Annotated in this window: 51 protein-coding genes (2 of these 51 only partly in view); 16 read left to right on the forward strand and 35 right to left on the reverse strand. The window is 39.4% G+C overall.

Annotated elements, in window-relative coordinates; translation table 11 throughout:
* The 3 genes from IAG46_RS01555 to IAG46_RS01565 all read left to right on the forward strand — a co-directional run.
* Positions 1 to 1,655, forward strand: the 3' portion of a protein-coding gene (locus tag IAG46_RS01555; protein ID WP_190808560.1) for a S9 family peptidase. Its footprint begins 484 nt before the window's first position; the window shows 1,655 of its 2,139 coding nt (coding positions 485-2,139); its start codon lies beyond the left edge, outside the window; the stop codon is at positions 1,653 to 1,655.
* 72 nt (positions 1,656 to 1,727) lie between these two features.
* Positions 1,728 to 2,768: a PLP-dependent cysteine synthase family protein gene (locus IAG46_RS01560; RefSeq protein ID WP_190808561.1), complete on the forward strand. Its 1,041-nt coding sequence runs from the start codon at positions 1,728 to 1,730 to the stop codon at positions 2,766 to 2,768.
* Between the two features lie 125 nt (positions 2,769 to 2,893).
* Positions 2,894 to 4,153: an aminotransferase class I/II-fold pyridoxal phosphate-dependent enzyme gene (locus IAG46_RS01565; RefSeq protein WP_190808562.1), complete on the forward strand. Its 1,260-nt coding sequence runs from the start codon at positions 2,894 to 2,896 to the stop codon at positions 4,151 to 4,153.
* 27 nt (positions 4,154 to 4,180) lie between these two features.
* Here the strand turns inward: IAG46_RS01565 and IAG46_RS01570 are convergent, their stop codons facing one another.
* Both IAG46_RS01570 and IAG46_RS01575 read right to left on the reverse strand, forming a co-directional pair.
* Positions 4,181 to 5,302 (reverse strand): GTP cyclohydrolase, encoded by a 1,122-nt coding sequence (locus IAG46_RS01570; RefSeq protein WP_190808563.1) that lies wholly within the window; start codon positions 5,300 to 5,302, stop codon positions 4,181 to 4,183.
* A 66-nt stretch (positions 5,303 to 5,368) separates the two neighbouring features.
* Positions 5,369 to 6,352 carry a transporter gene (locus IAG46_RS01575; protein WP_190808564.1) on the reverse strand — a complete coding sequence of 328 codons (984 nt, stop codon included), beginning with the start codon at positions 6,350 to 6,352 and terminating at the stop codon, positions 5,369 to 5,371.
* An 85-nt stretch (positions 6,353 to 6,437) separates the two neighbouring features.
* Here IAG46_RS01575 and IAG46_RS01580 point away from each other — a divergent pair, with 85 nt between their 5' ends.
* Genes IAG46_RS01580 through IAG46_RS01595 form a run of 4 tightly spaced genes read left to right on the forward strand, consistent with a single transcriptional unit; the run spans position 6,438 to position 11,886 of the window.
* Positions 6,438 to 6,698 (forward strand): DUF4834 family protein, encoded by a 261-nt coding sequence (locus IAG46_RS01580; RefSeq protein WP_190808565.1) that lies wholly within the window; start codon positions 6,438 to 6,440, stop codon positions 6,696 to 6,698.
* 24 nt (positions 6,699 to 6,722) lie between these two features.
* A complete protein-coding gene (locus tag IAG46_RS01585; protein WP_190808566.1) occupies positions 6,723 to 9,158 on the forward strand; it encodes a YfhO family protein in 2,436 nt (811 codons plus the stop codon).
* Positions 9,158 to 10,441, forward strand: coding sequence for a glycosyl transferase family 1 (locus IAG46_RS01590; RefSeq protein WP_190808567.1), 1,284 nt, complete (start codon positions 9,158 to 9,160; stop codon positions 10,439 to 10,441). The genes IAG46_RS01585 and IAG46_RS01590 overlap by 1 nt, the downstream gene beginning before the upstream one ends.
* Complete coding sequence (locus IAG46_RS01595) at positions 10,426 to 11,886, forward strand: lipopolysaccharide biosynthesis protein (RefSeq protein ID WP_190808568.1); 1,461 nt, start codon at positions 10,426 to 10,428, stop codon at positions 11,884 to 11,886. Before IAG46_RS01590 ends, IAG46_RS01595 begins: the two co-directional genes overlap by 16 nt.
* Positions 11,887 to 11,996: 110 nt before the next feature.
* Here the strand turns inward: IAG46_RS01595 and IAG46_RS01600 are convergent, their stop codons facing one another.
* From IAG46_RS01600 to uvrA, 5 genes are all read right to left on the reverse strand, one after another.
* On the reverse strand, positions 11,997 to 13,274 hold the full coding sequence (locus tag IAG46_RS01600; RefSeq protein WP_190808569.1) for a hypothetical protein: 1,278 nt from the start codon (positions 13,272 to 13,274) through the stop codon (positions 11,997 to 11,999).
* A 116-nt stretch (positions 13,275 to 13,390) separates the two neighbouring features.
* Positions 13,391 to 15,343 (reverse strand): OmpA family protein, encoded by a 1,953-nt coding sequence (locus IAG46_RS01605; protein ID WP_190808570.1) that lies wholly within the window; start codon positions 15,341 to 15,343, stop codon positions 13,391 to 13,393.
* Between the two features lie 9 nt (positions 15,344 to 15,352).
* Positions 15,353 to 16,294 (reverse strand): type IX secretion system membrane protein PorP/SprF, encoded by a 942-nt coding sequence (locus IAG46_RS01610; protein WP_190808571.1) that lies wholly within the window; start codon positions 16,292 to 16,294, stop codon positions 15,353 to 15,355.
* Between the two features lie 54 nt (positions 16,295 to 16,348).
* A complete protein-coding gene (locus IAG46_RS01615; RefSeq protein ID WP_190808572.1) occupies positions 16,349 to 23,419 on the reverse strand; it encodes a gliding motility-associated C-terminal domain-containing protein in 7,071 nt (2,356 codons plus the stop codon).
* Positions 23,420 to 23,784: 365 nt separating this feature from the next.
* Complete coding sequence (uvrA, locus tag IAG46_RS01620; RefSeq protein WP_190808573.1) at positions 23,785 to 26,562, reverse strand: excinuclease ABC subunit UvrA; 2,778 nt, start codon at positions 26,560 to 26,562, stop codon at positions 23,785 to 23,787.
* Positions 26,563 to 26,809: 247 nt separating this feature from the next.
* Between uvrA and IAG46_RS01625 the strand changes: the two genes are divergently transcribed.
* Positions 26,810 to 27,391 (forward strand): RNA polymerase sigma factor, encoded by a 582-nt coding sequence (locus tag IAG46_RS01625; protein ID WP_190808574.1) that lies wholly within the window; start codon positions 26,810 to 26,812, stop codon positions 27,389 to 27,391.
* A 247-nt stretch (positions 27,392 to 27,638) separates the two neighbouring features.
* Here the strand turns inward: IAG46_RS01625 and nth are convergent, their stop codons facing one another.
* A complete protein-coding gene (gene nth, locus IAG46_RS01630; protein WP_190808575.1) occupies positions 27,639 to 28,301 on the reverse strand; it encodes an endonuclease III in 663 nt (220 codons plus the stop codon).
* 36 nt (positions 28,302 to 28,337) lie between these two features.
* Here nth and bcp point away from each other — a divergent pair, with 36 nt between their 5' ends.
* Both bcp and IAG46_RS01640 read left to right on the forward strand, forming a co-directional pair.
* A complete protein-coding gene (bcp, locus tag IAG46_RS01635) occupies positions 28,338 to 28,790 on the forward strand; it encodes a thioredoxin-dependent thiol peroxidase (RefSeq protein WP_190808576.1) in 453 nt (150 codons plus the stop codon).
* Between the two features lie 40 nt (positions 28,791 to 28,830).
* Entirely contained in the window at positions 28,831 to 29,553 is a 723-nt protein-coding gene (locus IAG46_RS01640) for a carbohydrate-binding family 9-like protein (protein ID WP_190808577.1), read from the forward strand.
* A gap of 33 nt (positions 29,554 to 29,586) precedes the next feature.
* Here the strand turns inward: IAG46_RS01640 and IAG46_RS01645 are convergent, their stop codons facing one another.
* Complete coding sequence (locus IAG46_RS01645) at positions 29,587 to 31,050, reverse strand: TonB-dependent receptor (protein WP_190808578.1); 1,464 nt, start codon at positions 31,048 to 31,050, stop codon at positions 29,587 to 29,589.
* Positions 31,051 to 31,126: 76 nt separating this feature from the next.
* Here IAG46_RS01645 and IAG46_RS01650 point away from each other — a divergent pair, with 76 nt between their 5' ends.
* A complete protein-coding gene (locus tag IAG46_RS01650) occupies positions 31,127 to 31,903 on the forward strand; it encodes an MBL fold metallo-hydrolase (RefSeq protein WP_223826544.1) in 777 nt (258 codons plus the stop codon).
* Positions 31,904 to 31,908: 5 nt separating this feature from the next.
* Positions 31,909 to 32,403 carry a hydrolase gene (locus IAG46_RS01655; protein ID WP_190808580.1) on the forward strand — a complete coding sequence of 165 codons (495 nt, stop codon included), beginning with the start codon at positions 31,909 to 31,911 and terminating at the stop codon, positions 32,401 to 32,403.
* A 93-nt stretch (positions 32,404 to 32,496) separates the two neighbouring features.
* Here IAG46_RS01655 and IAG46_RS01660 read toward each other — a convergent pair whose 3' ends face one another.
* From IAG46_RS01660 to mgrA, 14 genes are all read right to left on the reverse strand, one after another.
* Positions 32,497 to 33,156 carry an alpha/beta hydrolase gene (locus IAG46_RS01660; RefSeq protein WP_190808581.1) on the reverse strand — a complete coding sequence of 220 codons (660 nt, stop codon included), beginning with the start codon at positions 33,154 to 33,156 and terminating at the stop codon, positions 32,497 to 32,499.
* Positions 33,157 to 33,165: 9 nt separating this feature from the next.
* Positions 33,166 to 33,489 carry a DUF4870 domain-containing protein gene (locus tag IAG46_RS01665; RefSeq protein WP_190808582.1) on the reverse strand — a complete coding sequence of 108 codons (324 nt, stop codon included), beginning with the start codon at positions 33,487 to 33,489 and terminating at the stop codon, positions 33,166 to 33,168.
* A gap of 4 nt (positions 33,490 to 33,493) precedes the next feature.
* A complete protein-coding gene (locus IAG46_RS01670) occupies positions 33,494 to 34,747 on the reverse strand; it encodes a dihydroorotase family protein (RefSeq protein WP_190808583.1) in 1,254 nt (417 codons plus the stop codon).
* Entirely contained in the window at positions 34,744 to 36,669 is a 1,926-nt protein-coding gene (locus tag IAG46_RS01675) for a BatA domain-containing protein (RefSeq protein WP_223826545.1), read from the reverse strand. The genes IAG46_RS01670 and IAG46_RS01675 overlap by 4 nt, the downstream gene beginning before the upstream one ends.
* Before the next feature lie 136 nt (positions 36,670 to 36,805).
* Positions 36,806 to 37,813, reverse strand: a complete 1,008-nt coding sequence (locus IAG46_RS01680; RefSeq protein WP_190808584.1) for a glycosyltransferase family 2 protein — start codon at positions 37,811 to 37,813, stop codon at positions 36,806 to 36,808.
* Positions 37,814 to 37,851: 38 nt separating this feature from the next.
* A complete protein-coding gene (locus IAG46_RS01685) occupies positions 37,852 to 38,304 on the reverse strand; it encodes a hypothetical protein (protein ID WP_223826546.1) in 453 nt (150 codons plus the stop codon).
* Positions 38,305 to 38,403: 99 nt separating this feature from the next.
* Positions 38,404 to 39,345: a PD40 domain-containing protein gene (locus IAG46_RS01690; protein WP_190808585.1), complete on the reverse strand. Its 942-nt coding sequence runs from the start codon at positions 39,343 to 39,345 to the stop codon at positions 38,404 to 38,406.
* Positions 39,342 to 40,025: an SGNH/GDSL hydrolase family protein gene (locus IAG46_RS01695; protein ID WP_190808586.1), complete on the reverse strand. Its 684-nt coding sequence runs from the start codon at positions 40,023 to 40,025 to the stop codon at positions 39,342 to 39,344. The genes IAG46_RS01690 and IAG46_RS01695 overlap by 4 nt, the downstream gene beginning before the upstream one ends.
* Positions 40,026 to 40,074: 49 nt before the next feature.
* On the reverse strand, positions 40,075 to 41,187 hold the full coding sequence (locus IAG46_RS01700; RefSeq protein ID WP_190808587.1) for a family 20 glycosylhydrolase: 1,113 nt from the start codon (positions 41,185 to 41,187) through the stop codon (positions 40,075 to 40,077).
* Positions 41,188 to 41,223: 36 nt separating this feature from the next.
* Entirely contained in the window at positions 41,224 to 41,802 is a 579-nt protein-coding gene (locus tag IAG46_RS01705) for a hypothetical protein (RefSeq protein WP_190808588.1), read from the reverse strand.
* Complete coding sequence (locus IAG46_RS01710; protein WP_190808589.1) at positions 41,799 to 42,968, reverse strand: DUF5009 domain-containing protein; 1,170 nt, start codon at positions 42,966 to 42,968, stop codon at positions 41,799 to 41,801. The genes IAG46_RS01705 and IAG46_RS01710 overlap by 4 nt, the downstream gene beginning before the upstream one ends.
* 5 nt (positions 42,969 to 42,973) lie before the next feature.
* Positions 42,974 to 43,579 (reverse strand): carboxymuconolactone decarboxylase family protein, encoded by a 606-nt coding sequence (locus IAG46_RS01715; protein ID WP_190808590.1) that lies wholly within the window; start codon positions 43,577 to 43,579, stop codon positions 42,974 to 42,976.
* 25 nt (positions 43,580 to 43,604) lie between these two features.
* Positions 43,605 to 45,092, reverse strand: a complete 1,488-nt coding sequence (locus IAG46_RS01720) for a S10 family peptidase (RefSeq protein WP_190808591.1) — start codon at positions 45,090 to 45,092, stop codon at positions 43,605 to 43,607.
* 43 nt (positions 45,093 to 45,135) lie between these two features.
* Positions 45,136 to 46,152, reverse strand: a complete 1,017-nt coding sequence (gene mgrA, locus IAG46_RS01725) for an L-glyceraldehyde 3-phosphate reductase (protein WP_190808592.1) — start codon at positions 46,150 to 46,152, stop codon at positions 45,136 to 45,138.
* A 179-nt stretch (positions 46,153 to 46,331) separates the two neighbouring features.
* On the opposite strand from mgrA, the gene IAG46_RS01730 reads away from it, so the two are divergent.
* Positions 46,332 to 47,468 (forward strand): Gfo/Idh/MocA family protein, encoded by a 1,137-nt coding sequence (locus IAG46_RS01730; protein ID WP_190808593.1) that lies wholly within the window; start codon positions 46,332 to 46,334, stop codon positions 47,466 to 47,468.
* 70 nt (positions 47,469 to 47,538) lie between these two features.
* Here the strand turns inward: IAG46_RS01730 and IAG46_RS01735 are convergent, their stop codons facing one another.
* The 6 genes from IAG46_RS01735 to IAG46_RS01760 all read right to left on the reverse strand — a co-directional run bounded on the left by IAG46_RS01735 (position 47,539) and on the right by IAG46_RS01760 (position 51,314).
* Complete coding sequence (locus tag IAG46_RS01735; protein WP_190808594.1) at positions 47,539 to 47,934, reverse strand: EthD family reductase; 396 nt, start codon at positions 47,932 to 47,934, stop codon at positions 47,539 to 47,541.
* 76 nt (positions 47,935 to 48,010) lie between these two features.
* Entirely contained in the window at positions 48,011 to 48,463 is a 453-nt protein-coding gene (locus IAG46_RS01740) for a GNAT family N-acetyltransferase (RefSeq protein ID WP_190808595.1), read from the reverse strand.
* A 12-nt stretch (positions 48,464 to 48,475) separates the two neighbouring features.
* Positions 48,476 to 48,883 (reverse strand): gamma-glutamylcyclotransferase family protein, encoded by a 408-nt coding sequence (locus tag IAG46_RS01745; RefSeq protein ID WP_190808596.1) that lies wholly within the window; start codon positions 48,881 to 48,883, stop codon positions 48,476 to 48,478.
* Between the two features lie 59 nt (positions 48,884 to 48,942).
* Complete coding sequence (locus IAG46_RS01750; protein WP_190808597.1) at positions 48,943 to 49,788, reverse strand: alpha/beta fold hydrolase; 846 nt, start codon at positions 49,786 to 49,788, stop codon at positions 48,943 to 48,945.
* Between the two features lie 89 nt (positions 49,789 to 49,877).
* On the reverse strand, positions 49,878 to 50,642 hold the full coding sequence (locus IAG46_RS01755; RefSeq protein ID WP_190808598.1) for a TIGR02757 family protein: 765 nt from the start codon (positions 50,640 to 50,642) through the stop codon (positions 49,878 to 49,880).
* 9 nt (positions 50,643 to 50,651) lie between these two features.
* On the reverse strand, positions 50,652 to 51,314 hold the full coding sequence (locus IAG46_RS01760) for an ABC transporter ATP-binding protein (RefSeq protein ID WP_190808599.1): 663 nt from the start codon (positions 51,312 to 51,314) through the stop codon (positions 50,652 to 50,654).
* A gap of 157 nt (positions 51,315 to 51,471) precedes the next feature.
* Between IAG46_RS01760 and msrA the strand changes: the two genes are divergently transcribed.
* From msrA to IAG46_RS01775, 3 genes are read left to right on the forward strand one after another with little or no spacing between them, the layout of a single operon-like run.
* Positions 51,472 to 52,032, forward strand: a complete 561-nt coding sequence (gene msrA / locus IAG46_RS01765) for a peptide-methionine (S)-S-oxide reductase MsrA (RefSeq protein WP_190808600.1) — start codon at positions 51,472 to 51,474, stop codon at positions 52,030 to 52,032.
* A gap of 2 nt (positions 52,033 to 52,034) precedes the next feature.
* Positions 52,035 to 52,634: a GTP cyclohydrolase I FolE gene (folE, locus tag IAG46_RS01770; protein ID WP_190808601.1), complete on the forward strand. Its 600-nt coding sequence runs from the start codon at positions 52,035 to 52,037 to the stop codon at positions 52,632 to 52,634.
* Positions 52,635 to 52,674: 40 nt separating this feature from the next.
* Positions 52,675 to 52,971 carry a hypothetical protein gene (locus IAG46_RS01775; protein WP_190808602.1) on the forward strand — a complete coding sequence of 99 codons (297 nt, stop codon included), beginning with the start codon at positions 52,675 to 52,677 and terminating at the stop codon, positions 52,969 to 52,971.
* Positions 52,972 to 53,001: 30 nt separating this feature from the next.
* Here IAG46_RS01775 and IAG46_RS01780 read toward each other — a convergent pair whose 3' ends face one another.
* The 6 genes from IAG46_RS01780 to IAG46_RS01805 form a co-directional block, all read right to left on the reverse strand.
* Positions 53,002 to 55,254 (reverse strand): TonB-dependent receptor, encoded by a 2,253-nt coding sequence (locus tag IAG46_RS01780; protein WP_190808603.1) that lies wholly within the window; start codon positions 55,252 to 55,254, stop codon positions 53,002 to 53,004.
* A 37-nt stretch (positions 55,255 to 55,291) separates the two neighbouring features.
* On the reverse strand, positions 55,292 to 55,627 hold the full coding sequence (locus IAG46_RS01785; protein ID WP_190808604.1) for a hypothetical protein: 336 nt from the start codon (positions 55,625 to 55,627) through the stop codon (positions 55,292 to 55,294).
* A 54-nt stretch (positions 55,628 to 55,681) separates the two neighbouring features.
* Positions 55,682 to 56,197, reverse strand: coding sequence for a DUF6787 family protein (locus IAG46_RS01790; protein WP_190808605.1), 516 nt, complete (start codon positions 56,195 to 56,197; stop codon positions 55,682 to 55,684).
* A gap of 30 nt (positions 56,198 to 56,227) precedes the next feature.
* Positions 56,228 to 56,686, reverse strand: coding sequence for a DUF6146 family protein (locus IAG46_RS01795; protein WP_190808606.1), 459 nt, complete (start codon positions 56,684 to 56,686; stop codon positions 56,228 to 56,230).
* Between the two features lie 68 nt (positions 56,687 to 56,754).
* Positions 56,755 to 57,396: a DUF937 domain-containing protein gene (locus IAG46_RS01800; RefSeq protein ID WP_190808607.1), complete on the reverse strand. Its 642-nt coding sequence runs from the start codon at positions 57,394 to 57,396 to the stop codon at positions 56,755 to 56,757.
* 53 nt (positions 57,397 to 57,449) lie between these two features.
* Positions 57,450 to 57,671, reverse strand: partial view of a D-2-hydroxyacid dehydrogenase gene (locus tag IAG46_RS01805; protein WP_190808608.1) — the final stretch only. 729 nt of this gene lie beyond the right edge of the window; the window shows 222 of its 951 coding nt (coding positions 730-951); its start codon lies beyond the right edge, outside the window; its stop codon occupies positions 57,450 to 57,452.

Raw genomic sequence — 57,671 nt, forward strand, 5'->3', positions numbered from 1 at the left:
GTCCGGACAACACATTGGCCTCATTCGCCACAGATACTGTTTCCAGAAGGCAGTACACAATTCAGGTGAAGAATTTGGAAACAGGCAAAATATTTGATGACAAAGTAGAGAACACCACGGGCAGTTCTGTTTGGGGAAACGATGGAAAGACACTGTTCTATGCCAAAAAAGACCCGGTTACCCTACGCTCCGATAAAATTTACAGACATACGTTAGGCTCATCTGCCGCTGAAGACGTTCTTATTTTTCATGAAAAAGATTCAACATTCAACACCTTTGTGTATAAGACCAAATCCAGAAAATATTTGGTTATTGGTTCCGTAAGCACTCTCACATCAGAATATCAGATTTTGGATGCAAATGACCCTGAAGGTGAGTTTAAAATATTTTCTCCACGGGAAAGAGGGGTGGAATACTCGATTGCGCACTACAATGGCAACTTTTTTGTACTCACAAACAAAGATTCTGCTACCAACTTCAAATTGATGCAGACTACAGATGAAAAAACTGACGCAGCTTTTTGGAAGGAATTTATTCCACACCGAAACGATGTGCTTTTAGAGGATGTTGAAATTTTTAAGGACTATTATGTGCTCTCCGAACGTGAAAATGGGTTGAATAAGCTCAAAATTGTCCGTTGGGATGGTTCAGACAGTCATTATTTACCCTTTGAAAGTAAGACTTATGTGGCAGGAACCTCGGTGAATCTTGATTTTAACACCAAAGAACTGCGCTATTACTACAATGAAATGGGTGCTCCCTATGCGATTATCGATTTTAATATGGAGAAAAAGACCAAAAAAATACTGAAGGAGCAGGAAGTATTAGGAGGTAAATTCGATAAATCCAACTATCGTACCGAACGATTATGGGCCACAGCTAGGGATGGTGCTAAAGTTCCAATTTCTTTGGTCTATCACAAAGATGTGAAGTTTGATGGGACCAGCCCACTGCTTCAATATGCCTACGGCTCATACGGCAGTACCATCGACCCTTACTTTTCATCCATTAGATTGAGTTTATTGGATAGAGGATTTATATATGCCATCGCCCACATACGGGGAGGTGAATATTTGGGAAGGCCCTGGTACGAAGATGGCAAACTCCTCAATAAGAAAAATACCTTTACAGATTTCGTTGATTGTTCCAAGTATCTGATAGCGAAAAAATACACCTCTCCGGCCCATTTATACGCCAGCGGAGGCTCGGCAGGAGGGCTTTTAATGGGAGCAGTGGCCAATTTGGCCCCTGAACTCTATAACGGAGTAATAGCATCCGTTCCTTTTGTTGATGTGGTCACTACAATGTTGGATTCATCTATTCCGCTTACAACAGGGGAATATGACGAATGGGGAAATCCCAATGAAAAAGAATTCTACCAGTACATGAAATCCTATTCACCATACGATAATGTAGAGTCTAAGGAGTACCCAAATATGTATGTTTCCACAGGTTTGCACGATTCACAAGTACAATATTGGGAGCCTGCCAAATGGGTGGCAAAACTGCGGGATCACAAAACAGATGATAAGCTACTTTTTTTAGATACTAATATGGATGCGGGGCATGGTGGAGCTTCTGGTAGATTCGAATCCTTAAAGGAAACAGCCAAAGAATATGCTTTTATATTGGATTTGGAAGGAAAAGCGCTTTAAAATAAAAATACTATTTTTGTCCCGGATAAATCGAGAAGGAATTCAAGATTTACCCCTTACCTAAACCCAGTTATGAGAAAACAGATAAATGCGCATAGCAATATTCTTGATTTAATTGGAAATACCCCCCTAGTAGAGCTTAACAAAATTGCCGAGCCCCTTACAGGAAACTTTTATGCCAAGGTTGAGTCTTTTAACCCAGGCCATTCCTCAAAGGATAGAATTGCGGCTTACATTATAGATGAGGCCGAGCGCAAAGGCCTTCTTAAACCTGGAAGCACTATTATCGAGACCACTTCGGGTAATACTGGTTTCAGTTTGGCCATGGTGAGTATTGTAAAAGGATATAAATGTATTTTGGCGGTTAGTTCAAAATCATCTCCAGATAAGATAGACATGCTTCGTTCCATGGGTGCTAAAGTATATGTGTGCCCTGCCCATGTTAGCGCAGATGATCCTAGGTCTTATTATGAGGTTGCCAAGCGTTTACATAAAGAAACAAAGGATTCCATTTACATCAACCAATATTTCAACGAACTCAATATAGAGGCTCATTACCATACAACCGGTCCAGAGATTTGGAAACAAACCAATGGTGCCATAACCCATTTGGTAGCTTGTAGTGGTACTGGTGGGACTATTTCAGGTATTGCACGGTATTTAAAAGAACAAAACCCTGATGTAAAGGTATTGGGAGTCGATGCTTACGGGTCTGTACTCAAAAAATACCATGAAACAGGGGAATTTGACCATAATGAGGTATATCCATACCGTATCGAAGGATTGGGCAAAAATTTGATTCCGGACGCTACTGATTTCAATTGCATAGATCGCTATGTCAAGGTAACGGATGGTGAAAGCGCCCATATGGCACGAAAAATAGCCCATGCCGAAGGCATTTTTGTTGGTTATACCAGTGGAGCCGCAATGCAGGCCCTGTATCAGTTGAATACTGAAGGTGAATTTTCGGAAGATAGTAACGTGGTGGTTATTTTTCCTGACCACGGATCCAGGTACATGAGCAAAGTTTACAGCAATGAATGGATGGAAAACCAAGGGTTCTTCGATATCCAAAACGCTGAAGTACCAGAAAAAATAGAGTACATAAAGTAAACAACTAGCTTAACTTAAATAACGGAACGACAATGTTTTACATTGTCGTTTTTTTATATAGGAATATTAGTTATGTGAGCTTGGTAAAAATATATATTTTTGCAGTTGAATCAATTTTAAGGTAGATGAGAGATTTATTTGATAGAATCATTGAGAATAAGGGGCCGTTGGGAAAATGGGCGTCTCAGGCAGAAGGATATTTTGTGTTCCCAAAATTAGAAGGTCCTATCTCCAACAGAATGAAATTCCAAGGAAAGGATGTCATTACATGGAGTATCAATGATTACTTGGGTCTGGCTAATCTACCTGAAATCAAAAAAGTTGATGGAGATGCCGCCTATGAGTATGGAGCTGCCTTTCCCATGGGTGCTCGTATGATGAGCGGTCATACTGATTTTCACGAGCAGTTGGAGCAGGAGCTGGCTGCATTTGTAAATAAAGAAGCCTCCTATTTGCTGAATTTTGGCTATCAAGGATTTATGTCGGTAATAGATGCGTTGGTGTCTAAAGATGACATTATAGTATATGATGTAGACTGTCACGCATGTATTATTGATGGTGTTCGTTTGCATATGGGAAAACGCTTTACGTTTAAGCATAATAATGTAGAAAGCTTAGAGAAAAATCTCGAGCGAGCCACTAAAATGGCCACTGAAACCGGTGGTGGAATCTTAGTGATTTCTGAAGGAGTTTTCGGGATGCGGGGCGAGCAAGGCATTTTAAAGGAAATCGTTGAGTTAAAAGAAAAATTTAAGTTCAGATTGCTTGTGGATGACGCCCATGGATTTGGAACCCTTGGAAAAACAGGTGCCGGAGCAGGTGAGGAGCAAGGAATTCAAGATGATATTGATGTGTATTTGGCCACTTTTGCCAAGTCTATGGCCGGAATCGGTGCTTTTGTTGCAGCAGACCAAGAGATTATCGAATATTTAAAATATAATCTACGATCTCAGATGTTTGCCAAATCCTTACCAATGGTGTACGTAAAAGGTGCATTGAAACGTTTGGATATGTTACGCACCATGCCTCAACTCAAAGCTAAACTTTGGGAGAATGTAAATGCGCTTCAAAATGGGCTTAAAGAACGTGGATTCGATATTGGTACCACTACAAGTTGTGTTACTCCAGTTTATTTAAACGGAAGTATCCCTGAAGCAATGGCTTTGGTCAAAGACCTTCGTGAAAATTATGGAATATTCTGCTCTATAGTTGTTTATCCGGTTATACCTAAAGGATTGATTTTACTTAGGATGATACCAACAGCAACACATACGTTGCAAGATATTGAAGAAACGTTGGTTGCTTTCTCTGCAATTAGAGAACGATTGCAAAACGGAACATATAAAAGATTATCTGCGGCTGTTGCAGCAGCTATGGGTGAATAATCCCTAGTATTTTATTGTAACGGACCATTACCTCAAATCTTTCCGATATGTGCGCCTTCTTTTGTGTGTAACAGGGTCAAAATGTTTCCATAACTGTCGTATGGCCACATTCTCTTCCAATTCAGGGGTTCTAATACAATTAACGATACCTTTTTCTTGAAAAGTCTTGTGGTATTCATTAAAAATAATGGCCGTAACACCTTTATTCTGATATTCTGGATGTATGCCAATTAAATAAAAGATAACATCCTTGCTATGTTTCCTGGCTTTGAGCAAATGGAAAATTCCCCTTGGAAATAGTTTGCCTTTAGCCCTTTGGAGTGCTTCGGAAAATGAGGGCATAACAATGGCAAAAGCCACCAATTGGTCCTCTTTATCAATAACAAACTTGATGTATTCCGGATTTATAAAACTGATGTACTTCTTTTTGAAGTACTCTTTTTGCACATCGGTAATCTTTACAAAAGAAGAAAGTGCCGCATAAGAATCATTGAATAAATCGAACATTTTATCCACCCAGGGCATAATGTCTTTGCTACTTGAAAAGTTTAACTCCCTAAGTCCATATCTTCTTTTAATCAGAATATTGGCTTTATAGAAAGTTTTGGGGTCGGCATTGGCAAATAAAAACTTATTCTCTAAATATTCCTTCTCTTTTCTTAAACCATGTTCTTCGTAATGCGATTGATAATATGAATGATTGTACCAGGTAATCATATTGCCGATATGGTCAAAACCTTCGGTTAGCACCCCAACTTTATCAAGATTGGAAAAACCTACTGGTCCTTCCATGTATTGCAACTGATTGGACTTTCCGATTTCTGCAACTTTGTTCAGAAGCACTTTGGAAACCTCGAAATCATCTTCAAAATCGAACCATCCAAAACGCATTTTTTTTATTTTCTGCTCGTTGATTTCCACCCAATTGATAATTGCCGCTATTCTACCAACAATCTCCCCATTTTTGTAGGCTAAAAAGAAAGAGGCTTCTGCATTTTTAAACACCGGATTCTTTGTTGGGTCAAAAGATTCCATCTCATCTTTGATGATAGGAGGGACCCAATAGGGTGAACCTTTGTACAGTTTGAAGGGGAATTTTACAAATTTCTTTAAATCAGCTTTGGATGCTGCCTGCTTTAGGGTGACCATACATTAAATTTTGCAAGGTCAATATTAGGAATATTATCATTAGAAGAAAAATGATATTGATAAAGCTTAAAAATCTAGTTTATCCTTTTCTTTTTTTGTCTTTTTTCTACGTTTCTTTTTAACGTCCTTTTTACGGATTTTTCCATTTTGACCCGCTTTTTGCTCATCAATGGGAACTAAGGAATCTTTGTGAAAGTCCAACCGGTAGGAAAAGCCAAGTACAGCGAAAATTCGTGAAGGGGAATTTTGAAAACCAGAACCCATGTGCAAATCTGCCTGAAAGTTTTCGTTGATTAAATAAGCCACCCCAGTTCGCAACAAAATATCCTTATATCGGTCACTGGTAATACCTTGATTTTCAACAAAAACACTCCACTTTGGATTTCTGAAAGCGTGAGTTAGGGAAACGGCATAACTCAACTCTGGAAAATCTGTTCCAATTCTATCGTAGGCAAAATTGGAAATGAGAACAAATCTTGGCGACAGACGACTTTGGGTTGCAATGGCACCTCGATATGAAATATTGGGATCCCCAACATAAAATGGATTATCACCCAAAGTAAATGTGGCACCACCATATAAGGAGACGGCTGGAATCAGGTTTTTCCATTGAAAAACATTATTGGCTCTCCAGCTATATAGATTCGGTTTGTTGTTCTCTGGATTTTTAAAAGGGTCAAAAACCAAAAACTTCAGACCCAATCTGTTTCTTGAAAAATCTGTTCTTCTTTCCTCAGTGCCAGTATTTGTAAAAGTTACGTTTTGGGATATAAACGATCCTTCCCAATTAATTTCCAACGACTCAAAAAACAAACCATATCTAAGTGAAACATCTGTACCCAGTATGTTGGAATCTGTACCAAGTGTTGCATTGTCCCTTTGTTCATAGACTAGACCTATTTCCGCTTGAATCACATTTTTTCCAACTGCATAGGCACTTACCGCTCGTCCAGGTCTGTTGGAATTGATTACATCGGTATATTGTGCACATAAAAAAAATGGAATTGCACAAAGAAATAATGGGGTCTTTTTTAAAAAGGAGAAATCCATATAACTGATTTTAATACTATTTTATGATACTTTCACTTGATTTGAAGGACTAACAATGTAATTTTGATCCAATAGCGATTGTTATATGGTTTTATTACAAACGATTTTAGTACTCATATTAGTATACTACGCAGTTAAATTGCTTGCAAAATGGTTGGCACCGAAACTGTTCAATTATGCTATTAAGAAGACCCAGCAGCGGTTTGGGCAGGAATTTGGCAATTATCAAGATTTTGGGAAAAAATCAGACAATGAAGGGGAGGAGGTTAATTCCAAAAAACCGTTCAAAAAATCCAATCCCTCAAAAAAAGTTGGAGAATATATAGATTTTGAAGAAATTGACTAATATTTGTCTATTCAAAACCTATCCATGAATCTTTCCCCAAAAGCCATTATCACCAATGTTTGTGTAATAGCTTTCTTTATATTGGCATCCCTGGTCTATTTTTATCCTGTTCTTCAAGGTAAGGCCATTTTTCAATCCGATATTGCCCAATATAAGGGCATGGCCAAGGAGCGTAATGACTACAAAGAACTTACAGGAGAAGAATCGTACTGGACCAACAGTGCATTTGGCGGAATGCCCACCTACCAGCTAGGCGCCAATTATCCGCATGATTATATTAAAAAGTTGGACCGATTGATTCGGTTTTTGCCAAGACCGGCAGACTATCTTTTTCTCTATTTTATTGGATTTTACATTTTAATGTTATGCCTTAAGGTAGAATACCGTTTGGCAATTTTAGGAGCATTGGCCTTTGGTTTTTCAACCTATCTGATCATCATTTTGGGAGTAGGACACAATGCCAAGGCGCATGCCTTAGGTTATATACCTATGGTTTTGGGTGGAATTGTTCTGGTGTTCCGAAAAAAGTATGTTCTCGGTTTTATGCTAACCGCTTTGGCAATGGCGTTGGAAATTAGTGCCAACCACTACCAAATGACCTACTATTTTATGTTGTTGGTGTTGATTTTGGGATTGGTCCGTCTGATTTACGCGATAAGGGATCGGGAGCTAAAGCACTTTTTTGCTTCCGTAGGCATTTTGATCTTGGCCGTAGTACTTTCTATCGCTACCAATGCAACCGGACTTTTGGCGACCAAACAATATGCTGATTGGAGTACTCGAGGAAAATCTGAATTAACTATAAATCCCGATGGAACACCAAAAATTGTCCAAAATGGGTTAGATAGGGATTACATCACCCAATACAGTTATGGAATTGCCGAGTCCCTTGATTTATTCTCACCAAGATTGTTCGGGGGTTCTGGTAATGAAGATTTAGGCAAGAAATCAAAAGTATATGAGTATTTAACAGGGCAAGGATTATCGCGGACAAGGGCGTTGGAACTTTCAAGTGGTTTGCCATTATATTGGGGAAATCAGCCTATTGTTGCAGCACCGGCCTATATTGGTGCCATTGTCATTTTCTTGTTTGTTTTGGGTCTGTTTTTGGTTGATGGAAAGAAAAAATGGTGGCTGTTGGCAGGAGCTGTGCTGTCATTATTGCTGTCATGGGGAAAAAATTTCCCAGCCCTCACGAATTTCATGATCGACTATTTCCCAATGTATAATAAGTTCCGGGCTGTTTCCTCCATTCAGGTGGTTTTAGAACTATGCCTTCCCGCTCTTGGAATACTTGGAGTTCGAGAACTTTTTAGATCCAAGCTAAAGCAGCCTCAAAAACTCCAAGCACTAAAGCTTAGTTTCTTTATTACTTTAGGTCTGGGAATTTTCATCTTTTTGATTAAAGGCTTTTTTGATTTTGTAGGACTAAGGGACGAAACCTATCGTGGATATTTTGGGGATGAACTAATGACCATGATTCAGCGCGATCGTGAAGCGGTATATGTTAGCGATACGATCAGATCTTTGATCTTCGTTGCATTGACGGCCAGTGCTCTTTGGCTTTTTATCAAAAATAAAATTGGAAAAAATCTCATAGCATTGGTTTTGGGTGCATTGATTTTGTTTGATTTGGTTGGAGTCAATCTTCGCTATGTTAACAAGGACGATTTTGTGCGTCAAAAAAACGTCAATACGCCATTCCAAGCAGGTCAACTGGATGAGTTGATTCAGCAAGATGCTTCAAATTTTAGGGTGTTTGACCCTCAAGAAGGGCTCAATGGGGCTAGGACTTCCTATTTTCATAAATCCATTGGAGGATATCATGCAGCTAAACCTCGGCAGTTGCAAGATTTATTCGAGCATCATCTGTACCAAAATAATCTGGAGGTATTGAACATGCTAAATGTCAAGTACATTATTCAGCAAGATGAAGATGGGAATAGCTTTCCGGCAGTGAATGCTGACGCGAATGGAAATGCATGGTTTATAAAAGAAGTGATTCCAGTCAAGTCTGCCAATGAAGAAATTCAGGCATTAAAAGATGGATTTGATTCAAAATCTAAAGCGGTGGTGAATACACGGTTGAATCCAACCGTAACTAAACTTGGATACGAAGTGGATTCTCTGGCTTCCATAAGTTTGGTGGATTATCGACCCAATTATCTAAAATATCAATCTGCGAACAGTAATGCCGGATTTGCCGTATTCTCCGAAATGCATTATCCGTTTGCATGGCAAGCCTATGTTGATGGAAAGCCCACATCGCATTTCAAAGTCAACTATGCACTACGTGGAATGAAACTTCCCGCTGGGAGCCATGAGGTTGAATTCAAATTTGAACCGGAAGTTGTACAAACAGGAAGTCAAATAAGCCTGGGTAGCAATGTTTTACTTGGGTTGATCATTCTATGTGGTTTAGTTTATGCCATGATGCCCAAAAAATCCAAAAAAGAATAATGCGCAAAATTTTGGTCATAACATACTATTGGCCTCCCGCGGGAGGGCCAGGTGTGCAGCGATGGCTAAAATTTGTGAAGTATCTTCCCGATTTCGGGTTTCAACCAATAGTCTATATTCCCGAAAACCCTACCTATCCCATTGTTGATAAAAATCTTATCGATGAAGTTCCTGAGGGAATACAAATCTTAAAACAGTCCATTAAAGAACCTTATGCTTGGGCTGGAATACTTTCGAAAAAGAAGACCAAAACCATAAGTTCGGGAATCATCGAAGAAAAAGCCCCTTCGGTTTTAGAGAAATTGATGCTTTGGATCAGGGGAAATCTATTTATTCCGGACGCCCGCAAATTTTGGGTGAAGCCCTCGGTCAAATTCCTGTCTAAATTTATAGCGGAAGAAGGCATAGATACCATAATTACAACTGGACCTCCACATAGTATCCATTTAATTGGTCTTGGGTTGAAAGAGAATCTTTCTATACAATGGATAGCTGATTTTCGTGATCCATGGACTTCTATTGGCTATCATAAAAAGCTTCGCTTAACTACAGCTTCCAAAAAGAAACATAAAATATTGGAAAAGGAGGTATTGAACATGGCCGATAAGGTGGTGGTGACAAGCAATACCACCAAGAAGGAATTTGAGGGAATAACCGCAAAACCCATTAAAACCATCACTAACGGATTTGAAGGTGTTACGAATTCTACTCAGTTAGATTCTGATTTTACGATTGCACATATTGGATCACTCCTTACCGGGAGAAATCCTAAGCATTTATGGAAAGTTCTGGGTGAATTGGTATTGGAAAATGTTGATTTTGCAGCAAAATTGAAAATCCGATTTGCTGGGGTAACAGGTAGAGAAACTTTATTGGCGCTGAAAGAAAATGGATTGGAAAAATACGTTCAGCATTTGGGGTATATTTCACACAACCAGGTATTGGACCTTCAGCGGAAATCCCAAGTACTGTTGTTATTGGAGATAGATTCACAGGAAACAAAAGGTATAATCCCTGGCAAATTGTTTGAATACCTCAACGCAAAAAGACCAATATTGGCTATTGGTCCGGAAGGATGGGAGGCAGGACAAATGGTTGAAGCCATCAATGCAGGAGTTTTTTATAGTAAAAAAGAGAAGGAGGAGTTAAAAACTGTACTTTTAAACTGGTTTGAAGCATTTCAAAAAGGTGAGTTAAGTTGTGAATCCAAAGGGATTGAGCAATATCACCGTAAGGAACTTACCAAGCAACTGGCTAATTTTATCACATGGGAATCGTCTTAAAGCAGTCCTTTAAAAACACAGTTGTCACTTTTATTGGTTTTGGTTTTGGCGCCATTAACACCCTATTTTTATACACCAATATTCTAGAACCCAAATACTACGGTTTAGTAACGTTTATTTTGGCTACAGGTGCCATTTTAATGCCGATTATGGCCTCCGGTGCCCATAATGGACTGGTTAAATATTACAGCGCGCAAACAGGGAAATCAAAAAATGGATTTTTTACGTTAATAATGATTTTGCCCTTGCTGGTGATATTGCCATTAACATTGGTTGTTTGGTTGGCACATGATGGTATTGGCGATTTTCTTTCCGTTAAAAATACCTTGGTCAAAGATTATTTGTGGTATCTATTTTTGGTAGGAATTGCCATGGCGTACTTTGAGGTTTATTATGCTTGGAGCAAGGTTCAATTAAAATCGGTTTTTGGTAATTTCCTGAAAGAAGTTTTTGCACGGATATCAACATCGATTTTGCTTGTATTGTTGTATTTGGAAGTCATTACCTTGGATTTCTTTTTGATGGCAATTGTTGGGGTTTATTTGCTTAGGACCCTCTGGATGAAATTATATGCCTTTAGTTTACAAAAGCCGGTTTTGGACTTTCATTTTCCGAAAGAAACAAGAACCATAATCGGTTATGGTTTATTAATGGTTGTGGGTGGCTCCGTTTCGCTCATACTTTTGGAGATTGACAAGTTTATGATCAACCAATTCCAGGCGTTGGAAAATGTAGCCTATTATGGCGTAGCAGTTTACATTGCAACGAGTATCATTGTTCCTGCCAGGGCAATGAACCAGATTACATATCCTTTGACTGCAAATTATTTGAATGAAAACAACTTTTTTGAGTTGGAAAAACTATATCGAAAAACATCGCTTACAGCTTTTATTGCATCGGGGATACTTTTTATTTTGATTGTTTTAAATATTAACGACCTTTTCATGATGCTTCCAGAGGAATACCGTGGAGGGTTTGCAATTATTGCCTTGATTGGAATGGCCAAAGTCTTTGATTCGCTTTTGGGAAACGTCAATGCGATTTTGTATTACTCCGAATATTATAAATGGGTGCTGCTGATGGGAGCGTGTTTTGCCGCTACAACCATTTTACTCAACCTTTGGTTAATTCCATTATACGGAATAGAAGGAGCAGCGTTGGCCAGTTTTATCTCTATTTTCCTTTTTAACCTGTCTAAACTGATTTTTGTAAAATTGAAATTTGGTTTTTTGCCATTCTCAAGAGCCACTTTTAAAGTGCTTGCAACTTTGTTATTGCTGTTAGTGCTTTTTTATGTACTTCAGTTTCCGTTTCACCCCATTGTAAACATTATTTTAAAATCCGTTTTGATTGTTGCCATGTATTTGGGGATATTATTTCGATTTGAAATTTCGGAAGATGTTACCGGAGTATTGTCCAAATGGTTGAAGAGGAGGGAAGAGTAAACTTGTCGTGCCGGGCTTGTTGAGGCGTGATAAATTTCTGAACATAAAAGAACCCCGCAGTGGATAAATCCATCTACGGGGTAAACAACTAACCAACCTAAAAACTATCTTTATTGCACTCTTCGGGTACTTCTTGATCGTGTACCTTTGGTGCCGCTTCTTTTATAATTTGTATTTCCAGAACTTCTTTTCACCGTTGTTTTGGTACTTCTAGAAACCGTCTTTCTTGGAACACTACTTTTTTGTGTTACTGCTCTACCACTACTATTTCTGCTCTGTGGCTTTCTGTACGTATTGGTAGTACTTCTGGTAACCGTTCTGCTCCTAGGAGTAGTGGTAACTTCTCTCTTGGTAACTGTTCTACTATTTGGTTTTCTAGTTACCTGTCGTTGAGTTACAGTTCTACCCTTATTATTTTTTGATACAGTATTTCCTCTTCTATAGGTACTTTGCTTAACAGTTCGCTCAGCACCTTGTCTTTGAGTGACCGTTCTGCCATTAGTATTACTTCTAGAAACTGTATTTCCTCTTCTATATTCACTCTGTTTTACAGCTCTATTTGAACCAGAACTTCTTTTTACTCGATTGTTGGAACGGCTTACTGCATTTCCTTTTCTGTAATCATAATCATTGCTACCAACTCGTCTGTTACTTCTTCCATAATCTGCACCATCTCTTCTTACACTATGGTTGCGTCGCGTAACTCTTTTATCGTTTCTATAGATATTATCTCTTCTATAGTGTCTGTCATTTCTATAGGTCTTACCAATTGAAGCATATGATCTCCTATGGTTATATCTATACGGTCTGTAATAGGTATATCGAACAGGTGAGTAATACCTTCTGTAAGGCCTATTGTACACATTACAATAAGATATCGCCGGTCTAGCAAAATATCTATGGAATGGTCTGTAGACATAATGCCTATTGTAAATGTTGATAAAACCTGTATAGTGACTAAAAACGCCTCCGTTATAGTAAACATTCAACCCTCCAACTCTACGTACACGACCATTTCTGTACCAAACATCAACGCCACCAACTTGTGATACACGTCCGTAATAGTCATAGTAAATAGGTGTATTCTCTACTTGGATTACAGCACCATAATCATCATACTGTACATAGGGGTTATAGTTATATCCTGAATTGAAGGTAATACCGACATTACCTATTCGGGCACCAACTCCCACATTTACTTGATTATCGATATAAAAATCGAACTCTCCGTCAGGGTAAACCGAAAAAGTTACCCCACCTTCAACAAAAATGAAGGAATTTCCGTATCGATAAGCACTTGAAACAAATGCCTTATCTTCCATGGTGGCCGCTGTAGCGCTTGGAACTCCCAGCAAGACCGCTGCTATTATGAGTATTAACTTTTTCATACTATCCGATTTAAATTCTGAATGCAACTATTTACATTCCGAAAAGTAAATACCAAACAGCGTGCCAAAAAAAGATACAACCTTTTAACTAGCTGTAAATCAGTGAGTAATTTTTTTTAGTTTTGAATTATAAATACAGATCTACGGTTACGTTGATGCTTTTCTTCAGAACATTTTATTCCATTACCACAGTTGTTCAATAATTTTGATTCGCCATAACCTCTTGCCGAAAGTCTAGTGCGGTTTATACCTTGACTAACAAACCATTCCAAGGTGGATTGTGCCCTTCTAGATGATAGGCGCCAATTGAATCTACTACTTGACCGTGAATCGGTATGGGATTCTATATGAATTTTTAATTGTGGATACTCTTTCAAGGCCTGAAGGATTTTGGCCAGTTCAACTTCTGCATCTTTTCTTATATTATATTTTCCATAGTTAAAATAGATGGGCTGTAAGTTTAGTCTACATCCCAAATCATCAACGGCACAGTCTGGAGGGGTAAGCTCTATATTTAGCTCAAGCGTATGTGAACCACGTGGTGTTACTATATTTTTTTCAGTTGGGGTATATTCCTTGCTATCGTTTTCACCACGAACTGCATACTGCTTACCACAATCGACCAAATCCTCAAATAGGTAGGAACCATCTTTATCTGTAGAAGTTTGTGATAGTACAGCATTATTTTCATCCAGTAGGGTCACCAATGATCCTTGCAAGGGATTGCCGGTTTTCGTATCTGAAATCATACCTTTAATATTTATAACACCACATTTTTCCCATACTCGGTATATGTCGTCAGAACTGCTGCCAGCATTTCCATCCCGGTTGGAGGAAAGATATCCTATTTGTTTTTCCTCATCAATAATAAACCCAAAATCATCTTTATTGGTGTTTATGGGTTGCTTGAGGTTTATGATACTTGTGAATTGACCCTCGCTCGTCAATGAAAAGGCAAAAATGTCCAAACCTCCCAAACCTAAATGACCGTCACTAGAGAAATAAAGGTTGTTGTTTTCGCTGATATACGGAAAGGTTTCCCTTGCTTCCGTGTTGATTTCTGGCCCTAGATTAACTGGGGTTCCGTAGTTTTTGGAATTATCAATATCAACATACCATAAATCGGACTCACCGAAAGTTCCTTTCATATTTGAGGAAAAATACAAACGTGTTTCATCTGGACTCAACGTGGGATGTGCCACAGAGTAGGAATCGTCATTAAAAGGAAGTTCTACAACATTACCCCAAGACCCATCTTCTTCTTTTTCAGCTCTATATATTTTAAGGGTAACCAGTTTTTCCTTATTTCGTTTTCTTTTTCCATTGATGTAATTGTTTCGCGTGAAATAAATGGTTTTGCCATCTTTTGTGAATGTAGCTGAAGATTCGTGTAACGGCGAGTTCACATCACCTTTTAGAGGTTCTGGTTTTGACAAATTCCACTCTTCATCTATTTCTGCTTCATACAAATCCAAATAGGGGAGACCGTTCCAGTCATGTATTTTGCCTCCTTTTGGATTGGATGATGAAGAGGCGAATATGATTTTATTTTCATGAAAAGAAGGACCAAAATCGGAACTTGATAGGTTGTTGGTAATATTTTTTACCTCAAACTGCTTGGATTGAAAATCTACAAGACTGTCCAACGTAGGATAATCTCTCATAAAGTTTTTTGCCAGTCCAGTGGTTGAGGATAAAGAGGCGAATTCACCCATCATTTTTTTGGACATGTGGTATTCTCCAATACTTTTATACGTTTGTGCCGCCCTGTAGTAATAATTGGGCCCTATCTCACTTGGATATCTTTCTACCAATTTTTGATACCATTTTATGGCTTCATTATATTCACTATTGAAATAATAGGTATCACCAAGCTTTTTGTATAATTGAGAAGATTCATAACCTGATTCTGCAACTTTCAGATATATTTTTCGAGCATCAATAAAAGCATATTGATCAAATTCTTCATTTGCTTTTTTTAATATGGCTTTTTGTCCATGTAGCGAGAGTCCCATTACAATAGTGAACACTAAAAAGAGTATAGTATGTCTTCTAAAGCCAATTTTCATACAAATCATTTAAAAAAATCTTGGGATTAGGATTTTATCCGATTTATGGAAGATATCAAACCTTAAAAACACCTCATAAGACCCATCGCTGTAAGCTTCGATATTAGTGGATTGATAATCATAGGCGATTCCCGCAAAAACTGACCGGGAAATTTGAAATCCTGTCATGGCACTTATGGAAGCATCCCATCTGTAGGAAGCTCCCAAAACAAATTTTTCATTTAGTATGAAATTGGCCGACAAATCCAATTGTAAGGGAGAACCGCTGACAGTTTTAATCAAAGTGGCAGGTTTAAATTTCCAACTTCTGTTTAAATCAAAAACGTGACCGAGGATTAAAAAATAGTGTAATCGTTCAACCGCAACGCTGGTGACATTGGAATCTTGAAGCACATTTTCATCAAAATGTTTTGTATTTAAAAAATTGGGTACCGACATTCCGACATAAAACCTTTCCGAATTGAAATACAGGCCGGCACCCACCTGAGGCTGCAGCTTTTGATCTACGTTATTCTGGAAATTAGGATCATTTGGATCCGAAAAACTCAATTTATTAAAATCTACATCCAATAGATCCACACCTCCTTTTAAACCGAAGGATAATCTACCTGATTTGGAGACATCTATTGTGTATGAATAATCTAAAGTCACATTTGATTCTACGGCAGGGCCTATTTCATCATGGACAATGGATAGTCCCAAACCCATGCTGTTATACAGATCTAGGGGAGCGTTGGCCGTGAAGGTGAATGTTTGTGGGGACCCTTCAAAACCTACCCATTGCGTGCGACCAAGCACACCAAGACTTAAGGTTTCTCTTGACCCAACATATGCAGGATTGATTACTTGGGTATTGTACATATACTGGGTGTATTGCGAATCTTGTTGAGCAATGGCGTAAAAGCTTATTAAAACCAACAGCATCGGGGTTAAAATTTTCTTCTTCTGCATATATGACTTTCTTATCCAAGAATTAAAGGTTATTCATAACTCGTCCGTTAATTGCTAATCTCTATTAATGTATAAATAGCCGGTATAGTCGTTTTGACCTGGATTCTCAGCAGTGAATGATAGAATATAGAAATACGTTCCGCTAGGTAGTTCCTTATCTTTTGCAACTGTAGTTCTTCCGAAGGAAGTGCCGCCAAAAAGATTGTTCCCGGTACCATATTGTTCCGCCTCATATACCAGTACTCCCCAGCGGTTATATATTTTTAAGCTATTGTTAGGGTAGTTTTCTATGCCTTTTATTCGGAAGAAGTCGTTTATTCCGTCTCCATCAGGTGTAATTCCGGTAAATATTTTAAAATCTGCATCCACCGCTGGTTTCCCGTTACACGCATCTGACACTGATATTGTTGTTGGACTATCTTCCGTATAACTATCATTATCGGAGATATCGTTTACAACAGTGTTTGGTTGCCCTACTACATTGGCTGTTACCGTGGCCAAGTTTTCTACGTGTTCTATGCTTAAATCATTTGATGTAACCGTGTAGAGTGCTGAGTATTCCCATTCCTCGTTCGAATCTAGGATTCCATTGGTGTTTTCATCACCTGAAATGGGCCCTTCTATGGTATTTTCCAAAAGATCATCTCTCAGAACGATACCTTCAAGAGATTGATTTCCAAGATTGGCCACAGTAAATGTATATTGAATGCTTTCCGCGCAACTGTCATTATTGGTATCTATCAAAATGCCTCGTTTTATCAGACCAATACCGGCCGAGGTGTTCATGCATGCTTCACTTATCGAGATATTGGTTGGGGCATCAGCATCGTACTGTGTTTCGTGCGAAAGATCTGTGACAAAGGCATCTGGCTGGTTTACTTGATAAGCCGTAACCATGGCCTGATTTTCTACAAATGTTCGGTCGATATCTGCTTGTGTAATGGGGTAGGTCAAATTGTAATTCCATTGTTCCCCAATATCAAGGATATTGTCATTGTTGATGGAACGATTGGTTGGCTCTGAGAGGGTAATGCCCAAAAAGAGGTCTTCCAATAGAATGTCTTCCAAAGGAACATTCCCCAGATTTTCAACCGTAAAGAAATATAAGATGGAATCATCGCACAGGTCATTGTCCGAATCAAATGTGCTGGCCGTTTTTTTCAAACCAATGCTAGCCGAATCTTCAGGGCACAAATTTGTGAGAGAACTTCTTGTAATGTCATTTTCCATATAGGAATTGTCGTCCGAAATATCGGAAACCGCTATATTGGAAGGAATCGATAGCCCGGAAACGGAGGCTTGCGTAGCAACCTCTCCTTGGTTTATGTCATCAGGGGTCAAAGTGTATCTAAACGGTTCAAAGAGCCAGGTTTCCCCTACCTCCAATACATTTGGATTTCCTTCATCCCCGGAGGCAAGGACAAGTTGGGTCGCAACCAGCATGGCATCAACGATATCAATACTTGCTATATCCTCTTCACCCAAGTTTTGTAGACTGTAATTGTATTCTATAGAATCGAAACAACCATCGCCAGTAGTATCCAGCAAAGTTGAAAACTGTTTTGTCAACCCAATGGCAGGAGTGGCTGTGGTTGGGCATGCTTGCGATAGATCTGTGGAAGTTGGACCATCGGCATTTGGATTATCTGGATGGGATAAATCTGAGACGGCAACAGCGGTTTCCTGTTCCACCGCAGTAACGGTCGAGAAATTATCCAAAGGAGAATTATCAATATCATTTTGCAAAATTGCGTAGGGCAAAGAGATATACACCCATGTTTCCCCGGCTTCTAAAATTCCATTGTTGTTCAAATCTCCTGAAGCAGGCCCGTCGATAATTCCAAAACGATCATCAGTAAGCAGCACATTTTCATAATCAACATTCCCCACTGGATTGTTGATGGTATAGGTGTAGGTGAGGGTATCGTTACAGAGATCGTTATCAGTATCAGAAAGGGATGCTGTTTGTAATAAGGTGACACTGCCTTGAAAACTGGCACAGGCATTGGAAACATCAATATTGTTCGATGCGCTATCGGAAACTTCGAAGGTGCTTCCGATATGCCGCGCCGATACAACAGCCTGTCCTGCAAGTGGGGAATTGTCTATATCATTTTGTGTGATGTTATAGGAATAGGCGTATACCCATTGCTCACCTGAATCCAATATGGCGTCGCCATTTCCATTGTCTGTGGGAGTCAGTCCATTACCGAGTTGGGTGTCATCCAAGTTCACGGTGTCCAAATCTGCATTACCTTGATTTATTACAGTAATGGTAAAATCGATTCTGTTGATACAATTGTCATTGTCGGTATCCACTTCAAGGGCATCTCTGGTTATTGAAATATCGACCATTTCTGCACATGCCCCGGAGGTATCGATATTGTTCTGGTCACTATCGGAGACCTGGAAGCTGCTTCCCAGCACATCCGCGGTCACATTTGCTATCGGATTTAATGGCGAGTTGTTGATATCGCTCTGTACAATGTCGTGGGTGCCGACATAGGTCCAAGATTCCCAAACATTAAGAATATTGTCCCCGTTGCCGTTGGTGGTCGGTGCAAGGCCGTTGCCGAGTTGTTCATCGTTGGCCACGATGTTTTCCAAATCCACCAGTCCGGTATTGGTGATGGTCACAGTGATGTCAATGGCATCATCGCAGCCGTCTGCATTGGTATCGGCTAAAGGGGCTACCCTTGTTAAAGTGATGGCCGGTGTATCGGCACATGCCCCAGAGGTGTCAATATTGTTCTGATCACTGTCGGAGACCTGGAAGCTGCTTCCCAGCACATCCGCGGTCACATTTGCTATCGGATTCAATGGCGAGTTGTTGATATCGCTCTGTACAATGTCGTGGGTGCCGACATAGGTCCAAGATTCCCCAACATTAAGAATATTGTCCCCGTTGCCGTTGGTGGTCGGTGCAAGGCCGTTGCCGAGTTGTTCATCGTTGGCCACGATGTTTTCCAAATCCACCAGTCCGGTATTGGTGATGGTCACAGTGATGTCAATGGCATCATCGCAGCCGTCTGCATTGGTATCGGCTAAAGGGGCTACCCTTGTTAAAGTGATGGCCGGTGTATCGGCACATGCCCCTGAGACATCATTATCATTGTCTCCATCTAAAGCAATGGAGGTAGGGTGTGAATCGTCGGATACCTGAAAGGTACCACCCAAATGTTGTGCGGTGACATCAGCACCGCTAATGAGGTTGATTCCGTCAATATCGGCTTGTGTTAGGTCGTAGGTTGCCGTATATGTCCATGTTTCACCGCTGTCCAAAATGTTATTCCCATTTCCGTTTGAAAAAAGTGTAGGTGGATTGACCAATAAATCGTCATTGACAATTACATTTTCCAAGCGAGCGTTTCCCTCATTGGTCACATCAATGGTGATTGCAATACGGTCACTACAATTATCAGCGTCGCTATCTTCCAGAACAGCATTCCTTATAATGGAAATACCTACAGTATCGTCACAAGTACCTGAAAATAAAATTTCATTATCCTGATCCAAAGTGGGGTCCGTGGGATGGGAAAAATCCTGTACCGGAATGTTGCCCACAACTGTTAGTGCGGTAACCGTTGCCCGGCTAAAAATATCCCCTCCGTTTATGTCTGCTTGGGTAATGTCATAGGAAGCGGTAAAAGTCCATTCTTCACCAGTACCTTGGGTAAGGATCCCATCATCGTCGGTATCATTTGCTGGTGCACCTACATTGCCCAATAATTGGTCATCAGTAAGAACAACAGTGTCCAGATCTAGCCCTCCAGGATTGGAAACTACCAAAGTAAAATCAACCCGGTCCATACAGCCGTCCATATCGGTATCCACCAGTTGGGCATCCCTGGTCACCGCAATGGTGGGACTATCGGCGCATGCTACTCCGGAAATGTCAACATCAATCCCATCACTGGCCATAATATCCACATTGGTTCCTACGGGTTGGGCAGTGACATTGACCTGTCCGGAAACAGTGCCGTTGGTTATGTCGGGGCCGGTAATGTTATAGATTCCAATGTGTGTCCATGTTTCTCCGACCTCCAAAACGCCATCAGCATTCATACTTTCAGTAAAAGGCCCTGCAATAATATTGCCCAATTGGGCATCATTAAGTGCAGTGATGTTGAGATTCATTTGACCTAGGTTTTCCACCGTTATGGTATATTCTATTTGATCGTCACAAAGGTTCATGTCGCTATCTATAAAATCGGAGTCGATTTTGGTGATACCAATAGCAACGGTATCAAAACAAGTTCCGGCGACATTGGTGGATGTAATACCATCTTCATTGGCGTCATTAGGGTGAGAAAGGTCGGCAATGGGGATATTGGGTCCCACAATAAATGCCAAAACATCGGCCTGGCCATCCACAGTACCGTTGGTTACGTCCGTTTGGTCAATATCGTAGACACCAATATAGATCCACTCTTCACCTACATCGAGGATATCGTCACCGTTGATACTCTTTGAATCAGGGCCAGCGACATCGTTGCCCAATTGGGGATCGTTGACCGTTAGATTGTTCAAGGGCATACCCCCTGTGTTAAATACCCGAAGGGTATATTGAATAGCATCGTTGCAGCCGTCTCCGTCGTTATCAAGAAAAGTGGTAAATTCTTTGACCAAACCTATAGCGGCGCTCCCGGCACATGCCCCAGAGGTGTCAATGTTGTTCTGGTCGCTGTCGATTACTTGGAAACTACTTCCGACAGCTTCTGCGGTCACGCTTGCTGTTGGGGTTATCGGGGAATTGTCGATGTCGTTCTGTGAAAGATCATAAGTTGCTGAGAAAGTCCAAACCTCATTGAGTTGCATCACATTGTCGGTATTAATACTTTCAACAAAAGGTCCTGGTACCGGATTACCCAATTGCTCGTCGATTACATCAACCTGATCCAATTCCACCTGCCCGGTATTGGTAATCGCTATGGTGATGTCAATGGCATCGGGGCAGTTGTCCATATCGGTATCGACAAGTAGTGCGGTTCTTGTTATTGCAATATCGGCCTGACATGCCATTAAATCTACTCGGGTGGGGTCATCTTCAAGCTCGCTGTTATCGTCTGAATCATCATTTAAGGTAGTTCCACCTCCGTTAACAATATCAGCACTTACAGTTGCGCTGTTTTCCACAAATTCGGCATCGATATCCGCCTGTACAATATCATAGGTAGCAGTATATTCCCAGATTTCTCCTTCTTCCAATTCCCCCATAATACTTCCATCACCGGAGGAGGGTGGCCCGGCAATTGGGCCCAACACGTCATCAATGATTTGAATATTTTGTAATGTTTCCGTGCCTCCGCTTTCGTTGGTTACATAATAGGTATAGGTAATTTGGCTACAGGTATTATCTACCACACCTTGCTTGATCAAGGCTATTTTGGGTTCGCAAGTGGTTAGGTCCACGGAGGTGATATCATCTTGATTCGGGTCGGTGGGGTGGGAGAGATCTGTAACCTCCGCATCTCCAGTTCCTGCTACTTTCGCAGTTACCGTTGACCAGGTTTCAAATACCCCTGCGATTTTATCGGCCAGGGCAATGTCATAGGATTCGGTATATATCCAGGTCTCACTGGGATCTAGAGTGCCGGAACTGTTGGCATCGCCAGAATCAAGACCAGTTATTGGCCCCAATTTATTGTCAACCACTTCTACTTCTGTAAAAGCATCATAACTTGTGTTGGTCACCGTGTATGTATAATCTATAAAGGTGCAAGAAGGGTCTCCTCCTCTTAAAGTCCCTACTTGAAGGATATTTATGCTGGGTTGGCAGGTGGGATCTAGATTGGTTATTGTAGGGCCGTCTTGGGTATCAAATTGATCATGGGAATCATCACTTACCTCCGCAAATAATCCCTGTACAATTCCAGTTACAGAAGACTGGGCATTGACAACACCGCTAATCCTTTCGGCAGGAGTGATGTTGTAAGTTCTAGTGAATACCCATGATTCATTATGTTCTAGGACATTCGCCAATGAGCCAGTATCTCCATCATCTGGTGCTCCACTGATAATCCCTAAGTTGGAGGTGGTTATCTCAATATTTTGCAGAGGTTCTTCATTGGCGTTTAAATTGGTAACGGTAAAAGTATATTCAATGGTTTCGCAAGCGTCAACTTCGGTATCCGTTTGAACGAGCCCAATAGCGAGCAAACAATCTGTTAAGAGAGTTACGGTCAGATCATCTTCAAAAGGGCTATTGTCATCAGAAAAGTCATTAGTTCTTGGGCCTCCACCTTCGGGACTGGCACTGACCTTTGCCTGACTTGTGGTTACGGAACCGGTAATCCTGTATGCGGTGGTTATATCTTCGGTTACCTTGTAAATCCAGGTTTCTCCTGATTCCAAAAAACCGTTTGACGCTCCTCCTTGAATATCTCCCGAATTTGGAATATTTAGATCGAAATCCAACAAACTAAAAGGAAAATCTGTCAATCGAATATCTTCCAAACGTTGTCCACTTTGGGTTTGATTGGTGATTTGATAAGTGTACTCAATGCTTGTGCAATCTGAGCTTACCACTCCTGTTTTAATTAAACCTACACGAGGTTGGCAAAAGGAAAGGTCCACATAAGTGGGTTCGTCATTGGCTGTACCGGGAATACTATGATCCGAAATATCCTGTATGGCCCCTTGGCCTTGGGGCACAGCTGTTACCGTTGCCCTTGAGGAAACAGAACCATTGGCCTTATCAGTTGGTGTGATATTATATGTTGCTCTATATATCCATGTTTCGTCGGACTCCATAAGATCATTATTATTACTATCACCTCCCGCAAAATTGATGACTAGACTCATTTCGTCATCACTAACAGATACAAATTCCATGATTTCCTCATTAGAACTTAAATTGTGTACATAATAGGTATAGGTAATAGTATTACACGGATTAAGAACTGCTTCTTTGACCAAACCAATCGCAGGTGTATAGGCAGTTTCTTCTAATGTGTTGTTTTTGGAATCATCGGTATCAAGTAAAGTTTTTTCATGAAAGATGACCGTTAGGGATTCAAAAGCGGAAAGGGGACTAAAACCTGTTGAGACCAAAAAAAGAATCACGAACAGAAGCCCTATAAAGTTCTTTCTTCGTTGTGCAGTGGTAAGAAATGGGAGGAACATAGTTTTATATCATTAACTAGTTGTTTTTAGATAAACACCATATGCTTTTGCTAAGCATTAACTGATCTAATCAAGGAAAATAAGGAGATGTTGACGTTCAGAGTCAAAGGAATTTACCAGTACCGTAATGTATTTGATGGAAAGCGGGTTTGGGTTGATGGGATTTTTTAATAAAGAGGTCAATTGATGACCTTAAGCATCATATTTTGACACTTTGTTTCAGATTGAGGTGAAATTTCCTGTGATTCTCCCTCACGATAAGCTCAGGATGACATTGTTCGACCAAGCACGGCCTACCCTTTGCCATTCTTCAATCTTAAATAACAATACAGATTGAAATTTTCTAGACTCTTGTTTATAGCCTATTATAATTTTGCCCTTAAATAAGTAGCGGTATACGACTCTTTGTTTTGAATCAATTCCTCAGGGGTGCCTTCAGCGACCAGATACCCGCCATTTTCACCACCTTCTGGACCTAAATCGATTATGTAGTCCGCACATTTTATCAATTCAATATTGTGCTCGATTACGATAACGGAATGTCCTTTGGAAATTAATTCGTCAAAGGATTTAAGCAATTTTTTGATATCATGAAAATGTAACCCTGTCGTGGGTTCATCAAAGATGAAAAGGGCTTTTTCCTTGGTATTTCCCTTCACTAAGAAAGAAGCTAATTTGATTCGCTGTGCCTCGCCACCGGAAAGGGTAGAGGAGGACTGTCCCAAAGTAACATAGCCCAAACCTACATCTTGCAGGGGTTGTAACTTGTTTACGATTTTGGTTTGTTCGTAGGTTTTGAAATGGGCAATGGCCTCGTCGATGGTCAAATTCAGGATGTCATCTATACTTTTTCCTTCAAACTTGACCTCGAGGATTTCTTTTTTAAAGCGTTTGCCCAAGCAGACATCACATTCGAGATGCACATCGGCCATAAATTGCATTTCCACAGTAATTTCTCCTTCACCCTTGCATTTTTCACAGCGCCCTCCATCAACATTAAAGGAAAAGTGTTTGGCTTGATAACCACGTAACTTGCTTAATTTTTGTGAAGCAAACAATGCTCGAATATCATCATAAGCCTTTATATAGGTCACAGGGTTGGAACGCGAAGAACGCCCAATGGGATTTTGATCTACAAATTCCACATGTTTAATGTGGGAATAGTTGCCCTCCACCTTGGTAAATTGACCGGCCTTTTCTCCATAACCTCCTACTTCCTTTAATATAGTAGGATACAAAATCTTTCGGACAAGGGTGCTTTTTCCACTTCCTGAAACTCCGGTTACCACCGTAAGCATATTCAATGGAAAGGTGACGTTGATGTTTTTCAGGTTGTTCTCGCGCGCACCAATTATTTGAATATGATATTTGGAATTCCGACGTTCGGAAGGAACTTCAATTTCCTTGGTGCCGTTTAAATAATCTGCCGTTAAGGAATTGGCCTTTAAAATGGCATCCAAACTTCCTGTGGCCACCACCTCACCTCCGAGAGTGCCGGCTTCGGGGCCAATATCGATGACTTCATCGGCAGCTTTCATAATGTCTTCATCATGTTCTACCACAATAACGGTATTGCCCAAATCCCGAAGGGATAACAATACCCCAATCAGGTTTTCGGTGTCTTTCGGATGCAAACCGATACTGGGTTCATCCAATATGTACATGGAGCCCACTAAACTACTCCCCAGCGAAGTTGCCAAATTGATACGTTGACTTTCTCCACCAGATAAGGTATTGGATTTTCGATTTAAGGTCAAGTAACTGAGTCCAACTTTACTTAAAAAATCCAATCTCGTGGTGATTTCTTTGAGCAATCGTTTTGCGATGGTGCTATCGTGTTCGGACAATTGCAGTGCTTCAAAAAAGGGAATCAGCCTTTTTATGGGCTGTTCGATTAAATCTGAAATCGAATGTCCATCTACTTTTACATAGTTGGCCTCTTCCCGCAATCTTTTTCCTTTACAAACGGAACATTTGGTCTTTCCACGGTAGCGGGATAGCATTACCCGATTCTGGATTTTATAGCTTTTCTCTTCTAATTGTTGAAAAAAGTCGTTGATACCCATAAAGTACTCATTGCCATCCCAAACCAATTGTTTTTGTTCTTCGGTCAGTTCAAACCAAGGTTTATGGATGGGAAAATCGAATTTGTAAGCCGAATTAACCAACTGATCGCGATACCAACCCATACTTTCTCCCCGCCATGGAAAAACAGCATTCTCAAAAACTGATAAAGCGGTATTGGGAACCACTAAATCCTCATCAATTCCGATTACATCTCCGTAGCCTTCACATTTGGGGCATGCGCCATAGGGATTATTAAAACTGAATAGATGCACATTGGGTTCCAAAAACTTTAGTCCATCCAATTCAAACTGGTTACTGAAGGTTTTGATTTCTTCATTTCCCAAGTTTTCGATGGCGCATTGTCCTTTCCCTTCAAAAAAAGCATTGTCAACAGCATTACCCAAACGATTGTAAAAATCTTCATCTTCTTTTATGATGACTCTATCCACGACCAAATCAAATTTTTTGCCAATATCCTTAGGGACATTATCAATCCGAACAACTTCTCCTTTATATTTTATGCGTGCATAGCCCTGCTTGGAAAAAAGCTCCAGTGATTTAAGGGTATCCCTGTCTTCTTTTATAGTAACTGGAGCCAGCAATAATAGTTTGGATTCTTCTGGTAGTGTTTTTATATAGTTAATGACGTCGGTAACGGTATTTTTTTTGACCTCTTTCCCAGAAACAGGAGAAATGGTCTTGCCGATACGGGCATATAGCAGCTTTAAGTAATCATATATTTCGGTAGTGGTGCCAACCGTAGATCTTGGATTTGTAGAGTTTACTTTTTGTTCTATGGCAATAGCTGGAGCTATACCTTTAATATAGTCCACTTTGGGTTTGTCCAATTTTCCCAAAAATTGTCGGGCGTACGAAGAAAGACTTTCAACATAGCGTCTTTGCCCTTCTGCATATAAGGTATCAAATGCCAGACTGGATTTACCAGAACCGGAAAGTCCGGTGATAACCACAAGCTTGTTCCTAGGAATTACGACATCAATATTTTTAAGGTTATGTAGTTTGGCACCTTTTATGATGATATTTTTCTTAGGATCAATGTTCTGAATTGCGGGCATATGTTAAAATTAGGGTAGCAAAGATACAATACCCGGCACTTAATACGTATATTGTATCAGTTGACATCTAAAAATGCCCAAATCACAACATAGTTTTTTTACAGGCATGCTGTTTTTCTATATTTGATGTGTAATTAAAAAGCTGATAGGCCTATACAGAAATAATTACTTTTTTAAAATTAAGCTGATAACTCTAAGTCTTTCTTTGTAAAGGGAGACCCCTAATTTTAACCAAAAAGTAATTTGTATGGAACTGCAGATTGATGACTCGATATTAGTAAAGAATTACATTGCCGGAGATGAAAAAGCCCTTGAAGGCTTGATCAACAGGCATAACCAAAGAATTTCCAGTTTTATTTATTCTAAAGTATTGGATAGGGATGTCGCAGAAGACATCTTCCAAGATACCTTTATTAAAGTGATAAAAACACTTAAAAGGGGTACTTACAGTGAAGAGGGTAAATTTTTACCTTGGGTGATGCGAATTGCCCATAACCTGATCATCGATCATTTCCGTAAGAACAAAAGAATGCCCAAGTTTGAAGGAAATGACGATTTCAACATCTTCTCCGTAATCAAGGATGATAAACTAAATGCTGAAAAACAAATCATAAAAGACCAAATCGATAGTGATTTGAGCCTTTTGATTGATGAATTGCCCGAAGATCAGAAAGAAGTACTGATTATGCGTATCTATAAGGACATGAGTTTTAAGGAAATATCCGAAAACACTGGTGTCAGCATCAATACTGCCTTGGGAAGAATGCGATACGCGCTGATCAACCTAAGAAAAATCGTAAATAGAAATAATATCGTTTTAACGAATTAATCTGCATTCCATCGAACACAGCAATATTTCCATATTAGCGGCGTTATCTAATTGTAACATTAATGCTAGAATATGGAAAATATTTACTCTGAAGAACAAAAAACCGTTAAATCGGTAAAAGCTAGACGAGAAACAATAGACTTCTTACTTAGCTACTCAAAATCGATTAAAGTAGTCGATTACAAAAAACACAAATTTGAAGTTACTTTAAACTAGAAACTTCAAAAACTAACAAAAAGAGCCGCAATTAGCGGCTCTTTTTATTTTTATGGTATTCGTTCAATACTGTTTTTCTGCCGATTGTCTTGGTTATGATGTCCTTTTCCAAATCCCAACCTCTGGCAGGAGAGTATTCACGGCCATACCAAATAATCTGTAAGTGTAGCTTGTTCCATATTTCTTTTGGAAACAATCTTTTGGCATCCCTTTCTGTCTGTACAACATTTTTTCCGTTACTAAATCCCCAACGGTACATAAGTCTGTGAATATGCGTATCCACAGGAAATGCAGGAATGCCAAATGCTTGGGATACCACGACACTTGCGGTTTTATGACCTACAGCAGGAAGTTCTTCAAGCAGTTCCATTTCTTTGGGAACCTCGCCATTGTATTTTTCAATCAAAATTTCGGACAATCCATGTATTCCTTTGGATTTCATTGGAGATAGCCCTACGGGTTTTATTATTTCTCTAATTTCTTCGACGCTGAGTTTCACCATATCATATGGATTGTCCGCTTGGGCAAATAGGCGGGGAGTAATCTGATTTACCCGCACATCTGTACTCTGTGCCGACAACAAGACCGCAATCAATAAAGTATATGGGTCTTTATGATCAAGAGGAATGGGTATGGTTGGGTAAAATTCATCAAGGGTGTTAAGTACAAAATTTACCTTGTCCTGTTTCGTCATATTAGATTAGCTTTGAAAAATTTTAAACCTGATTAAATGAATACACTGAAAGTGGGGGATAAAGTACCTGAATTTTCTTCAATAGACCAAGATGGAAACACCATAAATCTTACCGATTACCAAGGAAAAAAGTTGGTGGTTTTTTTCTACCCAAGGGCAAATACGCCTGGTTGTATCTTGGAAGCCTGCAACTTAAGAGATAATTACGAAGAATTGCAAAAACAGGGATTCGAACTTTTAGGGGTTAGTGCCGATTCACAAAAAAAACAATCAAACTTTAAAAACAAATACAATTTTCAATTTCCCCTACTGGCAGATGAAGATCATACCGTTCTCAATATTTTTGGTGTCTGGGGTCCTAAGAAGTTTATGGGGCGGGAGTTTGATGGAATCCATAGAACCACTTTTGTAATTGATGAAAAAGGTGTAGTGGAAAATGTAATTGCAAAGGTGAAGACCAAAGACCATGCACAACAGATTTTGATGTAGGCATTTAAAGACGCAATTGGTAAAACAAGAAAATAGGCCTATGAAATATATAGTTCTTCTTACGATAGCATTAGTTTCCAGTGTTTATTTTTTTGATGGCAAAATGAAAAACAACATGAAAGCATATACTGTTTTAAAAGCTCAATTTGATGAAGGTGAAAATGTAAGGCCTTTGAGCGATGATTTATGGAACCAATCAATAGTAATGACCGATTTCTCCCAGCCTTGGAGACATGAACCAATGCAAGAAACTAGTTTTAGGGCCTTACACACAGATAAATACCTCTATCTAAGGTATGATGTAAAGGATAACGACCTTATTATCTTTGATAATTACCAGAACAAGCGGGATATTATCCGATCAGATAGAGTTGAAATTTTTCTGAGAAAAGATGCAGATTTAGACCGGTACTATTGCTTGGAAGTTGACCCTAACGGAGCTATATTGGACTTCTCCGCAACCCATTATAGGCAATTCGATGATGATTGGACATGGCCAAAAGGTCATTTGTTTACCTACGGAACAATCATGGAAGGTGGTTACAGACTCGATATGATACTTAGTAAAGAATCTTTGGAAAATTTAGGATTGGTCAAAGAAAATGTATTGGAAGCTGGAATCTTTAGAGCGGACACGGATATGGTATCAGATGCTGAAAATCCAGATGGGGATTTTAAATGGATTACGTGGGTGGACCCAAAAACCAAAGAGCCGGATTTTCATGTTCCTACATCATTTGGCCAGTTATTGCTGTCCGAATAATTGCAATTTTGCCCGGAAAAGTCTCTTTTAAGGTTATTTGTTGACTTCTTCTTTTTCAGGCAGTGCTTTTTTGGTGAACAGCTGCTTTTCCTTGATCATTTCAGCGATACCTTCTGGTAACATTTCTTCCCAACCTTCTTCATGGTTGATGATTCGCTTTAGCACTTCTCTTGAGAAAATGTGCATAATATCTGGATCATAGTCAATAATGTCCATCACCTTGCCATTGTACTTGAAGAATTTGTACAGTTCTTTCATTCTAGGGTGGACCTTTACATTATTGCTGGTCATGATTTGTCCGGTAGTTGCATCCTTCATCGGATATAGATAGACTTTCAAATCTTTAAAGAACAGCTTTCCGAAAGCTTCAAGTATACCACCACTCAAATCACGATAGTACTTTTCATCAAATACATCCACCAAATTATTGACCCCCATGGTCAAACCTATTTTGGCCTTTGTATAATTATTAAAGTACTCAACCAGTTTGTAGTATTCCTGGAATTTTGAAATCAATACAGTATGTCCCAAAGAACATAACAGTTCTGCGCGATCCATAAAATCTTGCTCGTCGATTTCACCGGCAGCTTTTAAGTTGGACAAGGTAATTTCAAAAACAACTATGGTGTTTTCATATTCAACCGTCTGTTCCCGTATAAAAATGTCGTACGACTTTTGAAACATGTCCATGTTCACCTTGGTAACCGGTCTAAAACTGCCTCGTAATGCCAGTATATTCTTTTTGTAAAGAACGGATGCGGGCAACAAATTGTGTCCATCAGGGCCAAACATCACCGCATCTGTCATGTCATTCCGGATGAGCTGTAAACTCATCAACCTATTATCTACCTCTTTAAAATTAGGGCCTGTAAAATTGACCATATCAATTTCAATAGTGTCCTTGTCAATATGATCATATAGATACTTCAACAATTTTTTAGGTTTATGATACTTGAAAAATGCACCATAAATAAGATTTACGCCTAGAGTACCTAAAGTTTCTTGCTGTAACCTGGCTTCCGTTTGTTTAAAACGAATGTGCAAGATAATCTCGTCAAACTCCTTTTGCTTAGGATCTAGTTGAAATCGTATACCGATCCAGCCATGCCCTTTATACCGTTTAGAAAAATCGATCGTGGCAACGGTATTGGCAAAAGAAAAGAACAAATAATCCGGGTTGTTATCTCGACTTATACGCTCTTCGACCAATTTCATTTCATGGGACAACATTCGTTTTAACCGGGCCTGGGTTACGTATCTGCCATCATCTTCGCCACCATAAATGGCATCACTAAAAGCTTTATCATAAGCACTCATGGCTTTGGCAATGGTGCCAGAAGCACCTCCAGCCCGAAAAAATTGTCGCGCTGTTTCTTGTCCCGCACCTATTTCGGCAAACGTGCCATAGATATTCGGATTTAAATTTATTCGAAGCGTTTTCGCCTTAATAGAAGGGATATTTTCGAAAGCATGTACATTGTTAGGTGCAGTGGCCATAACCTGAATTTTATTGAAAACAAAGTTACACTCTTAATCAAATCTATTAAATAAATAAGTTATAATTTTGATTTTAATGGATGATGTGATGACCATTACTTTTTTGGGAACAGGAACCTCCCAGGGAATACCCATAATTGGAAGTGATCACCCTGTCTGTTTGAGCAAGGACCCAAAAGATAAAAGACTTCGGGTATCGGTTCTAATCTCTTGGAAGGATTTTAATTATGTAGTTGATTGTGGACCTGATTTTAGGCAGCAAATGCTCTCCAATCCTATCCCGAAATTGGATGGAATTTTGTTTACCCATGAACACTCTGACCACACTGCTGGGATTGACGATATTCGCCCTTTCTTTTTTAGACAAGGCGACATTCCAATTTATGCACACGAAAGAGTGGTGCAATCCCTAAAAAAACGTTTTGATTATATTTTTGCGGATGAGGATAGGTACCCAGGAGCACCGGCATTGAATGTAAATCTGGTGGAAAAAGATACTACCATACAATTAAGCGGTTTAGAGATCATACCCATTGAGGCATATCACAACAGATTATCGGTATTTGGATATCGTTTTGGTGATTTTGTGTACCTAACCGATGTAAAACGCGTAGCTGATGATGAAGTCAATAAAATTATGGGCGCTAAAGTGCTGGTGATCAATGCGCTTCGAAAACAACCCCACCATTCGCATTTTAACTTGGAGGAAGCCTTGACCTTTGCAAAGAAAGTTGGGGCAGAAAAAACCTATTTCACCCACATTAGCCATCTATTGGGATTTCATTCAGAAGTTGAAAAAGAGTTGCCCAAAAATGTGTTTTTGGCCTATGATAATTTACAATTAAAGATTTAAGACCTATGAAAAGTAAAATCTTCCTTTACCTATTTGTTTTTGCAGCGTTGATTGTGTTGTTTCAATTTATTAGCGCGAGTAATTTACAGAAAAGTATGAATTCCAATATTGAAAAGCTGGAAACGAAAGTTGCTGACCTGACCGATTCTTTACAACAATCCCAGTTGAAAATATTGGATATCCAGTATTTTTCGTTGGAAAACAATGACGATGCATTGGCGTATTATGACCATCTGAATTTAAAGCATCCCGCGCGATACATTGAAGATAAGCTATTGGAAACCAATGAAAAAAAAGGAAATAATCCTTTAGTACCTTATGATGGGATGGAGAGTGATTTTAAAATCAACAAAATCAAAGTGCTGAATCATAAATGGTTATTGGCCGATTTTTCCGATGGAAAGTATTGGGGAGATTTGGTTATAAAATATGAACTTAAGGATGATCTTGGTGTAGATTTCACCTTACTGGATCATTTGCTCTACACCCGAAGTAACTAATTAATATTAAAAGGTTGTTTCATTGTCATGCTGAGCTTGTCGAAGCATGGTGTGCGCTTAGACACAAATAACACGAATATTGAAGAATAGTGTTTAAATGTGTTGATTTAACCAATCCCTAAACGAATAAAAGTTTTGTTGTGAAACCCCATGCCCGATAGGAAACTCCTCATAGGTATGTTTAATTCCCAATTGGTTAAGAAAAGCTGGTGTTTTTTGGGCCCATTCCAAAGGAATCACCTGATCCACCTGCCCATGTGAAGCATAAATATTGAGGGAACTGTGGTCTTTTTCTTGATAACCATCAATCATAATATTTGCATTGATGTAACCGCTTAATGCAATAACATTCTTTATTTTTTCCGGAAATGACAGGGCAACTGAATAGCTAAGAATAGTACCCTGGCTAAATCCCAAAAGGGTAACATTTTCCTTGTCCAACCCATAAGCGTCGCAAGCTTCACCAATAAATGCTACTATCTTGTCTCTCGAACTTTTTGCTTGATTATCATCACTCCATTTTCCCTGTTCAGCATCAAAATTGATAGCATACCAAGCATGACCAAAAGGGTCAAGATCATAAGGCGCTCTTACAGAGATAACATAAAGCTCTTCTGGAAGTTCGGAGGCAAATGAGAACAAATCTTCTTCGTTACTTCCATACCCATGGAACATAAAAATTGAAGGGATTTTTCCGGATTTGAGAGACGAAGGCCTCTGTAGGTGCTCCAAAGAAAGTGAGGTGGGGGACATCTTAATAAATTATGGAATAAAGGTAAACCATTTTTGAAAATGTTCCCCAATAATTGGAAGTGGTTTGGTTTTACCATTTATAGCTTGTAAGAATCCGTACCCCCAAATGACAAGGTATAACAGATATAATCCAAGTGATGCATAAGCAATACCGGTAAATGTCAGTACAATGGCCATCGCATGAAAAACCAAATGGATTCCAAATGCCTGCCGGGTATGAAATCTGGCAAAAGCATTTTTCGGTTCAATATTCATGGTTATGGCAATTAAACTTCCTACTATGGTAAGATAGGCAATAATGGCGGTGGTTCTTCCAGAATTTGTTTTGCTCAAAACGTTAGATGGTAGTTTGGTTATTGCTTATGATTCCGTAAACTTTTCCTTTTTGTGCGGTTCCAAGGAACATACTGTTTTTAGAAGTAGAAAGTATATCGCCTTCATCAAAAACTGATTTCGCGTCCGGGTCAAAAAGGGTTAAACAGGCTTTTTGCCCTTCTTTTATTTGTGGGGAATCAAGACCAAATCGTTCGCGGCCTTTGGTTAATAGTATTATAGTTTCTTCCAGGTTAAAAAGGGTATTCAAGCTCCCAAAAGCCGATTCCAAACCAATGGTTCCGTTAGCGGCATTATCAAATTCGATCCGTTTTTCTTCAATGTCCATGGGAAGGTGATCTGTTGTTATAAAATCAATAGTTCCATCCTTAAGCCCTTTTATCAGAGCCTTACAATCCCTCGAGCTTCGCAATGGGGGAGATACTTTATAAAAGGTATCAAATTCTTTTAACGATTCATCGGTATAGATCAAATTATGAATGGCTACACTACAACTCACATCCAATCCTTTCTTTTTGGCATTGGCAATCAATTTTACCGAATTTGCCGTTGAAATGGTCGGGATATGCAATTTTCCACCTGTGTATTCCAAAATAAAGAGGTCTCTGACTATTTGAAGTTCTTCGGCCAAACTTGGAATTCCCTTTAGACCAAGGGATGTGGAAACTTCACCTTCATGAACTATACCTTTACCTTTGATTTGGTTATCCATAGGAAAGGAATAGACCAAACCATCAAAGTTTTGGGCATACAACAGGGCAATTTTGAGCAGGTTCGGATTGTCGGTTTGTTGTTTAAAGTCATAAAATGCAACTGCTCCGGCATTTCTCATATCAAATAGCTCGGCCAAATCAATCCCTTGCGCATTTTTTGTTAAAGTTCCTAACGGATGTATCCGTGTGGCGCTTCCATTTGCTCTTTCCTTAAGGAAAACTACATCAGAACTGGTATCTGGCACCGGTTTGGTGTTCGGATTCAATACAATATCTGCAAAACCACTATGACCAGCAACCCTGAGTCCATTGGCAATGGTTTCCCTTTCTTCAAAACCGGGTTCACCGAAACTAACTCCCGAATCGAACCAGCCTATAGAAACATGTAGATTTTTTTCATCAATGACCTTAGTATTTGAAGGTGGAGTTATTGAAGCAGCAATTTTTTCAATAATCCCTTTCTTAATAAGGATATCCCTTTTTTTAAGGTGTAGTGCCTTGTTTTCTGGGGATATGATCTTGGCCGACTTCAGCAGCATGTTCATGTAATGAATTTTTGAATGATTACTTCGATGAGCGCCAGAAGCAGCGCTAAAATAACAAACCATTTCCAATAAGCGGTAATTGAGTTCTCCGAATCAAGATGATCAAAGAGCGCAGGGATGGAATCCTGAACTTGGATATTCGGCAAATTGGTCAAATCCATATAGCGCAACTGACTCTCCTCCCTGGGATAATTGAAACTGATATACTTGAGAAATTGGCCATCATTTGCAATGGTGAATATACCATCGGAAGCTGGGTTTTCCTCAAAGGTCAAGCTTACTTTGTTCGGAAAACTTTGCTGAAGGGGAATAAAAGAATTTTCTTGTTGGGATACACTTAATATATTGTCGTTGGACAAACGGGTAGAAACATCGATGGTCTTTGATTCTCCAATGGTATGATAAAGCTCGGTTGTTTTTAAACTAAAAGCCGCCATATTGTATAAAGTGGGCACAATTAATGGGGAATTTTTGAAGTTGGTGTTTTCATCAGCCAGTGAAGCTGTGAACAGATAAAAACCATCGTTCCCGACCAAAAATGAGTCGTTCCCATCCAACGAAAGTATTTTGGGTGCGCGTGATTGAACATTGAAATACTGATTTACAAATGGGTATTGAAAATTATAAACCTGTCTTTCGAAAACATTTTTGTAGAGAGGGTGTCCAAATGATATGGTCGTTACCTTTTTGTTCGAGGCGGTGTTTCCTTCAAGGAGTTTTGTGCCAAAAAAGCCAGATAAAAATTGGTTGTACGACGTAAGATTACTTTCTTCGGAAGGAATAATAATTAACGTACCTCCATTTTCTTTAAACCTTCGAAGCACTTGTTGTAAACTATTGGGAATAGCTGTCAAACCATTAAGAAGAACCACATTTTGTTGGTCAATAATGCTATAATCCAATTGGTTTAAGGTAGTTCGGGATAAAATAAATTCGTTCGGGGTATACAATCGGGATAAATAATCAGCATTCTCGCTACCAATGGCCAACACCCGTATTTTTTCTTTTTTATTAATGTTAAAATAAAACTGATTGTCATAGTTCAAATCAGAACCGGTCACTTGTAATCGCCCGTTTATTTCTTTGTTAGCGGGGATGGAAAATTCAACTGCAGACTTGCCATCAGATTTAAACTTAGCCGAAGTCTTGGCAATTAAAGTATCTCCATTATATAAGGAAATCGGTGAGGCTTCATCAGTATCACCACCTGAAAGGAGGGCGGTAAGCGAAGTTTGTTCCAAAGCACCACTTTGTACGTAGGCAGAATCTATAGCGATATTTTTGGTCGCTTTGGGCCTTATAGAAACATAATATAGGGTTACAGAGGAGTCCACAGAAGTTTCCAATGCGGATAATCTTTCTTGAAAATCAGAGATAAGAATTAGGTTTTTCTGGCTTGCATTTGATTTTGAGAACAGTGTTTTGCCCTTCAACTCAATTTCGTCCAAAGTCAATTGTTTGTGGGAGTAGGGCAGTGATAATAAATTGTTCTGTATATCTTTTAGAGAAATGTTCTTAAAAGTACTCTGGTTGGTAAAAAGGCTGAAAACCTGCTCCTTGTCCATGCTTTTGAGCAAATCTTGTACAGATTTTTCCAGTAGGGTGATGCCGTTGGCTTTTGCCTGCATACTGAATGAATCATCCAGATAAACAACCGTCTCTTTTTGTTGAAGTGCTGTTTTGGCAGCAGAAAAAGGCTGTGCAAATGCGATGATCAAGCAAACGAGCAATAAAAGGCGGGTACATAACAGCAGCCACTTTTTAAGCGTATTACTTTTTCTTGATTCGGAAACCACTCTTTGTAGCATGGCCACATTGGTAAATGGAGTCTTCTTAAATCTGCGGAGCTGAAAAAGATGGATTAAAATGGGAATTAGTAGAAGAAAAAGGGCCCAAAGGATTTCTGGATGTTTAAATTGCATTCCCAACTTTGATTTGACAAATATAGATATTTAAACAATGTTCAATTGACAATTGGCAATAATCAATGAGCAATTAACAGTTTTTTATGTTCAGTGACCGCAATTGTCAATTGTTTATTATTAATTGTCCACTGCATTAGCAGAAGAAAAAATAATCATGCATAGACTTTTGGTCCATTGAGGTAAAGAAATTCCGTATTTCCAATTGAGCATCTTCATTGGCAACGGTTACTATACTTTGCGGACTGTTTAAAGTTTCCAGTGTTCTAAAATGCACCAATTCATTGTCGTAAATCTTTTTCCCGATCTTTTTAGGATTGTCACAGAGCCAGGTAAAATCGATTTTTAGTTCCGTCAGTTTTTTGGCGATTGTTTTTCCCTTAAACCCAGCACCCCAGATAACAAGTGGGCGTTCTTTTTCCCAATCCAATTTTAAAAAGTAATGGAGTTTAATGTCCAAAAAATAATTTTGTGCATAATGCTCGTGTGTCCGAGAGGTACGGCTATCATAATCACGCCATAAATGTAGAATTTCATTGCACGGTATAACTTTTAGGCCCTTCTCAAAGAATCTGAATGTGAGGTCGTAATCTTCGGGGTACCTATCAGGTTCAAAAGCTCCGCATTCATCAAAATCACCACGAAAAGCCATCCAACAGGGTGATGGAATCACACATTCCTTATAGATTTCATGGTAGTTTATTCCGTTTGAAGTCAATTGGTTCAACCATTGTTCATAGCGTTCATAGCCATTGCTGATACCTCTGTCAGAAAAATATTTGACCTGACCAACTGAGAGATGTCCTTTTCCATATTCAACCAAGGTATTCACCATATGACCCACCCGATTGGGTTTCATGATGTCATCCGAATCCATACGCGTGATGCATGTTCCTGTGGCATTGTAATACGCAGTCCTAAGGGCAGGTATAATGCCTTCACCTGTATTGGTGAAAACTTTTATTCTCGAATCTACTTGGGCATAATCTTTAAGTAAATTAAGACTGTTGTCCGTAGAATGGTCATTTACCGCCAATACTTCCCAATATTTGTACTCTTGGTTTACTATCGAATCCAAACAGGCTGGAAGAAAATGCGCCGTGTTCTTAAATGGGATAAGGATACTGACCTTGGGATTTTGCATATTGCAAATTAAACAAAATCCCAGGGCAGTTACCCAAATTATTCAAAAGGAAGAATATCAGGTTCAAGATAACTCGCTCTTGCACTTTCACTGGAAAAGATGTCCACTCCATAGTGTTGATCAAGCAAAGCCTTGAATGCATACTTGAGCCTTGGAAACTCTTTTATGAATCCATAAAAATCTTCTGAATCAGATTTTTGCATAAAATGTTTGACGGTTTTAACGGCAGCAATGGTAACCGTTGTATTAAACTTGTCTCCTTTACCATGTAGTTTATCAAACTGCCGAATTTCAACACAAGTTTTGTCCACCGCTCTTTTTTCGCCATACTTTCTGATATACAACCAAGCCAATCTTAAATGCGCTTCATGATCAAAAAGCGAAGGGGGGAGGTCTCCTTGTTCAAATAAGCTTTCGAATTGGGCATCGCTCAACAGTGAGTGGTCCGTGATTGGATTATTATACCAATGATGGGGACTGAAATAAGACATATACAATGGTTTTTAAGCTGATTCTTTTTATTTATATATCTAAAGGTGATTATATCCCAGACTTTTGCCGATGCGCCATAGTAAAACCCTGTCTCCCTCTCATAACTTTTTGTTTTTTAAAGGTTCCAGGTCAATTTTGGCCTTGTACAACCTGCTGTTTCCATTTTGATAGGTTTCCAAAAACTTTGAAAGATCATGGATGGATTCAATGGGTTGGTTGGGACTCTGACTCCTACGACTCGTGAAATACAATGTATTATTTACTTCGTCTATAAATGGACAATAGTCCATATACTTGGAATTGATTCCCAATGGTAATGGTTTTGCTTTGGACCATTCTCCATCTTGATTTTTAAAACTAACATAAATGTCACCACTCCCTTGCCCGTCTTCACGATTGTAGCCACCAAACAAAAGGTAGGATTCCTCTTGAGAGATATAGGCATTATATTCAAACCCTTCGGAATTGACGTTGGCATCCAAAGGAACAGGTGTGGTGTAGGTTTCATTTTCAAACCGGGAAAAGAAAATATCATCCCTGCCCAATGCTGTAGGACAATCACAGGTGAAATAGAGATTTCCATTTTTTGCTACGGCTGGATAAAACTCGTTGTTCTCTGAGTTAACGGGTGTTCCCATGTTGATGGGGTCTGACCATGACGAATTCAAGTTATTTCTTTGCACGTACCAAATGTCAAAATCTTTGGTTTTCCTTGTAGCGGCGATAGGTCTGTTCGATACAAAGTATAGTGTTAAGCCATCTGGACTTAAAAAGGGTTCCAAGTCTTTATATTCCCCAGAAAAGGAAACGATTTTAGGTGTTTGCCATTCATTTCCATTTTTCTTCGATTTTGCAATTACGGAAACTTCTTCATTTGCGGATTGAATAGTAACGTAGGCCTCAGTGCCATTTTGGGTCATGGTAAAATCCCTGACCTTGTCAAATTGTTCCAAAACTTTCAAGGCCGGTGAAACCGAAATCTCAACTTGGCCAAAGGCGATTGAAGAAAATAGCAAGAAAGAAATAAGGTTGAATTTCATTTTTGTAGTGCTTTATGAATAGCTTTTTCTACAAGGGATTCCATTATTTTGTACCCCTTTTTGGTAGGATGAACGCCATCCTCGGCCAATTCTTTGGGGAGACCATTTTGGTCATCTGCCATTGCGGTAAAATAATCAAGGTAAATCAATCCTCTGTCCTCCGCAGTTTTTTGCAACATGTCATTTAGCTTTGGAATTTTAATGTTTGGTTCTACGCCAGGTTTCCAAGGGTAATCAAAAGCGGGAACCACAGAGCAAATTATTGGACAAATCTGGTTTACCTCAGCAAGCTCGACCATGGATAAAATGTTATCATGGATTTGTTGCAAGGTCATTGGCCCCGTGTTTCCGGCAATATCGTTGGTTCCTGCAAGAATGAGCACAACCTTTGGTTGCAATGCAACAACATCTTGACGAAACCGTAAGAGCATTTGAGGAGTGGTCTGGCCACTAATGCCTCTATTCACATAGGGTTTACCCTCAAAGAATTGTGGACTTGCAATGGACCATCCTTCTGTTATGGAATTGCCCATGAAAACCACACGGTCTTCATTTTCTTCGGGACCACTTAGTGTATTGTTGGCCTCTTGGTATTTCTGTAAATTAGGCCAGTCTTGGGCTTTAGCTTTAAAAATATTAAGTAGTCCTGATACCAAAATGGCCATAAATAAAACCCTCATATTGTTTTGTTTTTAAGATACGTTTTCAAAATCAGAATTTTTAAGATTCTTAGTTTTCATTAGTACTTCCTTCCATTTCTGCAATGGATTCGCACATTGCTTTAAAAGTATCCACAGCGCTAATATGACCTTCACCTTCATTGTTAGGTGGATTTTCGAGTTCTTCCATAAACCTTTCAGCTGATGACCAATAAGTGTGCATTGTACCTAAAAAATGAGAGGTCATTTTTTTTGTGGAATTTGCTTTAAAATCTGATATCATTTTCACCTGATCTTCCGCGACTTCAGGTTTACGCCACGGGCAGGCGATCACATCAAACCCTTTCATTGCAAATATGGCTGGAGTAGGGTAGGCTTTTTCATAATGCCAATCGCAAATAACTACTGATTTAGGTATCATGTCAATTGCACGGGCTGTATTATTCATACTTGCCTCCCACATCCCAATTCCTGTTTCGACACCGTCAATAAGTCTATCTCCCCAAATCCATAATCGTTTGTCTTGTTCTTGTAAATGGTCACTTATTTTACGGACTTCGTTGGCAAAAAGCTTGGCAGGATCCTGACCATTGCATCGTGGACAATCATCATGAGCTAGATAAAAGACCTCATCCATTCCGGCATGAAAGGCCTTTGCTTCAAAAACCTCGGTTATCTCATCTACCAAATCGAAAACCACCTCGTGTACATCAGGGTGCAAGGGGCAGTAACTTTTACAATAAAGGCCATCTTCATTGGGCCACTCATATTTTTCTGGTAATTGAATATTTGGGGTTTCATCAAATTCGGGATATACCTCAATTAATTTTGTGGCTTTACTGTGCCAACTCTGATGACCTAAAAGATTCACTTGTGGAATAATCTCAATCCCTAAGTTCTTACATGCATTTACCAATTTCTTAACTTGTTCCTTGCTCAAGGGGTTTTCGCCACGCAGTTCTGGCCTTGATTCATATGCATATTGATAGTCGACCCTTAAAACCAATGTATTTATGCCATTCGGGGCCAATTGAGTTTTTGTGAAATCGATAAAACTATCTAAAGATTCAGGTTGGGGAGCGGCAACACAAAAGCCTTTTACCGCAAATTTTTCTTGACCGTAAACGAAAGCAATTTGAATCGTAAATGCAAAAACGAATAAGAAATTTCTAAAAAGGTTCATTTTGATGTTTTTTGGTTAATGTCCAATCATAATACTTTACTTCTTCGGTGGTGTGATCATAATGTGTGCTCGGTGTGTTCCAGGATTCATTAGCCATGCATGTCCTGGAGGAGTTGGAGTAGTGGGTAATCCAGTGGATTCACCTGTGGCAAAGGGAATGTAAAAAACGTAGCGTACATATGGATTTTCAATTTCTTTGGTTTCTGGATTCACCTTTCCTGTAAATACACATAAAGTTGCTTTGTCGGGCATTTTAAGTTTTCCTGCTTTTACTTCTTCTTCACGCATATCGAAAATCTTTTGGGCCTCAATTCCTTGAGCCTTTAATTCCCTGCCTCTGGCCATAAAAGGTTCTAAATCTTTGTGGTAGGCAGCTGTCGAGAACTTTTCTTTTTTTGGATCGTCCGCCAAAGCAATATAGTCGTTACTGCCATTTTTTAGGGTGATGAAATTTCCGCTTGCATCATAGCCATACACCTTGGCACCGTCTTTATAATCTTGTGGAACGGCCATCAATGCTGTTTTTATTTGCCATTCTTTAGAAGGAATTTCTTGTGCCATGGAAAGATGGCTACTCAATACACAAACAATAATTAATAGGATACTTTTTCTCATAATTTTAATTTATAGCCTTTGCGTTCTAACCATCCAGTAAAGAAAACGACCAAAAGTGCAAAAGCAAAAGAAACGAATAGTCCAACAAAACCTGAATTTAAAATTTCAGGTAATCTAATTGAGCTTAAGTTACGCAATGGATAAATAAAGTAGGGAATCATGTAGCAGGTCAATGTTGCTGTCCCCGCTGGTTTTATTAGATTGGCCCATTGTGTGATTTTCAAGACATCGGCTACATAATGCAGTAAAACAAAGGACAAAAACCCGATACCACTACAAATTGCCAACCACGATGGGGTCCCTTGAATTTTTGAAATACCCCAGATGTGCCTGGTGCCAATTCCATATACTAAACAGGCGACGCCTATCATAATTAGAACTACATAGGGCAGTTTAAGACCTGTTTTACCCAACTTTTGAAACAATAGCGTTGTAACCACCCCTGCGGCGGTAAATGCAGGAATTGTACCCGAATATAAAGTTGAAAAATAGCCAGCGAAGCCATCAAAATGCAATATATCGGTTGATGTGGCCAATACGGATAGGATATTGAACACCACCCAAAGGATTAGCATAGCATATAGATTGCCTTTGGTAAAAAGGTAAGCAAGGGCATTAGCCAGATAAGCCCAACCAATAAGGCCAAGTATGCCCCACCATTGTGGTTTCATCCAATCATCACCGGAATTACCCCCTTTGTAAGCAATGGCCAAGTAAAGGAAAATCAACCAGCCAATTATTTGAAAAACAAGATGCCACTTTTGTGGAACTGGGCTTTTTTTCCAATTCATCCAAACCAAGGCAACAGCAAACGCCATTAAAAAGCACCACAAATACCTTCCTAAGCCTAAAGTCTCATGGTGTGTTTCATAATTGACCATAAAGTAGCCAATGAACAAAAGGGATAACGAACGAATGAGAATATGTTTCCCTATTGTGAACGTGCTTTCTTTTTTTGAAAGCCGATGTTGTATGGCATATGGAATACTAAGTCCAACAATAAAAAGGAATAGTGGAAAGATAACATCAGAAAAACCCAAATAATCCTCTGTAGCTGAGGCATGTTGCAACCATTTGGGAATCTCGGTTAAGGTCCAAAAGTCATTTACCCAAATCATAAGTACCATGGTCAGGGCCCTTAAAATATCAATGGATGCTATTCTCATATTCGTTATTTATGACTCCAATCGCTTGGGTCTGCACTTTCATTTGGAGATAATCCTAAAATATCTCCTTTTGTGCTTACACCTAATCCCAAAACGGTTCGGTTAACATAGTTAAAGTAGCTACTTACCTGGTTTATTTCCAAGATTTGTCCATCAGTAAAACTAACAGCTCTCAAATCATCAATATCTTGCTCGGCAATTGTGGTATGGGCAAGGGTCAGTTTTTTTGCATACTCCATTCCTGCCAAATACTTCTTCTCAAATATGTCATTAAGCTCATTGGCCGTGACCGCCTGCATAAAATTTTGGGCTTTTTCAGCATCATTTAGAAGTCTTTTGAATCCTTCAAAATGATGTTGAACACAATAATCACATTTGTTGAGGTGGCTAACATAAATACCGATGGCCTCCAAATACCATTTGGGAAGTTCGTTGTTGGAATTGTGCAGCACATTTTTGTATAGTGTCATATGCCCTACCAAAGAATGTGGCCTTAAACTATGAATGGAGAGGACGTTATCTATATTATTATTTGGTCCTTTGACCCGATCATAGATTCTTTTTAATTGTGGGTCTGCATGTTCGTATTCGATAACTTTTATCCAACTCATGGTGAATTGTTAGCCCCAAATGGGATTAATATTTGGCGCTTTTACCATTGGCTTTAGTCCTAAGAATAAATGCTCTCAGGTCATCATTTGCTTTTTTCAAATCTTCGCGCCTTAAATACATCATATGTCCTGAACGGTACCCTTTGAATTCAAACCGGTCTTTCATGCGTCCGCTAGGATCCACCTGCCACATGGTGTATTTGGCATTGAAGTATGTAGTGGCACCATCGTAATATCCCGACTGTACCAACACATTCAAGTATGGGTTTTGTGCCATGGCTTGCCTAAGGTTATCACGGGTATTGTCATCATCATTGTTCCATGGACGTACAGGGCCGAACATATTGTATTTGATATCCGTTTTAAACTTTAATTCTTCTTGCAGATAATAATTGATGGCAGGGGTGAAGCTATGCAACCAAGATGTAAGCTCCGCCGAATAATCAGGACTGGCACCAAAAAGCTGCCTATCGATACCCAAATAGCGACTATCCAATCTTCCTACATTGTACCCACCATCATCCTTCAATAAGTTTTTCCAAAAGAATTGTGTTGGAACATCTAAATTATGATCTAGGATGTCTTTTTCTTTTAATCCGGAATAATAGGCCATTTTTTTGGCCACGTTGCTACGTTCAGCATCGGAAATAAAACCTCCCTTGGCTATGGCAGGAATCAAAGTGTTTACAGTATATGCTTCGGATTCAGGTAAAATATCCAATAGATCTTTACTCTGCAGTTCAGAGGGCAATGCCTTGTGGTGCCATGCGGCAGCGGTGTAATACGGTAGATTCAAAGCACTTGAAACTGGTCCACCAACTCGAATTACTTTGTAATCCGCTGGAGAAACCATGATTACCCCGTTCAAATACATCCATTGTTGGTTTTGCAAAGTCAAGGAAAGTCCCATAACCCGCGTTCCACCATAACTTTCACCAATTATATATTTGGGTGAGCGCCAGCGGTTGTTTCGCGTTACAAAGGTATTTAGCCATTCAGCCAAGTATTTGACATCGGCATTGATTCCGAAAAATTTATCCCTGTCCACTTTTTCTCCAGTCTCAGGAATGGTTCTGGAATATCCTGTATTTGCCGGATTCACATATACGATGTCCGTCACATCCAAAACAGAATATGGATTGTGTTTTACGCCATAGGGCTGAACTGGATGACCTTCGTCATCAATCTTTAAAATACGTGGACCTGTGTAAGCAAGGTGCATCCATACGGAACCTGAACCTGGTCCTCCATTGAAAGAGATCAACAAGGGGCGTTCGCCTCTGTTTTTTACATTGTTTTTAGTGTAATAGGTGTAATGTAAGGAAGCAATAGGTTCACCCATTTCGTCCCAAACGGGCTGTGTACCAGTGGTAGCAGTATAATTTAAGCTTGTACCGTTGATTGTTACATTGTGTTGAGTGGTAACCGTGGTGTCGACCGGTAATTTTCTACTTTGCGCAAACGCAAGGGTACTGCACAGCATGATGCACAGCATAAATTGGAAATTTTTCATTTGATATTTGAATTAGTCAGATTCTTATAATGTTGATTCTCTTCTATTTTAGAATAGCTTCTATTTGTTCAAGCTCTTCTTTGGTGAAGGCCAGATTGTCCAAAGCCTTAATATTGTCCAAAAGCTGCTCCGTTCTACTAGCACCTATCAATACCGTGGTAATACGCTCATCCTTTAAAACCCAGGCCAATGCCATTTGGGCAAGACTTTGGTTTCTCGAATTGGCAATAGCATTCAGTTTTTGAACTTTTTCCAAAACCTCTGGGGTAATATGATCAGATTTTAAATAACGCGCATCTTTAGCCGCTCTCGAATCTTTGGGTATGCCCTTTAAATATTTGTTTGTGAGGATACCCTGCTCCAATGGTGAAAATGGAATTGAGCCGATACCTTTTTCACCTAAAACGTCCAAAAGCCCATCTTCTACCCATCTATCCATCATGTTATATCTTGGTTGGTGAATAAGCAACGGTGTTCCAAGGTTTTTAAGGATATCATAAGCTTTTGCTGTATCCTCAGCACTGTATTGTGAAATTCCCACGTAGAGCGCCTTGCCTTGTTGAACAATGTGATGCAGCGCTCCCATAGTTTCTTCCAAAGGAGTGTCTGGATCGGGTCTATGATGATAAAAAATGTCTACATAATCAAGCCCCATTCTTTTTAAGCTCTGATCTAAACTTGCAATTAAATATTTTCTTGAGCCGAAATTGCCATAAGGACCAGGCCACATGTCCCAGCCAGCTTTCGAAGAGATGATTAATTCATCCCTATAATTTTTAAAATCTTTGTTGAAAAGGCGTCCAAAGTTATCCTCAGCAGCACCGTAAGGAGGACCGTAGTTATTCGCAAGGTCGAAATGGGTTATTCCGTTGTCAAAAGCGGTTCTTAGTATCTGCCGAGCATTATGAAAGTCATTTGTATGTCCGAAGTTGTGCCAAAGTCCTAGAGAAATCATGGGAAGCAGGAGTCCGCTGTTGCCACAACGTCTGTATTGCATCTTGTCATATCTACTTTGGTTCGGGAGGTAGTTTTCTACCCCAAAGGAGTCATTTATGGCCATTTATAAAGGTATAGTTGTTTTAAGGGAACTAAATTTATCACATTTCAATATAGATATTCCCGTTTTAAGGATTTTAACTTAAATTTTTGATAATGCCCGAGCTTGAAAAAGTATATTAAATGGCACTCTCGGGTATGATTTAATTTAAAATCTAAAAGGTACCTCAAAAATAAAATATCATGGACAGGCTTTCTAGACGAGATTTCAATACAAAACTTGCAAAAGTAACAGGGGCAGTGGCGCTGATGTCGGTGTCTTCGTTGGCTTGTGCCATGGGACCTAATAAGGATGTAAAGAAGCTCGGAATAGCCCTTGTTGGCCTGGGAAGCTATAGTGCTTATCAGTTGGCCCCGGCACTTTTAGAAACCGAACATTGCTATTTGGCAGGAATAGTAACCGGTACTTTTGAAAAAGAAAGCATTTGGGCACGTAAGTACGAAATTCCAGAAGCTAATATTTATAACTACGAGAATTTTGACGATATCGCCACTAATGATGCAATCGATATTGTTTATGTGGTATTGCCGAACAGCATGCATGCCGATTTTTCCATACGCGCAGCGAAGGCCGGGAAACATGTGATCTGCGAGAAGCCTATGGCCATGAACGTAGAAGAGTGTGACGCTATAATCAATGCATGCAAAGCGAATAATGTAAAACTAGGGGTTGGATATCGATTACACTCAGAACCGTATACCCAAGAAATTAAGCGCATTGTAAAGGAGAAACCTTTTGGTGCGATCAACTATATTTCTGCGGATGCGGGTTACCGTTCTACATCGGACCCTGACCAATGGCGATTGAACAAAAAACTTTCCGGTGGCGGAGCTTTGATGAATATGGGTGTTTATGCGATTCAAAGTGTTATTTATGGTACCGGCGAGAATCCAATCTCGGTTTCGGCACAAGAATATAGCACCCGACCAGATTATTTTAAGGACACCGACGAAACCATTACCGCTCAATTTGAATTTAAAAGTGGGGTAGTGGGCAACATTATGACTTCACATAATATACGTGGCAACAGACTTTTCGCTTCTTGTGAGCGAGGGTGGTATGAGCTTGACCCGGCAAGCACTTATATTCCTTTGGCCGGGAGAACGTCTTCTGGTACGTTGAACTTTCCACAAGAAAGTCAACAAAAATTGCAAATGGATGATTTTGCCAAACATATCTTATTTGATAACCCAAATAAGGCTCCTGGCGAAATGGGCAAACGGGATATGATTATCGTAGAAGCAATATATACGTCGATTGCAGCTGAAGGGAAAAAAGTTGACCTGAATTTTTTACCGAACTACGGTTTTGGAGGGTAACTAATTAATATTAAATGAATTAATAATATTATTTAAAGTATTAATTAAGTATTTTCTTTTTAACAAAATTTTACTCCAGTATCTCACTAATTTGAATAACTGGTTGAATGTTGGTGTAATTTGGAATGTCACCCACAATTTTCTCTGCATTTGGTCCAAAGGCATTTTGATAGGCAGAGAGCTCATCAAAATATAAATAGCCTATTGCCAAGTATGGAATTGGTTCGTCAGGGGTCCGTCCACCAATTCCTTTGTCTATCGCATAATGCTTTAATGCATCACCCATTAGGTCGGCCACCATGGGCATATGTTTGTTGGAATAATAATCCATATTAAATGTTTTTCCATCACTGTTTGGATAGAGTATAGTTACTTTGACCATGCCTTTTTCACTATGGGATGTGCGTTGTTGGCAGCTGACAAAGATTAGGATGACTGCAAGGATGGCGATGCTTTGGAATTTCATTTTGTTTGGATTTATGGTTTGTTTAAAGTTAATGCTTCTAAAATCTTATTGGGTTACAAGGTGTCGGGAACCTCGTTCATTGTAATTTGATTCCATAAATTCTGGATTCCTCGCCCCATGGATGGTAACCTTGTCCTATATATTCGAATCCATATTTTTCATAATATCCTACATGCTCAGTACACAGATATACATGTTCAAATCCTGCTGCAAGTGCGGTTGACTTTGCTTTGTCAATAAGTAAAGAGGCATATGCGTTACCTCGGTGTTTTTCTTCTATGTATATGGCACAAATCCAAGGGTATAGATCCGATCTGCTAATAAAATCATTAGTTATTAATCCAGCACAACCTATTATTTCATTGCCCTTTTTCAATAAATACCATTGAGGTAGAGGGTTCTTTGCTCCGATACAATGCGCAATACAATCTTCATATATGATTGGTAAAACACTTGGCCATGCTTTTTGAAAGTATTTGACCACGGTATCTTTTATTTCTGGATTTTCCCTAACGGATAAGATTTTCATCGATTTGATTAATTAAAGCCACATCTTTTTAATTTTTTTCAGATAATCCTTTGGAAAACCTTCCTGTTTAGCCAGTTTGTATAAGGATTCAGCGTAGGCTGGATTGGTGCCCGTCAAGGAATCAGCTGGTAGATTATAACAAACTGCGATAACAGAATCGTTTGTTTCTGTGACTGTAGTTACTTCTTCAGGGATATAATCCGCTACACTGGTTTCCGAGTATAGCTTATCGATAGCATCTTTGTTGCAGGTCATCACTATTCCATAGGACCTTTCATTCTCGCATGGAATTAGCGATGCTCGTTTTCCAATTTTTAAGGTGTAATCTTTTAGGTGCCCTCTTCTCGGGTTTGAGGGTTGAATGCCATTTTCTAATAAAATCGCACGATCCATAAACAGGCCGTAAAAGAACACTTCCATATAGTTTTCTATTAGAACTTAACAATGCGTATAAGGATATTTCCTTGTCTCACCAAAAGCTAAGTATTACTGTATTTAGTTAAATGTTTTTCTATTGCTTGTTCCAGTTCCTCATAATTGGTTTGGATCAACCAATGTCCACCTTCAAGCTCAAGGAAAGTATAATCTCCCTTCATATATTTTTCATTTCCTTTGGCAGCTACTTCACCTACAGCCAAATCTTTCTTACCCCAAATGTATAGGGTCGGCGTTTCAATGTTCCCAATAGGTTCCATTTTTTTCTTTCCAAGATTTGCTCGGTAGTAATTCAGCGCTCCTGTCAAAGAAGATTTTCTTCTAAAAACGGATAGATAGTGCTCCACTTCTTCCGAAGAGCTGTTTTTCCATAACCTTCTAAAACCTTTGAAATCATGCTTTCTTATTTTGAATTCGGGAATGAAGGGCAACAAAAATAAGCTGACATAGCGACTTTTCTTTTGCTGTACGGGGTCTGTTTTATACGCTTTCAAAAAGGATTTACTGTGCGGAACCGCCAAGGCCGTCCAACTAATAACTTTTTCAGGGTTGTTATAAACTATGTCCCAGCCGATGATAGCTCCCCAATCATGGCCAATCAAATGAAATTTACCTATCCCTAAAGCATCTGTTATATTCAATATATCGGCTCTAAGTTTTTCCATAGCGTAGTTTTTCACACCTTTTGGGCAAGCATCTGCACTATAGCCGCGCATGTCGGGAGCGATGCAATAAAATCCGATAGAGGCCAGGTAATCCATCAAACCAATCCACATGATAGATGTTTCGGGAAAACCGTGAAGTAAAACAACAGGTTCACCGGTTGCTTCTCCCGAAAATCGGCAGTCAAATTCTAATTCACCTATTTTAATTTTCTTTGATTGTTTCATGATGATGATCTATTCATAACTCTTATCTACTTCACTCAACTTTAGTCGTTGGAATAAAGATACATCAAAATCAACACAGGAAGTCGGGCCTAGAACTTCTCGAAAACACCGAGCCCAAACAAGGCAAAATCATACTTTACGGGATCAACTGGGTCTAGTTTTCTAAGGCTTTTGTCCAGTTCCGCCAGTGCTTTGGCGTCATTTTGTTTGCGTTTTAGGAGTTTGAGTTTTCGGGCTACATTTCCTGAATGGACATCCAAAGGGCAAGAGAGTTGATAGGGTTTCAAGCTTTTCCATAGACCAAAATCAACTCCAGTGCCATTATCCCGTACCATCCACCGGAAAAACATATTAATGCGTTTGGCCGCGGAACCCTTCAGCGGGTCTGAGACATGTTTTTGGGTTCTAGTTTGATGCGGAAGTTCAAAAAATGTGGTTTTAAACTGGGAAATGGAGGATTGTAGAGAATCCTTTTCCTGATGCTTGGAAAATACCGATTCCAATCCACCATGGTGCTTGTAAATATTGTTTAGGCTTTGCACAAAATAGCGAAGGTCGATTACATTGAAGGTCCTATGGACGAAGGGACCTAATTTTTCCAAGTCGGTTTCTGTATGGTTCTGTATGAAATCGTTCGGAGCGTTATCCAAGAGTTCCATCAAGCGCGTAGCATTGTTGATAATGCTTTTTCGGTTGCCCCAGGCGATGGTAGCTGTTAAAAAACCGCTGATTTCAATGTCTTCCTTTGCAGAAAACCGATGTGGAACTTGAATGGGGTCGTCCTCTAGAAACTTTGGATGGTTGTACTGCGCGACCTTTTCATCCAGAAAATCTTTAAGTTCTGACTGAGTCATAATGCTTGATCAGGATACTATTTGTCCATCGACCATGGTCAACTTGCGGTCGGCCATATTGGCCAATTCAGTGTTGTGAGTGACCAAAACAAAGGTTTGTCCAAACTCATCACGAAGCTTAAAAAACAGCTGGTGGAGGTTATCTGCACTTTCCGAGTCTAAATTACCACTGGGTTCGTCTGCCAAAATCACAGATGGACCATTGATTAAGGAACGGGCTACTGCGACTCGTTGCTGCTCACCACCTGATAGGGCATTGGGTTTGTGGTGGAACCGATCACTCAATCCAAGAAAATCCAAAAGCTCTTCTGCTCTTTTTTCAGCTTCGTGCCTTGGCGTTTTTTTGATAAAAGCCGGGATACATACATTTTCCAAAGCTGTAAATTCTGGCAATAGTTGATGGAACTGAAATATGAACCCAATATGTTCATTTCTGAATCTGGCCAAGGGTTTATCCTTCAATTGTAAAACATCAATATCGTTAACAGATAGCGCACAATCCTTAGGATTGGATGGAGCATCCAACGTACCTAGAATCTGTAATAAGGTGGTTTTTCCAGCACCTGAAGCTCCCACAATGGAAACCACTTCCTTTTTTTGTATTTCAAGGTCAACTCCCTTTAATACCTGTAGTTTTCCGTAACTTTTTTGAATGTTTACAGCTTTGATCATTAAAGTTGCTTTATGGTGTGAAAGTAACAATTACTGTTCAGCATGCAAAAATCGAGATTTTAAATAAAGTTTTCTGCTTGAATTACGACTTTTAATTGTGTCTAATTAAAACCATTGGTTGTACAATTAACATCTTTGGTTTACTTTTCAATTATAAATGGATAATCAAAACAATACGAACTTGGAAACCGCCATTTTTGCCGGTGGCTGTTTTTGGTGTACCGAAGCCGTTTTTCAGCGCCTAAATGGCGTGCATGAAATAAAATCGGGCTATACGGGAGGGGCTATTAAAAACCCTGCCTATCGTGAAATCTGTACAGGACGCACAGGACATGCTGAAGCGATTGAAATTACTTTTAATCCTAGTGAAGTATCATATAATGAATTGCTTGAAGTCTTCTTTGCGACTCATGATCCTACCACATTGAACCGTCAGGGCAACGATGTAGGCACACAATACCGAAGTGAAATTTTCTATACAACACCTGAGCAAAAGGAACTAGCAGAGCAGTTTATTGCATTATTAGAACAGGAAAAGGTATTTGGAGCCCCGGTAGTAACGCCCGTATCTGAAGCACAGCCCTTCTATGTTGCCGAACAAGAACATCAAAACTTTTACAACGATCATAGGTCACAACCGTACTGTCAATTCATTATAGATCCAAAAATTAAAAAGTTGAACAAACATTTCTCAAACAAGCTAAATACCGTAAAATAACCATGGCACCATATCAAAACTTAGAGGAATACAATATAAATGTCACCAACGAGGTCAAGGAACGCTTTTCCAAGATCATTGATGAAATAGGGGAGGATGTCAATCGCGATGGATTGTTGAAAACCCCAGAACGTGCGGCCAAGGCCATGTTGTTCTTGACACAAGGTTACAGACAAGATGCTGCGGACATTTTAAAAAGTGCCATGTTCAAAGAGGATTATGACGATATGGTGATCATTAAGGATATTGAAGTGTACTCTTTATGCGAGCACCATATGCTCCCATTTTTTGGGAAGGCACATATTGCGTACATTCCGAACGGATATATTGTAGGATTGAGTAAAATACCGAGAATAGTCGATGTTTTTGCACGTAGGTTGCAGGTGCAGGAGCGTTTGACGCATGATATTCTGGAATGCATCAACGATACCTTAAAGCCTCAGGGTGTAGCAGTGGTTATTGAAGCTTCGCATATGTGTATGATGATGCGCGGGGTGCAGAAACAAAATTCGGTTACCACAACTTCAGGATTTCGAGGTCAATTTGAAAAAATTGAGACCCGAAACGAGTTTCTGAAGCTCATAAGCTCCGATTTGTCCTAATCGATTTTTTCATCTCAATTCGATTTCCTATTTTTCGTCAATGGGAAAAGAAAAAGACCCCAAGTACAAACATTTGTTGTTGGGATTGCTGTTTGATGGTATTGGTATGCTATCATTTGCAATTCCGGGTATTGGGGAGTTTTCCGATGTCATTTGGGCGCCAGCCGCTGGGTGGCTTATGACCCGGATGTACAAAGGGAAAATAGGGCAAGCCGCTGGGATATTCACTTTTGTTGAGGAACTTGTACCTGGAATGGACATTATTCCATCCTTCACGTTAATGTGGTTATACACTTACGTATTGAACGCAAAAAAAGGCGATAAACTACTGAAGTAATTCACCGCCCCTTTATTAGCAATCATCTATTTATAAAGGAATACTGAGATTAAATGCCACATTACGACCAATGTTGGCAATACCATCAGTTTTTAGCCTTGATAAATGCGAAATATAATTTTTGTCGAAAAGATTATTTCCACTGATTTTAATACCTACGGCCTGATCAAAGATTTTAATTTCTCCGCCAACACCCATGTTAACAAGACTATAGCCGGGAGTGTTGGTTTCAAATGTACTGACCTTGTTTTGGTCGAATACGGATTGCAATGTGACAAAGGCATAACTTTTAGTTTTTACACCTTGAAAAGAATCCCATTCCACTCGCAGTGTATTGGTCCATCGGTTTGCAGGAATCAAGGGTAGGGGAGTATCATTTTTTAGTTCTCCGATTACTATATCAAAACTACTTTCGTAATGGAGCCAATCCAAAGGATGTGGGTGAAAATGGAGTCCAAATTCTCCTCCATATAATGTGGCATCTTGCTGTGTATATAAAAACACGGGGTCTTCGTCCACAAACTCTCCATTAGGCTCAATGAATATGAAATTGTCAACATTATTCAAAAATGCATTGGCGTATACTTCAACATGTTTGTTTTGATATTCCAAGGCCAAATCGATTTGAAAATTCCGTTCACTTTTCAAATTTGGGTCTCCTATCTCAAAGCGATTTGTACCCTCATGTGTACCATTGGAGGTTAGTTCCGATAAATTGGGTGCCCTAAAGCCTGTCGCCAAATTCAATCTTGCCAATATATTTTTGGTAACGTCCACCCGATAACCTGCAGCAATATTAAAATTATTAAAATCTCTGCTGATGGCATTTATGAAACCTTCTTCACCCATTGTGCCATTTTGTTCGCCGTTTATAGAACGAAGGTCATACCGTACTCCCAATTGCAGGTCACTTTTATTGAAATGGATATGCGAAGTCACCAAAACTCCAAAGTCGTTGGTAATGGCATCCGGAATCAACACTTCTTCACCAAAATTCTCATTCTTTTGGTGCATCCCTTGGACTCCAAAAATGGTGGTGATACTTCCCCATTGCGGGTTAAACTGAAGATTGTAATTAAAAGTGCTCAGCTCCATAAATAAGGCAGGACCTTCTTCTTCCTCTTCCTCGGCCGGTTCTGGTTCTCCTTCTTCATGATGCTCCTCAAACTCCTTTCTATCATTAAAAGTATATCCAAATATGGCCTGTAAACTAGAATTCTTCAAAAAGAAATTGGATTTTGAGCTTAATATATGGGATTTGATTTCCTGATTGGGTAATAGGGGAGAACGGTCTCTGTTTTGTACACCAATTTCTTCAGGAATACCCAAATCCGAATCATTATAATTGTATCGAAGCTCTGTTTTGAATTTAGTGGATTGATATCCAAGCCCTGTTTTAATATCCGTTTCCCTGAATCTGGAATTGGTTACTTTAACATCATTGCCTGTTTGGTAATCGGCATTGGAATTATGGGCGCCCCGAATTAAGAATCGAAATTTTTCACTCGAAGTTTTAAATCCGGCATTGGTTCCATAACCTGCGGTATTGGTCAAATAATTCAGGTTGATGTCGCCAGAGGTGTTATCGGGTAATTCAAAACTTTCAGGATTCAAATAGAGTACGCCTCCCAATGCATCAGAGCCATATAATAAGGACGCGGGACCTTTGATGACTTCCACACTAGAAATTCCTGCATCATTGATTCCCAGACCGTGTTCGTCTCCAAACTGTTGGTTTTCCAATCGTATCCCCTGCGTATAAACCACTACGCGGTTGGCGCTTAATCCACGAATGACAGGTTTTCCGATTCCTACCCCAGTGGAAACTGAAGCTACCCCAGGTATATTTGTGATTCCATCTGCGAGGGTAATAGCACCGTTGCTTTTTAGTTCGGCAATGGTTTTTTGTTCTACTTTCATCACATTTTCGCGTTGCAGCTTGTGAAATGGCGTTGAAAGTACCACTTCGTCAATCTCTATCGCTGAAGGAACCATTTGAAAACTAAAATGATTTTCTCCTTCCATTACATTGATTTCAATGGAATGTGTTTCAAATCCCAGATAGGAGATGATGAGTTTGTATTTGCCCTCTGGCAAATTTTTGATTGTATAAGTGCCGCTATCCTCAGTAACAGCACCTTTTTCGAGTTTAGGCATATATACAGAGACACCTACCAGTGGTTCTCCATCTTCCGAATTTGTTATTGTTCCCGAAATTGTGTTTTGAGCATAAAAATATAATGGACACAATGCTAATAGCATTGCTGTATAAAGCTGTTTCATTGTATAAATAATAAGTTATTGAATTCTTACCTATAGATCATGAAACAGAGGGAGGTCCCCTAAGCTTTAACTGCTCTTTTTTGTTTTGATTAAGAAGAAATGAATAAAATGTACTTGCCGAATCGAAGGTGACCACTTCTATGGCAGAAAAGTCAACAGAAGCAAAAAATACTTTTGATACGGTAGTAAGATCTTGAAAATCACAATCAATATCTATATGATGGATATGATTGGTTCCTTGGGATACACATCGTTCCTCTTGGTCATGACCGTGAAGTGCATGTGCCAGTTTTATCGCCGACGGAGTAAGCATGCCCATTGTGAGTACAAGGGCGACATATATTGCAAGTCTTTTAGGAAAAAATGAAATCATTTGCAACAAAGGTAACTGAGTCAGGTGTTTCAGTTATGTTAAAAAAAACATAAACTAAGGGAACAAAAAGCCTAATCCCATGCGTTTCAGCATTTTTTTCTCAAAATTCCAGAAGAAACGAAATTGACCGAATAACCATCCGAAGAAAACCAAGAGTACTTGATAGATTGGAAAAATAAGCAATATTCTAAGTGTCCAAAATATCCACCCGCTAACATTTTCTCTTTGAATTCCCAAGAATTCGGTAAATGGTCCAGCAAGCTTTCCTGCGGCGCTTCCAGTAATAGCAAATACGACAAAAATCGCAATCATCTCCCAGCGCTGCTCTACGGGCCATTTGTTGGCCAATTTTTTAAAACACCACAGAAAAAAACGGAGCATAACAAAACAAAGCGCCAAAACTATACCCAAAATAAAAACCCATTCAAGAATGGTGTTATTCAGGTCAAAAAGGTGTAAGAGACGTCTGGTAATGGTATAAGCAGTCAATAAAACCAATATCACACCAAAAATGGGAAAGAAAAGTTGCCAGTTTTTAGTAATATCCCAACGTGTTTTTATTTTTTCCATCCTACAAAATTCGATGGCAAAAATAGCATATTAAATTCTAGGAAGAAAAGGCCCTAAGCGCTGATTGTATTTTCGTTGGAAATAGATGAAATAGTTGTACAACTTGTAATTGACTTCATAACCATAATCTATGCTGGGATCATAATTGATTTGAAGTTCATACAAGCTAGGGTCAAAGCGTGTTGGCTGCAACACCCTTTGGTTCCAGTTGATGACCAACAGTTGGTTTCGATTTTCCAAAAAACTTTGTGAATAATACCCTTCTGGTCTTGCGATACTCTGTAACCAGGTAAAAAAACCGGGTTCGATTATGATGATTTCATACTCGGTTTTATCGTCTTTGATCTCTACTTCTTCCTCATCTTTTGAATTGAAGACAGCTTGCTCATCTTGTGAAATATCCAGTGCTTGTTTTTGTGAGGTACAGGAAAGCAACACAAAAGTTGCCAAGACTGCCATAAAAATGTTATATAAAATGCTCTTTTTCATAACATTAAAATACAAAAAAAGCCACTTGATCTAGCAAATGGCCTTGTTAAATAAAGTTAATGTCTGTATTATTTTCCAAAAAGCCCACCCAACAAACCGCCGAGACCGCTTTTTTTACGTCCTCCGCCGTTGAGCACCATTCCTGCCAAATCGTCTACGACACTTCCATCTCCATCAGAGTCCAAGAATGTTTCGATAAGAGACTGTTGTTTTCTGGCAGAGCTTCCGCCTCCCATTAATCCACCTAAAAGTCCGGTAAGGGCATCTGGACTGTTTACTTTTTGTTGTTTTGTTTGTTTACCTAAATAACCAAGTAATATTGGAGCTGCGATTTTTAAAATTTGAGAGATTGTCCCAGCGTCCATTCCTGATTTACTACTAAGCGCATTTTCTACCTGAGGTTGTTTAGTGCCAAATACATGTCCAAGGATTCCTGCTCCATCATCCATCACACCTTGATCTACACCGCCACCAAAAAGGCCACCTAAATTGTCCAAGATGCTACCGTCATGTTTTGATGATAGCTCATTCAATAATCCCTCCGCTCCATTTGATGTAGAGGCATTTCTTTTCATAGCACCCATTAAAAGGGGCATGGCCATGCTTAAAACATCTGCAGTTTTGTTTTCAGGTTGTCCTGTTTGACCAGCTACACCGCTAATCAATTGTTTGCCCATTGGGCTATTCAATAAATCTAATAATCCTGACATTTTATAGTGTTTAGTTTAGAAGAACAATGTACAAAAAAGAAAAAGTATCGGAACTACTTTAACAATTTGATGATTTGGTCTGCCAATTCCAACCCAATTCTATCCTGGGCCTCCTTTGTGGCAGCTCCAATGTGAGGGGTAAGTGAAATTTTTGGATGCATTAAAATACGGATTTCCGGTTTTGGCTCAGATTCGAAAACATCCAATCCGGCAAATGCAATTTTTTCACTTTCCAGGGCATCTATAAGAGCAACCTCGTCAAGAACTCCACCTCG

The organism is Flagellimonas sp. S3867, from assembly GCF_014698935.1.
Lineage (GTDB): Bacteria > Bacteroidota > Bacteroidia > Flavobacteriales > Flavobacteriaceae > Flagellimonas.

Coding starts and splice junctions, on each gene's coding strand:
- IAG46_RS01565 (WP_190808562.1), top strand. CDS start 2,894: ATGAGAGATTTATTTGATAGAATCATTGAGAATAAGGGGCCGTTGGGA.
- IAG46_RS01700 (WP_190808587.1), bottom strand. CDS start 41,187: ATGAACCTTTTTAGAAATTTCTTATTCGTTTTTGCATTTACGATTCAA.
- IAG46_RS01735 (WP_190808594.1), bottom strand. CDS start 47,934: ATGAAATTCCAAAGCATCGCCATCCTTGCAGTCATCCTAATCTTTGTC.
- uvrA (WP_190808573.1), bottom strand. CDS start 26,562: ATGCCCGCAATTCAGAACATTGATCCTAAGAAAAATATCATCATAAAA.
- IAG46_RS01695 (WP_190808586.1), bottom strand. CDS start 40,025: ATGAGGGTTTTATTTATGGCCATTTTGGTATCAGGACTACTTAATATT.
- bcp (WP_190808576.1), top strand. CDS start 28,338: ATGAATACACTGAAAGTGGGGGATAAAGTACCTGAATTTTCTTCAATA.
- IAG46_RS01755 (WP_190808598.1), bottom strand. CDS start 50,642: ATGACTCAGTCAGAACTTAAAGATTTTCTGGATGAAAAGGTCGCGCAG.
- IAG46_RS01650 (WP_223826544.1), top strand. CDS start 31,127: ATGGATGATGTGATGACCATTACTTTTTTGGGAACAGGAACCTCCCAG.
- msrA (WP_190808600.1), top strand. CDS start 51,472: ATGGATAATCAAAACAATACGAACTTGGAAACCGCCATTTTTGCCGGT.
- IAG46_RS01640 (WP_190808577.1), top strand. CDS start 28,831: ATGAAATATATAGTTCTTCTTACGATAGCATTAGTTTCCAGTGTTTAT.
- IAG46_RS01710 (WP_190808589.1), bottom strand. CDS start 42,968: ATGAGAATAGCATCCATTGATATTTTAAGGGCCCTGACCATGGTACTT.
- IAG46_RS01740 (WP_190808595.1), bottom strand. CDS start 48,463: ATGAAAATCTTATCCGTTAGGGAAAATCCAGAAATAAAAGATACCGTG.
- IAG46_RS01750 (WP_190808597.1), bottom strand. CDS start 49,788: ATGAAACAATCAAAGAAAATTAAAATAGGTGAATTAGAATTTGACTGC.
- IAG46_RS01645 (WP_190808578.1), bottom strand. CDS start 31,050: ATGGCCACTGCACCTAACAATGTACATGCTTTCGAAAATATCCCTTCT.
- IAG46_RS01625 (WP_190808574.1), top strand. CDS start 26,810: ATGGAACTGCAGATTGATGACTCGATATTAGTAAAGAATTACATTGCC.
- IAG46_RS01790 (WP_190808605.1), bottom strand. CDS start 56,197: ATGGAAAAAATAAAAACACGTTGGGATATTACTAAAAACTGGCAACTT.
- IAG46_RS01685 (WP_223826546.1), bottom strand. CDS start 38,304: ATGTCTTATTTCAGTCCCCATCATTGGTATAATAATCCAATCACGGAC.
- IAG46_RS01780 (WP_190808603.1), bottom strand. CDS start 55,254: ATGAAACAGCTTTATACAGCAATGCTATTAGCATTGTGTCCATTATAT.
- IAG46_RS01720 (WP_190808591.1), bottom strand. CDS start 45,092: ATGAAAAATTTCCAATTTATGCTGTGCATCATGCTGTGCAGTACCCTT.
- IAG46_RS01600 (WP_190808569.1), bottom strand. CDS start 13,274: ATGAAAAAGTTAATACTCATAATAGCAGCGGTCTTGCTGGGAGTTCCA.
- IAG46_RS01575 (WP_190808564.1), bottom strand. CDS start 6,352: ATGGATTTCTCCTTTTTAAAAAAGACCCCATTATTTCTTTGTGCAATT.
- IAG46_RS01585 (WP_190808566.1), top strand. CDS start 6,723: ATGAATCTTTCCCCAAAAGCCATTATCACCAATGTTTGTGTAATAGCT.
- IAG46_RS01615 (WP_190808572.1), bottom strand. CDS start 23,419: ATGTTCCTCCCATTTCTTACCACTGCACAACGAAGAAAGAACTTTATA.
- IAG46_RS01785 (WP_190808604.1), bottom strand. CDS start 55,627: ATGATTTCATTTTTTCCTAAAAGACTTGCAATATATGTCGCCCTTGTA.
- nth (WP_190808575.1), bottom strand. CDS start 28,301: ATGACGAAACAGGACAAGGTAAATTTTGTACTTAACACCCTTGATGAA.
- IAG46_RS01590 (WP_190808567.1), top strand. CDS start 9,158: ATGCGCAAAATTTTGGTCATAACATACTATTGGCCTCCCGCGGGAGGG.
- IAG46_RS01560 (WP_190808561.1), top strand. CDS start 1,728: ATGAGAAAACAGATAAATGCGCATAGCAATATTCTTGATTTAATTGGA.
- IAG46_RS01605 (WP_190808570.1), bottom strand. CDS start 15,343: ATGAAAATTGGCTTTAGAAGACATACTATACTCTTTTTAGTGTTCACT.
- IAG46_RS01595 (WP_190808568.1), top strand. CDS start 10,426: ATGGGAATCGTCTTAAAGCAGTCCTTTAAAAACACAGTTGTCACTTTT.
- folE (WP_190808601.1), top strand. CDS start 52,035: ATGGCACCATATCAAAACTTAGAGGAATACAATATAAATGTCACCAAC.
- mgrA (WP_190808592.1), bottom strand. CDS start 46,152: ATGGCCATAAATGACTCCTTTGGGGTAGAAAACTACCTCCCGAACCAA.
- IAG46_RS01705 (WP_190808588.1), bottom strand. CDS start 41,802: ATGAGAAAAAGTATCCTATTAATTATTGTTTGTGTATTGAGTAGCCAT.
- IAG46_RS01670 (WP_190808583.1), bottom strand. CDS start 34,747: ATGAACATGCTGCTGAAGTCGGCCAAGATCATATCCCCAGAAAACAAG.
- IAG46_RS01745 (WP_190808596.1), bottom strand. CDS start 48,883: ATGGAAGTGTTCTTTTACGGCCTGTTTATGGATCGTGCGATTTTATTA.
- IAG46_RS01795 (WP_190808606.1), bottom strand. CDS start 56,686: ATGAAAAAGAGCATTTTATATAACATTTTTATGGCAGTCTTGGCAACT.
- IAG46_RS01775 (WP_190808602.1), top strand. CDS start 52,675: ATGGGAAAAGAAAAAGACCCCAAGTACAAACATTTGTTGTTGGGATTG.
- IAG46_RS01655 (WP_190808580.1), top strand. CDS start 31,909: ATGAAAAGTAAAATCTTCCTTTACCTATTTGTTTTTGCAGCGTTGATT.
- IAG46_RS01760 (WP_190808599.1), bottom strand. CDS start 51,314: ATGATCAAAGCTGTAAACATTCAAAAAAGTTACGGAAAACTACAGGTA.
- IAG46_RS01680 (WP_190808584.1), bottom strand. CDS start 37,813: ATGCAAAATCCCAAGGTCAGTATCCTTATCCCATTTAAGAACACGGCG.
- IAG46_RS01730 (WP_190808593.1), top strand. CDS start 46,332: ATGGACAGGCTTTCTAGACGAGATTTCAATACAAAACTTGCAAAAGTA.
- IAG46_RS01660 (WP_190808581.1), bottom strand. CDS start 33,156: ATGTCCCCCACCTCACTTTCTTTGGAGCACCTACAGAGGCCTTCGTCT.
- IAG46_RS01580 (WP_190808565.1), top strand. CDS start 6,438: ATGGTTTTATTACAAACGATTTTAGTACTCATATTAGTATACTACGCA.
- IAG46_RS01800 (WP_190808607.1), bottom strand. CDS start 57,396: ATGTCAGGATTATTAGATTTATTGAATAGCCCAATGGGCAAACAATTG.
- IAG46_RS01715 (WP_190808590.1), bottom strand. CDS start 43,579: ATGAGTTGGATAAAAGTTATCGAATACGAACATGCAGACCCACAATTA.
- IAG46_RS01690 (WP_190808585.1), bottom strand. CDS start 39,345: ATGAAATTCAACCTTATTTCTTTCTTGCTATTTTCTTCAATCGCCTTT.
- IAG46_RS01610 (WP_190808571.1), bottom strand. CDS start 16,294: ATGCAGAAGAAGAAAATTTTAACCCCGATGCTGTTGGTTTTAATAAGC.
- IAG46_RS01675 (WP_223826545.1), bottom strand. CDS start 36,669: ATGCAATTTAAACATCCAGAAATCCTTTGGGCCCTTTTTCTTCTACTA.
- IAG46_RS01570 (WP_190808563.1), bottom strand. CDS start 5,302: ATGGTCACCCTAAAGCAGGCAGCATCCAAAGCTGATTTAAAGAAATTT.